The sequence below is a fragment of the Terriglobia bacterium genome, assembly GCA_020072565.1.
Lineage (GTDB): Bacteria > Acidobacteriota > UBA6911 > UBA6911 > UBA6911 > JAFNAG01.
In genome coordinates, this window is sequence record JAIQGI010000042.1 from 1 (window position 1) to 57,671 (window position 57,671).

The window sequence follows — 57,671 nt, forward strand, 5'->3', positions numbered from 1 at the left end:
TTTCTGCATAAAGTCGGAAGGCCGAAGTGTAGATCGCAATTCAAATCGATTACGGTCGTTTCTTGATGCAACTCAATGGAACACTGTGGGTTGCTAGATTTCTAAATTTGCTCAGTGGGACAGCAGTGGGACGCCACCCTATTTCCGGAAACCGGGACGCCACCCTATTTCCTGCCTGACTTGCCCATAACTCGCCTATCGTGGCAGGAAATAGGGTGGCGTCCCGGTTTCCACCGGTTTCCAGATTAAGAGGAGTTAACAATTTTCTTGCGTTGCGGGATTGGCATTGTTATGATCGCTCGCGAGCCAAAAATCGAATGAATTCGTTATGGAATTCCGATTCGACTGCTCAATAAGTTAGCTTCCTGGCAGTGGCAGGGGAGGAGAACGGTGGCGCTCAGGGCCTCGACCCCTGAGCCCAAAACACTCCCATCAAAGCGGTGGATTTCCTTAGAGATCCTCAACTACTCTTTCGCATTAGACAGCCCAATGTTGTCTCCGCTCGCAGCTGATATCACCCGGTTTCGCGGGTTACGTCTCTGCAAACGTATGGAACTATGCGGAGGAGATACCGTGGCCGGATCTTGAATGGAAATCCCAGGTAACATCTTACTCATTCAATAGGATCAAGCATCCAATCAAGGAGTTTCCTATGAAATTATGCTTAATCAGGCTGCTTTCAGTGATGCTTTTTCTTTCGCTGATCAGCACTTTCGCCCTCGCGCAGGGCGGCGGCAACCTGTCTTCCATCTCGGGAACAGTCGTCGACACGTCCGGCGGCGTCATCCCTGGTGCGGAAGTTGTCGTAAGGAACAACGCCACCGGCGGTGAGTCCAAGGCCATAACGGCCAGCAACGGGACCTTCTCCGTTCCTGCACTAACTGCTGGTATTTACACCGCTACGGTTTCAGTTCCAAACTTCAAAGTGGCGGTTTACAAGGACATCACAGTTGAGGCCGGCGTTCCGGCCACGATCCGTGTCACCCTCCAGGTAGGCGGCAAAACCGAGACAGTCGTAGTGGAGGCAGGCGCGGAAATGGTGCAGTCGCAGACAGCCAACGTGGCGAGCACCATGAACATTGCCCAGATCATCAACCTGCCGACCGGGAGCCGCAGCGCTCTCGAAGGCGTCATCCTGAGTCTGCCGGGGATCAGTATCTCGGGCACCGACACCCGTGAGGCCCGCGTCATGGGATTGCCGGAAAACATGGTCAACATCACGATTGACGGCATCAGCTCGCAGGACAACTACATGAAGTCGACCGACGGCTTTTTCAGCCGCGTGCGTCCAGGCATCGATGCCATGGAGCAGGTCACTGTTTCCACGGCGACGCCGGGCGCGGAAAGCGCCGGCGGGGGCGCGGTGCAGGTCAAGTTCGTCACGCGTTCCGGCAACAACGACTACCATGGCGGGATCTACGACTACATCCAAAACGACGCCTTTAATGCCAACTCGTGGTTCAATAACCGCAACGTCACGGCGCCCGCCGGTGCAGACCCGTTGACCTGGAAGGCGCCTCCAACAATCGTCAGGCTGCATCAGCTCGGCGGCCGTTTCGGCGGCCCGATCTCGCTGCCGAAGAAGCTCTTCGGCCCCCTGGGATTCGACGGCCGGGACAAGGCCTTTGTCTTCTTCAATTACGAGGAATTGCGCCAGCCCACCTCGGTTACTTCGACCAGCACACTCTTCACCCCCGAGGCCGAACCGGGCAACTTTCTGTGGACTTCAGGCGGAGTCACCCGGAGCGTGAACCTGTTGAACCTCGCGGCTACAAACGGGTTTGTGTCCACCTGGGACCCGACTGTCAAGCAGATCCTGGCCGACATGCGCACTTCTACTTCTCAAGGAAGCCTAAGAGCGGGCAACGATCCGCTTGTTCAGTCCCTCACCTTTGTCCTTCCGACGAAGACCAAGTGGCGCTATATGACAGGCCGGCTGGACTTCAACCTGACCAGCAGCCATCGCCTGGAGATCACCTGGAACCACAACAAGCTCTTTTGCCTCCAATATGACACCACAAACGGCTATGAGCCGAATTTCCCGAATTCGCCGAACTACGGAGTTCAGTGCTCGCAGCGCTACAACGGGTCCGCGGCGCTGCGTTCGACTTTGACCCCGCGGCTCGTCAATGAATTCCGCTCCGGCATGTCCGGGGGGCCCAGCATGTTCAATTCGAACATGGGTCCCGGTATGTTCAGCGGCTCGGTATATAACATGGACGGCTACGTGGTCAGCGTCAGCGGGGCGGGGATCACCAATCCCTATGTCGCCTCCACCGGCAGCCGCCGCAATGCGACGAGCAAAGTACTCGAGGACTCGATGACCTGGAGCAAGGGGGCGCACAGCATCACTTTTGGCGGCAACTTCGCACAGTACGGCGTGTGGAGCATGGGGATCCGAATCCTGAGAACCCCAAGCGTCACCCTCGGGCTCGACAATACTTACGACCCGGCCAGGGTAATGTTCGATAGTGTCAACGGCCCGAAAAACTTCCAGGGAGCGAACTCAAGCCAGCTCTCGGCCGCCCGCAGCATGTATGGGGTTATGGTCGGGAGCGTTACATCATTGGGAGGCACCGCATACCTGAGCGACCAGGACAATAAGTACAAATTTAATGGGGATAACGTCAACCGCGGCCACTATCAGGAATACGGCTTTTTCGCGCAGGATGCCTGGCGCATGCGTCCCGGCCTGACGTTAAACTATGGCGTGCGCTGGGAGCTCCAGCTGCCCTTTGTCCCCGGCAACGACGTCTACTCCACGGCCACCATCGCTGATATCTGGGGAGTATCCGGCGTCGGCAACATGTTCAAACCCGGGACCTTGACGGGCAAGGTGCCGGAGTTCATCCAGTACAAGACGGGCACGAGCGCCTACAATCAGCGATGGAAGGACTTCGCTCCCACTGTCGGGGTTGCCTGGAGTCCAAAGTCGGATAACAAATGGCTGAGTCGCATCCTCGGGGAGACAGGCAACACGGTTGTCCGCGCCGGATATTCGATCGCTTTCAGCCGGATGGGAATGTCCACCTACCTTGGCGAATTCAGCGGCAATCCAGGCGGATCCCTGACGGCCACGCGAAACGTGTCCCGAGGCAACCTGGTAAGCGGCGTGGGCACCGATCAATGGCCGCTGCTTTTCCGCGACAGGACTCGGCTCACCCCGGGCACATTCCCGGATGCGCCGGTCTACCCGATCACATCGGCGACCTACTCGGAAACGGCTTCGATGACGGTCTTCGAACCCAATCTCAAGACACCCTACGCCCAGTCCTGGCAATTCGGTATCCAGCGCGAGCTTGGCAAGAGCATGGCCGTCGAAGTCCGCTACGTGGGCACCAAAGGTCTCCAGCCATGGTACACGTATGATTACAACGACACCGAGAGCAACATCTTCGAGAACGGAGTCTATGAAGAATTTCAACTGGCAATGAAGAACCTGCAGGCCAACGTCGCCAACGGGAAGGCATCCTCCGGCTTCAAGTACCTGGGGCCGGGAACAGGCACCTATCCCCTGCCGATCAGCCTTGCCTGGTTCAACGGGTTGCCCAGTTCCTCTGCGAGCGACCCGACGAAGTACACGGGCTCGAACTGGACCAGCAGCACCTATGAGGGCTACCTCAACAGGGTGAACCCAAACGCGGTATCTTACGCGTCAGCTTTGTACAGCGATGCCACCAAGCGCGCCAACGGCAAAGCAGCGGGCATGCCGGCCAATTTCTTCGTCACCAACCCCAACCTGCTCGGCGGCGTCGCCGTCCAGGGCAACGGCGGATACTCGATGTATAACTCGATGGTCATTGAGTTGCGTCGGCGCATGGCGCAGGGATTGCTGTTTCAGGCAAACTATACCTTTGCCAAAGCCTTCACAGGATCCTGGTACTCCCTCCGCCGCGAACGGTTCAACGACATAAGCACCGGCACTTTGCCTCACACCTTCAAGCTCAACTGGGTGTGGGAACTGCCGTTCGGCCAGGGCCGCAGGCTCGCTGCCTCCACGGGCAGGCTGCTCGACCGCCTTATCGGCGGCTGGGAATACCACGGCGTCTTCCGCATTCAGAGCGCCGATTGGGACGATTTCGGCAATGTCAAGGTGGTAGGCATGACGGACAAGGAACTCCAAAGCATCTACCAGCTGCGCTTTGATGATGCGAAACGCATCATCTATCAGCTGCCGGACGATATCATCCAGAACACCATCTTGGCGTACAGCTTCAGTCCGACTTCCGCAACCGGGTACAGCGGAGCCGCTCCCACTGGACGCTACTTCGCTCCCGCGAGAGGGGTAGACTGTACCTCAATCTTTTCTGAGGACTGCGCACCGCGCCATCATTATGTTCGCGGAGCACCGTGGGCCCGGGTGGACATGAGCCTGGTGAAGCGGATCCGTTTCACGGAGAGCAAGAACTTTGAGCTCCGCGGCGAGTTCCTGAATGCGTTCAACGAGGTCAACTTCAACTACACGACAGGATGCACCGGCACCAGCCTGAATATGTGCCAGGTGTCTGGAACGCAGGGCGGCCCGCGTACTATCCAGGTCATCGTGCGCTTCAACTTCTAATTTCTCCTTCTCGGAGGAACGCGGCCGGGCCGCGTTCCTCCGAGCCGCTTTTGCAAACGACGAGATACACGAAATGTCCGAGGTTTGTGGCCGCCGCCACACCGAGTGTTTCGTGGCGCCTGTAGTAAACCCCCTCAAACCGCAAGAAACGCCAGCCCCTATACGCCGGTCTCCGATCCCAGGCCGTTGTCTTTCGGCGCGAGGACGGATATAACTAACCTCTCATGGGCAACAGGAAACAAAGGCCGCGTCGGGCCGGCAGCAATTGCGATAACAGTCCGCCACAGCCGGATGCTCATTCCCGCGCGGCCGACACGACGCAGAATCATCGGATTTGGCTCTTGCTGCCGCTGCTATTGCTCGCTGTCTTGGCGGCCTATCAGCCGGCCTGGCACGGCGGCATGCTCTGGGATGATGATGCGCACATCACGCCCAGCGCGTTGCGCTCCCCCGGCGGATTGTGGCGCATCTGGTTCGACCTGGGCGCAACCCAGCAATACTACCCGGTCGTCCATTCCGCTTTCTGGTTCCTATACAGGCTCTGGGGCGAGAGCACCCTCGGTTATCACCTCCTCAATATCACCCTCCACGCCCTGTCTGCATTCCTCCTGGCCGTCATCCTGCGCCGCCTCGCTGTCCCGGGGGCCTTTCTTGCCGCTCTCATCTTCGCCCTCCACCCTCTCCAGGTCGAGTCCGTCGCCTGGATCTCCGAGCTGAAAAACACCCTCTCGGGTGTGTTCTACCTCGGTTCCACCCTGGCTTATCTGCACTTCGACAAAAGCCGTCGGAAGCGCTTCTTTGCTGTAGCATTGGCACTATTCATTCTCGCCGTACTCAGCAAAACCCTTACCGCCACGCTGCCGGCTGCACTCCTCGTCCTCCTCTGGTGGCAGCGCGGCACGCTCAGCCGGCGTCGCGACCTGATGCCGCTTGCGCCATTTTTCGCGCTCGGCATCACCGCAGGCCTGCTCACCGCCTGGGTCGAGCGAGCCTTGATCGGGGCCCAGGGGGCCGAGTTTCAATTCACCTTCATCGAGCGCGGCCTCATCGCCGGCCGCGTTATCTGGTTCTACCTCGTCAAACTCTTCTGGCCGGCGAATCTCATCTTCATCTACCCGCGCTGGCAGGTCAGCCAGACAGTATGGTGGCAGTACCTCTATCCTGCCGGCGTGCTCGCCTTGCTGGCCGGCCTGTGGCGGCTGCGCAAACGATCCCGCGCACCCCTGGCCGCCCTGCTGCTCTTCTGCGGGACCCTGTTTCCTGCGCTCGGTTTCTTCAATGTGTTTCCTTTCCGTTTCTCTTTCGTCGCGGATCACTTTCAATATCTCGCGAGCCTGTCCATCATCGCGCTCTTCTCCGCCGGCCTGGCGATTCTGGCCAGGCGCTGGAATCTCCATCACAAGGCCGACGCGGCAGCGCTCCTGGTTCTGGGAGCCGCTCTGGGCGCGTTGACCTGGAGCCAGAGCCGCCAGTACACCGACGCGACGACACTCTATCGGGCGACGCTCAGCCGCAATCCTACCTGCTGGATGGCCTACAACAACCTTGGAATCCTGGAACTGGGCGGCCGCCCTGATGAGGCTATGGCTCACTTCAGAGAGGCCCTGCGACTTAAACCGGATTATGCCGAGGCGCTCAACAACATGGGTCAAGCCCTGGAAACGCAGGGGCACATTGAAGAGGCGATTGCGCACTACCAGGATGCCCTGCGGGTCGATCCGGACTACTTTGATGCGCAGTACAACCTGGGCCGGTTATTGCAGAAACTGGGCAGACCCGAGGCACTGGAAACCTTGACGGTGGCCGTGCGGCTCCGGCCGGATTTCGCGGAAGCCCGCAACAGCCTGGGCAACAGCCTGGAAAAGCTCGGCCGGCATGAGGAGGCTCTGGCTCAATACGAAATGGCATTGCGGCTCAAGCCCGATTCGGTGGAGGCCCGGAATAATCTGGGAAATGTGATGCAGGCGATGGGCCGCCTGGACGAGGCCCTCGCACAATTCCGGGAAGCCCTGGAGCTCAAACCTGACAATCCCGAGGCGCACCACAATCTGGGTGTCACGCTGCAACACATGGGTCGTGCCGAGGAAGCAGTGGCCAGCTACAGAGAGGCCCTGCGTCTCAAGCCCGACTATGCCGAGGCCCATATCAACCTGGGCTTCGCCCTGCAAGGACTGGGCCGTCTTGATGAGGCCGCGACCCAGTATAGGGAGACCCTGCGACTCAAACCCGGCTATGCGGACGCTCACTTCAATCTGGGGAACGTCCTGCAGGGGATGGGCAGGATCGGGGAGGCGGCGGCGCAGTATCAGCAGGCGATTCAATACAGGCCGGATGATGCCGAGATCCACAATAACCTGGGAGTCGCCCTCGAGAGATTGGGGCGATTGAATGAAGCCCTCACCCAATACCGAGAAGCTCTGCGGCTGAACCCGCATTCTGCCGACGCTCGCGCCAACATCTCCAGGATCTCAACGGTCCTGTTCCGAAAAGGGGAACACGGCCAGAGCCGTGTTCCCCTTATTTACAGGTTGGAGATTAGAAGTTGATGCGGACCACGAATTGGATCAGGCGTCCGCCCGGATCCTGCTGCTGGTTCGGGTCCGTATAGGCCGAGGTCACCTGGCCGCAGGTCGAGCTGCTGCTGGCGCAAGTCGTGCCGGTGAAGTTGATGTTGTTGAAGGCGTTCAGGAACTCGCCGCGCAGCTCAAAGTTCTTCGACTCCGAGAACCGGATCCTCTTGACGAGGCTGATGTCGAAGCGCGTGAACCTCGGGCCCCTGACGTAGGTGGTATAGCCGGCGCAGTCGCCCGACACCACCTGAATGCAGCCGCCGCTGTTGGCGGGCGCAATGTAGCGTCCGGTGGGAACACCCCAGGCGGTGCTGTAACCGGTGGATGTGGTCGCGCTGTAGTTGAAGGCCGCGATCGTGTTGATGCGGATGTCTTCCGGCTCGTAGTAGACCAGCCGGTTGGCATCATCAAAGCGCAGCGCCATGGCATTCTGCAGATCCGCCAGCGTCATCCCGACCAGCCTGACGTTGCCGAAGTTGAGCCGGTTGCCGGACTGCATGCGGCCGGTGCCTTCGATCTCCCAACCGCCGATAACCTTGTCGACCACGCCATGCGAGTTGGCGAACAGGAATTTCCCGCTCCCGAATGGCAGCTCGTAGACCCAGTTGATCTTGAACGCATGCGGCAGGGTGTCGCCCAGACTCTGCAGATAGGGTGTGCGGTACGAGGCCAGTGAGCTGTTCATGGCCTTGGCCCAAGTGTAGTTGGCCTGAACCAGCAGCCCCTTGGACAAGCGGCGGCGCAGTTCCACCACCATCGAGTCGTAACGGTTGAAGCCGCCGTTGGTCGAGATCCAGGCGCCCCCCGACGCGACGGTCGGATTGACCACAAACTCATTGGCGGGTATGCCGGCAGCTGCGGCGTTGGCGCGGCGGCCCGCGTCATTCCACAGGCTGGTCGCATAGCTGCCCGGGTTCGGATTGAATTTCGCCAGCGTGTTTACAAAGGTGCTGCTGGTGAAGTTCGAAGAGGTGTACTTGGTCGTGTCACCCGCCTGCGCGGCCGGGATGCCTGAGAAGTACGCCAGTGTGATCGGCAACGGTGAGGTCCCGGATCCTGGTCCGGCGTACTTGAAAGTATTCCCGCGGCCCGCTGCCTGATTTGCCTGCAGGTTCGCCATCGCCAGGTTGAACTCGTCCAGGAACCCATTCTCGACGATGTTCTGCTCGTTGAGATTGCGCTGGGTCCACGGCTGCATGTTGCGCGTGCCGACATAACGAACTTCCAGTGCCATGTCCCGGGTAAGCTCGCGCTGGATGCCGAACGTCCACGACATGGTGTAGGGCGTTTTCGTGTTGGGATCGAAGAGATTCACCTGATCCGAGATCGAAGTCGACTGGAGCGGATAGGTCGGCGTCGAGATGAATGGAGGCGGGCCAAGGCGGCTCTTGTCACGGAACAGGATCGGCCACACATCGCTGCCGACGCCACTGACCAGGTTGCCATTGCTGGCGTTGCGGGCGGCATTGACCGTGATTCCAGGATTGGCGCTGTACATCGAGGTGTAGTCGCTCATCCCGTTGCGGTTGTAGGCAATCGAGTAACCGCTGCGGATCACCGTCTGACCGCTACTGCCGACAAGCCGGCTGAGGAAGCCCTCCTTCGCACTCGGGCTCCAGGCAAAACCGGCACTGGGCGCGAAATTTGAGTAAGTGGTATTGTAGGCGGGAGTGCCCGCCACGAACTGTTTGTACGTCGGCGCCTGGCCTACCAGGTTGCCGGGCGTATAGAGTGTGCCGTTGCCGTAGTTCTGGGGCCCGGAAAGCCCCCACAGGTCAGTCAGGTCATTCGTAGAGTACACGCTGTTGAGCGGGATAAACGGCATCTGCAGCTCCCAACGCACACCGTAGTTGAATGTCAGACCCGGGCGCATACGCCATGAGTCCGCAACGAAGGCTCCCATTTCACGCATGTGGCCGCGCTGAACGTTCGACCCATTGTATGTGTACTGATTGTTTACCTCGCTCAGGACGCCATTGCCGCCGATGGAACTGACACGCCCGGTCAAGAGTGCGTATATGGTTTGGGCATTGCCGTACTGCGAGCTGGACGCGCCCTGGAAGTTCTTCGGGCCGTTGGTCGAATTGAACATGATCGCCGCCGGATCGTAGCTGGTGTTCAAGCCCAGACCGATCGTCGGCACCATCTGGTGGCTCTCGGTGAACATGCCGATGTTGGTCCAGGTGCCCCCGAAGCTGATGCTGTGCGAACCCTTGGTCCAGCTCAGCGTGTCCTCGATGGTTTCATTCGGCACGCTGCGGCGGGAGGGTGTCGTGTAGCGGTAGGGGCTGTAGCCTGTAGGGAAGGCAATGCCAAAGCCATCCATGTTGTAAGTGGATCCGCTGAACATCGAAGGACTGCCGTTGCCGTTCCAGAGGGTGACCCCTCCCAGGAAGGCAAACCGCGCTTCGTTGACGATCCTGGGCGTGATGGTCGAACGCAGCGCCGAGGATTGCGAGAAGCGGTTCCCGCCCTGCTGGCCGACATTCGGTGAACCCGGGTAGGCCGGGTCATAACTGTTGAGGAAGTCGGTGCCGGGAACATAGCGATGGAAGTTCCAGCTGAGCTCCAGGCGGTGCTTGCTTGTCAGGTTGAAGTCGCCGCGAGTGGTCAGGAACTTGCGCACGCCCAGGCCCTTGTTGGTGAAGATGTAATTCTCGTACAAAGGATCGCTCTGGAGGATCTCGCTGACGCCGTTGGCCGGGTCCTGCGCCGCCGCCCGAATGTCGGTCAGCAGTTTCTGAATGGTCGGGTCCGGGGTAGCGGTCTGGCCATTGGCGGCTGCCAGATTCCAGAGATTTACGGTCTGGGTCCCTGCGCCAGTCACGGTGTAAGGGAAGATGCCGTTCTCGACTCCCGGGCCGAAGAAGGTCCGGGTCCGGGTCTGCTGGGCCGGCAGGCGGAATTCCTCGTAGTTGACGAAGAAGAAAGCCTTATCCTTGCCGTTGAAACCCAACGGGCCGAAGAGCGCCTTCGGAAGCGTGATCGGGCCGCCGATACGGCCGCCGGGCTGATTGAACAGCACCCGGTCGCGCAACGCCTTGCATTTCTCAAACTCAGTCTGCATCTGCGCCGTGGTGCAGGGAGTGGTCGTGCCGTTGTAGGCCGGCGTCTTGTCGCGGTTGTTGAACCAGTAGTTGGAATTGAGCGCCGGATTGCGATGGTACCAGTAGGCGCTGCCGTGGTAATCGTTGTTGCCCGAGCGGGTGACAAATTTGATCTGGACCGCGCCCTGGCCGGAACTCTCGGCGCCCGGCGTGGCCGATGAAACGGTGACCTCTTCAATGGCATCCAGGCGCGGGCTGATCAGGCTGAAGAAGCCGTCACCGCCGGAATTGCCCTTGAGGTACTGGTCCTGTGTGTTGATGCCGTCGATCGTGATGTTGATCGAATTGTTCGGCAGACCGTTAATGGTGGAGTTGCGCGCGCCTCCCGTCGTGTTCACGCCCGGCAACATGACCAGAAAGTCCATGGCGTTGCGGGTGGCCAGAGGGAGTTGGGTGATCTGATTCACCGTCAGCGTCGTCGTGATGTTCGCCGATGACGCCTGCACCACCTCGGCGTTCGCCTGCACGGTGACCACTTCGTTGCTGCCGCCGACCTGGAGTTCAACCCGGATCGTGGAGGTCGTGCCGGCAGTCACCTTGATGTCCTTGACGCTCGCTTGTTTGAAGTTGGGCACGCTCACCGTAGCCGTATACGTTCCAGGAGGCATGGCAGGAATGGAAAAAGTGCCGTTATCCGCAGTGACCGTCTTGAACTCCGCTCCGGTTTCATTATTTTTGACCGTGACCTCCGCGCCGGGAATGATCCCGCCGGACTGGTCGACGACCGTTCCTGTAAGCGCGGAGCTCGCACCGCCCTGGGCGTAGCCGATCCAGCTGAGCAACGCAACCAGAAGCGTGGTGGAAACTAACCGTAATGCACAATGTTTCATAAGGGTTCCTTGGATTAAATGGTTGATTCTCGAAACCGGATCATCGTCCTCCCGGTTTCGCTCCCACATTCATTCTGTGATCAAGACGTCCCTCACGCCTGCTGCAGGCGTCGGGTCAATCAGGGAATCAGCATTCATGCAAGCGGCTGCAAGCAGGCGCTGCCCTCACAGCGCCGCCCCTTCTGAAGGCCGCACACATTCGCGGGATTTGCCAGGGAACCCGCCAGAATCAGGGGAGGTCACGCGGCTTCGGGATCATCCGCCAGGTGGTGTTCAGGTCTCGAAGCACTTCCGCTTCTCCGCCCCTGCTTGAGAAAAACAAGAAGCTGATTCTTAGATTATCTGTATCAGCGCACGCCTTAAGTTCGCGGCGTCGAGCGATCCTAGCGTCCTTCGCTGCAATGACGCAAGTACATCATAGTGTTTTAATTATAAACAATGTCCATTAGTCGTTGTCTGATAAGCACATGGTAATCGGAGATGGCGGGCATGAAAAATTCTATTTACCCCCGCATACGCGTCTCGATTGCATGAAACCCTGTCCTGTAGCATTCTGCGCGGTGACGGACCTGCCGCCGCAGTCTTACATATGTATTTGCTGGCAGGAAAATATAAACACATTTTAATGTTTTTATTTCCAGATTCTGAGTGCATTTGCTAAGCAAGTCGCAATCATGGCAAGTAGTGGGGGCCGAAGTGTCGGTTTGCCTTGTCAGCAGCGGCTGGAAATTGCGTTCTCCGCCCTGATCGCTTGAAATGAGTCCTTGTAGCGGTTAGTCGAGGCTAATCTATTCGGAGTTTAACCTGAAGTATTCACGCGGTTGGATGGCAAGCGGAAAAAAACCAGGGAATTGGCGGCCGATAGATGCGGCCAGGAGCTATTGTCGCCGACAAAATCAAATCCGTCGTCGTCTATCTGCGTCTTTCGGCGTCCAGAGATCTATTTTGGACATTCACTCATGAACAATCCGGATTAAAGGCAGAGCACTGAATGACACGATTCCCACAAATAGAGATATTCGTGAGATTCGAATCATTCGTGGCTGCTTTCCCGTCTTGAGGAGTTGTTGTTGGAGCGGCTGTTATTGGTACCGGGTAGGTGAACGAAATGGAGAGGAACACGGCGCGGCCGTGTTCCTCTCCAGGGTGGACTTAGAAGTTGAGACGAAGGACGGCCTGGATGACGCGCGGGCCGTTTTGGGTCCCCGACAGCTGGCCGCCAGTCGCGCTGGTGCCGGTGTAGACGCTGCCGTTGAAGTTGGTGTTGTTGAACGCGTTCAGGAACTCCGCGCGCAACTCGAAGTTCTTCGATTCCGTGAACCTGATCCTCTTCACGAGGCTCATGTCGAAATTCTGGAATCTCGGACCCCGGACGTAGTTGGTCAGCCCCGTGCAGTCGCCGCTCACCACCTGGATACAGCCGCCGCTGTTCGCGGGCGCGATGTACCTTCCCGTGGGCACGCCCACGGAAGTGCTGTAGCCGGTGGACGTGGTCGCGCTGACGTTGTAGGCCTTGATCGTGTTGCTGAGAATGTCGGCAGGCACGTAGTAGACCTGCCGGTTCTGATCGTCGAAGCGCAGGCCGACCGCATCCTGCAGATCGCTCAGCGTCATCCCGACCAGCCTGACGTTGCCGACGTTGATGAGGTTGCCGCTCTGCCAGCGGCCGGTTCCCTGGAACTCCCAGCCGCCGATGAGTCTGTCAACCACGCCGTGCGCCTCGCCCAGCAGCGTTCTGCCGCTGCCGATCGGAAGCTCGTAGACCCAGTTGATCTTGAATGCCTGCGGCAAGGTGGCGCCCGTAACCGTGGCACGGGGGGCGCGGAACGATAGGAACGAACCGCTCAGGCCCTTGGCGAAAACATAGTTGGCTTGAACCAGCAGGCCACGAGACAGCCGGCGGCGCAGTTCCACCACCATCGAGTCGTAGCGGTTGAAGCCGCCGTTGGTCGACAACCAGGCGCCGCCCGAGGCGACGGTCGGGTTGACGAAGAAGAAGTTCGCCGGCAATCCCGCGGCCAATGCATTGGCGCGCTGGGTCGCGTTGTTCCAGAGGCTGGTCGCGTAGCTGCCCGGGTTGGGGTTGAACTGGGCCAGCGTGTTCACATAGGTGCTGCTTGTGAAGCTCGACGAGGTGTATTTCGCCGGATCCATGGCTTGTGTCGCGTTGAAGCCGCTCAAGTATGCGAGCGTGATAGGCAGCGGAGACGTGCCGGGCGCGCCGGTGTAAGCAAAAGTGTTCTTGACGTTGTACGCCTGGTTCGCCTTCAGGTTGGCCATCGCCAGCTTGAACTCGTCGAGCATCCCGTTTTCGACAATGTTCTGCTCGTTGAAGTTTCTCTGGGTCCAGGGCTGCTCGTTGCGGGTGGCCACGTAACGCACTTCCACCGCCATGTCCTTGGTCAGCTCGCGCTGCAGGCCGAAGGACCAGGACATCGTGTACGGTGTTCTGGAGTAGGGGTCGAACAGGTTGACCTGATCCGAGATCGACGTCGACTGTATCGGATACAGCGGTGCGTCGGCGAAAGTCGGCGCGCCGAGGCGGCTCTTGTCACGGAACAGAAGCGGCCAGACGTCGGTCCCGGCACCGCTGACCAGGTTGCCGTTGGCGACGCTGCGCGTCGCATTGACGGTCATGCCCGGGTTGGCGCTGAACATGGAGGTGTAGTCGTACATGCCGTTGCGGTTATAGGCCAGGCCAAAACCGCCGCGGAGCACCGATTTGCCGTTCTCGCCCAGGATCTTCTTGAGGAAGCCTTCCGCATTCGGACTCCAGGCGAAGCCGAGGCTCGGGGCGAAATCATGGTACGAGGTGTTGTAGGCAGGATCGCCGGCCTTGTAAAGCTTGTACGTCGGCGCGACGCCGGCTATGGTGCCGGGTTTGAACATGTTGCCGTATCCGGAAACTCCGTAGAGATCCGCGACGGTGTTGGTCGTGTACATGTTGTTGAGCGGCACGAACGGCAACTGCCCTTCCCAACGCACGCCGTAGTTCAGCGTCAGGTTGGGGCGCATGCGCCAGGAATCTGCAATGAAGAATCCCAGCTCGCGCATGTGGCCGCGCTGAACCTGGGCGCCGTCGTAGGTGTACTTGTTGGTGATCTCGCTCAGGATGCCGGTTCCGGTGATCTGCGTCACGCGCCCGGTCATCAGCGCGTACATGCTCATGGCCGTGCTGATCTGGGCACTGGATGCGTTCGGGAAGTTCGTCCCCTGGTTCTGGGTGTTGAACATGATGTACGACGGATCGTAGGTGGAGTTCACCCCGAAGGAGATCCCGGGCGCGATCTGCTGACCCCAGGACCACAAGCCGACGTTAGTGAAGGAGCCGCCGATGCTGAAGCTGTGCGAGCCCCTGGTCCAAGTCAGTGCGTCGTCGAACGATTCGTTGGGCACATCGCGGCGCGACGGATTGTTCTGACGGTAAACATTGCTGATCAGGCTCAGGCTGAGCGCAAAGCCATCCTGGTTGCCCACCCCGTTGGTCTGGAACATGCCCAGATTCACATCCGGCGAGAATAGGGTCACGCCGCCCAGCAGGCCGGTGCGCGCTTCATTGACGAGCCTTGGGGTCAAGGTCGAACGGAGCGTCACGGAACCAGAAAAGCGGTTCGAACCCTGGGTGCCGAAGTTCGGGAACCCCGGGTACGCCGGATCCATGCTGTTTGTGGTGTCCACGTCGGGGACGTACTTCATGAAATTCCAGGTCCCCTCGATGCGGTGCTTGTCCGTCAGGTTGATGTCGAAGCGGGCCGTCGGGGACTGGCGCAGGTAAAACCCTTTGTTGGTGATCATGTAATCCATGTAGGCCGGATCGGTCTGCTGCTTCACAGTGCCCTGCTGCGTTGTGGCGTTGCGAATGTCCGCCAGCAGTTTCTGGATAGTGGGATCCCATGTGGCCGTCTGCCCGTTGGCGGCTGCCAGATTCAACAGGTTCACCTGCTGCGTCGTCTGGCCCACGGTGTAAGGGAAGATGCCTTGATCCACCAGCGGGTTGAAGATCGTCCGGGTCCGGTTCTGTGACCAGGGCTGACGGGTTTCCTCATAGTTGAGGAAAAAGAAGGCTCTGTCCTTGCCGCTGAAGCTCAACGGCCCGAAGAGCGCCTTGGGCAGACTGATGGGACCGCCTACGCGGAAGCCCCACTGGTTGAGTAGGAGGAAATTGCGCGGCGCTTTGCACTTCTCAAATTCAGTCTGCATTTGCGCCGCGGTGCAGGGTGTCTGCGTGCCGTCGTACGTCTGACCGCGGTCGCGGTTGGTGAACCAGTTGTTGGCATTGAGCGCCGAGTTCTGATGGTACTCGTAAACGCTGCCGTGATAATCGTTGTTGCCGGAGCGCGTGACGAACTTGATCTGCACCGCACCCTGGCCGGCGGCTTCGGATCCCGGAGTCGCCGTGGAAAGCGTCACTTCCTGGACGGCATCCAGGCGCGGGGAGATCATGCTGAAGAAGCCGTCTCCGCCCGCACTCCCCTTGAGGTAGTTGTCCTGGGTGTTGATGCCGTCAATCGTGATGTTGATGGTGTTGTTGGGCATGCCGGCGATCGTGGAATCGCGGGCGCTTCCGGTCGTGTTCACGCCGGGGAGAAAAACCAGAAAGTCCAAAGCACTCCGGGTGGCCAGCGGCAGGCTCGCGATCTGGGTGGTGTTCATCGTCGTGGTGATGGTCGCCGTCTGCGACTGCACGACCTCGGCGTTGGCCTCCACCGTGACAACCTCACTGATGCCGCCGACCTGGAGCGGGACACGGATCGAGCCGGGGGCCCCTGCGCTAAGCACGATGTCCTTGACGACCGCTTGCTTGAAGTTCGGCATGCTGACGGTAGCGGTATAGGTGCCCGCAGCCAGGGCCGGTATGAAGAAGGTCCCGTTATCCGCAGTGACGGCCTTGGACTCTGCGCCGGTACTGTTGTTTTTGATCACAACCTCCGCTCCCGGGATGACCCCGCCGGACTGGTCGACGACCGTGCCCGCAAGCGAGGAGCTCGCTCCGCCCTGGGCATAGGCAGCCAAGCTGACCAATGTCACCAGAAGCATTGCTGTAACTAACCTGAATAAACTACTTTTCATAAAAGGTTCCTTGGGTTGAGTGAGTTAATTCTCGAAATCGGGTCTGATCACCCGGTTTCGCACCCGCGATCTTTCTTTGGTCGAGCAGTCTGCTCGGGAAAAAATCAGCTGTCCCCCGTCCCTTCCGGGAGGAGCATGATCGGTCAGAAATCAACCGTGATGGCCGCCCTCTTCAACCTGCGGCCTTCACAGCGATGTCTGGAATGAGTGCCGATAATTGCGGGCTGCCTGGGGCCCGCCGAGATCAGGAGTGACTTTTCGGCTTCGAACATCCGCCAGGAGGTCCAAGCACGACCCTTCGCACTCCCTTGATGCATACGCCTGGCTCACAGCGTACGGGGCGATGCTAGCCATTCCGGCTCGCCGTTGCAAGCACATCATATAACTATAATTTATAGATATTGCTGGCCTTGCGGCAATTTAATTAGCAGATACTAAATCATTAAAGGATGGCGGCTGGGGTTGACCGGCAAGCCTGTTTCGTCCTTGCATATTCTGGTTGCAGCGGGCTGCGAATCGACCTCCACGATGGTGGCGGATGCGCTCGTAGGCGAAGGTTAATGGCCAGTGGTTTTCAGGTTGCAGGCGTCTAATTCCGAGGCCGGCATTTTCGGAGCGGAGAGATTCCTCTGTTCCGGCCGGATTCGATGTTCGCTTGACATGTTCCCGCTCTATCAGGTATCTACAACAGCTCGGCTGATGTTGCCGACAATTGCTCCCAGCCTCAAAAACCTTTCTCCGCGGCCCCATGGCCGTCACGAGTAACAACTATGGCAATCATTCGTCCGTTTAGAGCGCTCAGGCCGGTGCCGGCAAATGTCGATCGGGTTTCAGCCGTACCTTATGATGTGGTCAACGTCGAGGAAGCACGGACGCTGGCTTCCGGCAACCCTCTCAGCTTCCTCCACGTCTCACGCGCGGAGATCGACCTCCCTGCATCGACCGATCCATATTCGGATGCGGTATACAGCCACGCCCTCAAAAGCTTCAACCGCCTCCGCACCGCCGCGCCCCTCATGGTTGAGGAGGTGCCGGCCGTCTACTTCTATCGGCTGCGAATGGGGAGCCATCAGCAGACCGGCCTGGCAGCGTGCTACTCGGTGGACGAGTACGAGGGCGGCCTCATCAAAAAGCATGAGCGCACGCGGCGCGAGAAGGAGGACGACCGCACGCGCCACATCAGCGCGCTGCGCGCGCAGACCGGTCCGGTATTCCTGACTTACCGCGCATCCAAGGCGATCGATGCTGTGGCCGACAAGGTGACCTCGACCGCGCCGCTGTTCGATTTCGAGGCCGTGGACAAAGTGCGCCACACGGTCTGGCGTGTCACGAGTGCCGACCTGGGGGCACTGACGAAAGCCTTCGGCGAGTTGCCCTGCCTCTACATCGCCGACGGACACCACCGCGCGGCCAGCGCGGCCCGCACCAGACGGTATCTCGCCGAGAAAGAACCGGGCGTGCGGCACGAGGAAGCCGACTGGATGCTGGCCGTCGCTTTTCCTGACAATCAGACGCAGATTCTGCCCTATAATCGGGTCGTCAGGGACCTGGCGGGACAAACCCCCGGAGCTTTGTTGGCCGAGCTCGAGTCGCGCGTGCAGCTGCGCGCTGGCATGCCGATCCCGGCGACCAAGGGCGAGGTTTCGATGTATCTTGGCGGAAACTGGTATGCGCTGCGCCTCAAGGGGCAGGCCGAAGCCGCCGACATCCGCAGCACGCTCGATGTCAGCCTCCTGCAGGAACAGGTGCTCATGCCGCTGCTTAAGGTCTGCGATCCGCGCACGGACAAGCGGATTGACTTCGTCGGCGGCATTCGCGGCACCGCTGAGCTGGAGCGGCTGGCAAAGGAAGGGAAGGCGGCTGTCGCCTTCTCCCTGTTTCCCGTCGGTGTCGACGAATTGATGCGCATTGCCGATGCGGGCGAAATCATGCCGCCAAAATCGACGTGGTTTGAGCCGAAGTTGCGGGACGGTCTTCTCATTCATCTTATCTGATTTGAAAGGATGGACAGCCATGAAAGTCCTTGTTGCCGACAAGTTCGAAAAGAGCGGAATCGAGGGTCTGAAAGCGGCCGGGTGTGAGGTGGTCTATGAACCCGATTTGAAGGATGCCACGCTGGTCGAGGCAATCGGCCGGACGGGTGCCGAGGTGCTGGTTGTGCGCTCGACTCAGGTGACCGAGCCGATGCTCGATGCCGGACGCCTGTCGCTCATCGTCCGTGCGGGCGCGGGTTACAACACCATCGACGTCAAGGCGGCGTCGAAACGCGGCATATACGTGTCGAACTGCCCTGGCAAAAACGCGGTCGCCGTCGCCGAACTGGCTTTCGGCCTGATCCTCGCCTTGGACCGCCGCATTCCGGACAATGCGGCCGAGTTGCGCATGGGCAAGTGGAACAAGAAGGAGTACGCCAGGGCTAGGGGCCTGCACGGCAAGACGCTCGGCCTGCTCGGCTTCGGCAACATCGGCCAGGAAATGGCCAAACGTGCTCAGGCGTTCGGCATGAACCTGGTGATCTGGAGCGAGATCGGGGTTGCTACGGATCGTGACGGACTCCCGATCGACCTGCCCATCCTCGTGCGCTTCCGTCCCGCCTCGGGGTCACTGATCGAGCCGATTATCCGGGTCGCCCAGACGCCGGCCGAGGTGGCCGAAAAGTGTGACATTCTGAGCGTGCACCTGGCGGCGAACGCCAAAACGAAGGGAGTCGTCAACGCCGATGTGCTCGGCCGCCTGAAGCCGGGAAGCTACTTCGTCAACACGGCGCGTTCCGAGGTGGTCGATTATAAAGCGCTCGAGCAGGTGGTGAAGGAGAAAAACATCCGCGTGGCGCTCGATGTCTACCCCGGCGAACCGGCCGGGGCAACAGCCGATTTCGACTTCCCACTGGCGAAGCTGCCCGGCGTATACGGCACCCATCACATCGGCGCCTCGACCGACCAGGCCCAGGAGGCGATCGCGGCCGAGACGGTGCGCATTGTCCAGACTTACAAGGACAAGGGAGTTGTCCCCAATGTCGTCAACCTGGCGGCTCATAGCCCCGCGAGCTACGCTTTGATCATCCGCCATCTCGATAAGCCGGGGGTGTTGGCGAGTGTCTTCGACCAGCTGGCCGGCCATGCGATCAACGCACAGGAGACCGAGAACATCATCTTCGACGGCGCTCAGGCCGCGATCGCACGGATCAATCTGGACGGCGAGCCGTCGCCGGAATTGCTGGACGGCATCAAGAAGGGATGCGCAGACATCCTCGACATGCATCTCGTGGCGCTCGCCCAGCGGTCCTGACCGCTTTCCTGGTCCTGACCACCGAAAACAGGAGAGGATTTTTTCGTGTCTTTGGTGGCTGCTGAATTACATGGTGTCGTCAATGACCGTGATCATCTCATAAACCGGAACTCATAAGGAGTCAATCATGGGAACCACTACACGTGTTTTCAACTTCGCGGCCGGGCCCGCCGTCCTGCCGTTGCCGGTGCTCGAGGAAGCGCAGCGCGACCTCGTGGCATTGCCGGGTGTCGGCATGTCGGTCCTCGAGATCAGCCACCGCTCGAAGACCTTCGAGGCAATCATCCAGGAATGCGAGGCGAACATCCGCAAGCTCGCCGGCATCCCGCAAAACTACCACGTACTGTTCCTCCAGGGAGGCGCCACCCTGCAGTTCTCGATGATGCCGCTCAACCTGCTGGCGGCCGGCGAGACCGCTGACTATATCACTACCGGATCGTGGTCAGAAAAAGCGCTCAAGGAAGCCAGGAAGGTCGGGGCGATCAACGTCGCTTTCACGGGCAAGGCCGAGAACTTCACGCGCGTGCCGAAACAGCAGGAGCTGAAACTCACGCCGAACGCCGCCTACGTTCACCTGGCCAGCAATGAAACGATCCACGGCGTCGAGTTCCATGCGCTGCCCGAAGTCGGCAGCGTGCCGCTCGTCGTCGACACCTCGTCACACATGCTCAGCCGCCCGCTCGACATAAAGAAGTACGCGGCGATTTACGCCGGCGCGCAGAAGAACATGGGCCCGGCCGGCTGCACGCTCGTTATCCTGCGCGACGACATGCTGCAGAAGGCAAAGGCCAATCCGGCGTACGAGAAACTTCCGATCATGCTCCAGTACGGCCCCCACGTCGAAGACAAATCGCTCCACAACACGCCGCCGGCGTTCGCAATCTACATCATGAACCTGGTGGGCCGCTGGCTGCTCAAGCTCGGCGGCCTGGAGGCCATGGAAAAGATCAACCTCCGCAAGGCGCAGAAGTTGTATGCCGAGATCGACCGGACGGGCTTCTATCGCGGACATGCGAAGAAGGAGGACCGGTCACGGATGAACGTGACCTTCCGCCTCCCGAACGAGACACTTGAGGAGAAATTCGTGAAGGAGTCCAAGGCAGCCGGGCTGGATGGCCTCAAGGGCCACCGCTCCGTCGGCGGTCTGCGGGCGTCGATCTACAATGCGTTTCCCGAGGAAGGGGTCGACGCGCTCGTGATCTTCATGAAGGATTTCGAAAAAAAGAACGGTTGATCGCCTCCGCAAAATCTCAACGCAGTCCCCCATGCACCTGGGTGCACCCCCGGTGCATGGGGGACTGCGTTGAGGTTTTTTGATTTCTCCTACCCGAAGCTGTTCCTATATAATCGCGACAATCCGTCTTGGAACCACCTAATCCATGCCACATCTACCAGGAGGACAAGTCATGTCGCTCGGAAGGAAGGCAACTGCAGAATTTATCGGGACATTCTGGCTCGTCTTCGGAGGCTGCGGCAGCGCCGTCCTCGCTGCAGCCTTTCCTCAATTGGGGATCGGATTCCTGGGCGTGGCCCTGGCATTCGGTCTCACGGTCTTGACGATGGCATTTGCCATCGGTCACATCTCCGGCTGCCATCTCAACCCGGCCGTGTCGGTCGGCCTAGCGGTCGGGAAAAGATTTCCCGCCAGGGAGCTGCCTGCCTACATCATCGCACAGGTCCTGGGCGCCATCGTTGCCGCTGCTGTTCTCTATGTGATTGCCAGCGGCAAGACGGGCTTTAACATCGGCGGATTCGCCTCGAACGGCTATGCCGAGCATTCGCCCGGGGGATACACGCTGGCCGCGTGCTTGACGGCGGAGCTCGTGTTGACCTTCATGTTCCTCATGATCATTCTGGGTGCGACCGATCGGCGTGCACCGCAGGGCTTTGCGCCCATCGCCATCGGACTCGGGCTCACACTCATCCATCTGATCGGGATTCCGGTAACCAACACTTCGGTGAACCCGGCGCGCAGCACCGGCCCGGCCATTTTCGTGGGCGGTTGGGCCCTGCAGCAGCTGTGGCTGTTCTGGGTTGCGCCCATCGTCGGCGCCGCAATCGCAGGCGTGGTGTACCACGCCGTCGCCGGCGAACCGGAGATCGCGAAAATGCAGGCTTCGGCCCGCTGAACCACGATCGCCAAAATGCAAAAGCAGCACCGAATGACACGAATCTCACCAATGAGACATTCGTGAGATTCGTGTCGTTCGTGGCCGCCTTTAACAGCCCCCCTAGCCATGCGCGTGGGTGCACCCCCGGCGCATGAGGTTCCGCCTCCGCACAGTATCACCGTCACGGCCTGCATTTTCTCGTTTGTGATCTTATATTTCAAAATGCCCGGATTTAATTAAGGAGGGAGGGCTTCAGATATGAAGACGGTGCTACGCAGAGTCGCCGGCCAGGGGGGTTACAAACTGGAATCTTCACAAGACCGGAGTCCCGGCACCCCGGATGAGATGCTGCTGGATGCCTATTCGCAGGCGGTTACCGGCGCTGCGGCCAGGGTGAGCCCGTCGGTCGTGAACATCGACGTGCGCCAGATGCGGGGGAGCAGGCAGTCTGCTGTCCGGCCTCCGGAGGAACCGCGAGGCAGTGGCTCCGGCTTCATCCTCACGCCGGACGGATTCGTTCTTACCAACAGCCACGTCGTCCACGGCGCCTCGAAGATCGATGTTGTCCTGACCGACGGCAGGCGGTTTCAAGCCGAGCTGATCGGGGACGACCCGGACACGGATCTGGCGGTGCTCCGGATCCCTGCGTCCACGCTCGAGCCGGCTTCGCTGGGAGACTCGCAATCGGCACGGGTCGGACAACTGGCGATCGCCATCGGGAATCCGTACGGATTCCAGTGCACCGTGACTGCCGGGGTGATCAGCGCGCTGGGGCGTTCCCTGAGGTCGACTTCGGGGCGTTTGATCGACAACGTGATTCAGACCGACGCCGCCCTGAATCCGGGCAACTCGGGTGGGCCGCTTGTGACGTCGCGAGGCGAGGTCATCGGAGTAAACACCGCGGTGATCCTCCCGGCGCAGGGGATCTGTTTCGCCATTGCGATCAACACCGCGAAGTTCGTGGCCAGCCGTCTGATCAAGGACGGCAAAATTCGGCGTGGCTACATCGGTGTTGCAGGCCAGAATGTCCCGCTGCCGCGCCGCGTCAGCCGTTTCCACAAGCTCCCCGCTGAAAGCGGCATCCTCGTCGTTTCAGTGGAGGAAAACAGCCCGGCGCAGCGCGCGGGCTTGCGGGAAGGGGACGTCATCCTTGGGTTCGACGGCCAGACGACGGCCGGCATTGACGATCTCCACAGGCTCATGACGGAGACCAGCGTCGGGGCCAGTTCCCCCATGACTGTCCTGCGCGGTGTGGAGGTGGAGACGCTGCGCATCATCCCCGAAGAATCTGACAGAACCAGATGACGATTGAGGAATGACGAATGAAGTGGGCTCCGTGGGCACGGATTTTCATTTGCGATTCGTCATTCTTCGTTGCCTTGCCAGAGGTCAGCGAACTTCGTGAACTGCTTGATGAAGGCGAGCTTGAAGGTGCCGGTCGGGCCGTTGCGTTGCTTGCCGATGATGATTTCGGCGACGCCGCTGTTTTCGTCCGACGGGCCGACGGCATCTTCGCGATAAATGAACATCACCACATCCGCATCCTGCTCGATGGAGCCCGATTCCCGCAGGTCGGAGAGCTGGGGACGGTGATCGCCCCGGCGCATCTCGATCGCCCGGCTCAGCTGTGAGATGGCGACTACCGGGACGTGGATCTCCTTGGCGAGGGCCTTGAGGCCGCGTGAGATCTGAGAGATCTCCTGGGTGCGGTTTTCGTAACGCTGATTCGAGCCGCTCATCAGCTGGAGGTAGTCTACGAACAGGATGTCGAGGCCGTGCTCGAGGGCCAGGCGCCGCGCCTTCGAACGCATTTCTGCAATGGACATGCCTGCCGTGTCATCGATGAAGATCTTTGACTGCGATAGCAAACCCGCCGCCCGCCCCAGCCTGCTCCAATCTTCCTTGTTAAGAAAGCCGGTGTTGACTTTGTGGGAGTCGATTTCCGCTTCGGCGCACAGCAGCCGTTTCACCAGCTGCTCTTTGCTCATTTCGAGAGAGAAGATGCCCACGGATTGCTGCTTCTTGAGCGCGACAAACTGTGCGATGTTAAGGCAGAGACTGGTTTTTCCCAGTCCCGGCCGGGCAGCCACGATGATCAGGTCGGCCGGATGCAACCCGGCCGTCATCTTGTCCAGCTCGGTGAAGCCGGTCTCGACGCCGGTGACCAGCGTCTTGCGGTTGGAGACTTCTTCGATGTGCTTGTAGACCGCGCTGACAAGCGGCTCGATGGGTGCAAAACCGGTCAGAAACTGGCGGCTGGCGATTTCGAAAATAGCCTTCTCGAGGTCTCCAAGGATCTCCTGTGCCGACTCCTCGCCCTGGTAGCTGCGCGCCATGGACTCATTTGAAATCTGGATCAAACGGCGCAGCGTGGCTTTTTCTTTTACGATCTCGGCGTAGTGCTCGATGTTGATGGCGCGCGGCATGCCGTCGGTGAGGCTTGCCAGGTAAGCGGCTCCGCCGGCGCTTTCAAGCTCGTCGGAGCGCTGGAGTTCATTTTTCAGTGTAACCAGGTCGATCGCGGTGCCATCCGCCGTGAGCGCAAACATCTTCTCGAAGATCCGGCGGTGGCTTTCGAGGTAGAAATCCTCCTTGCGCAGAGTCTCGACGGCGGTGTGGATCGCCTTGTCGTCAAGGAGAATGGCGCCCAGAATGGAGCGCTCGGCTTCCAGGTTGCAGGGGAGTGTCTTTTCGAGACTGATATCGATAGGCATGCGAACACCGGATAGAGCGCAATTCTACACGAGTACAATTCCGAGGGAAATGCAAAAGCAGCCACGAGAGACACGAATGTGTCAGTCCGTGTTCCTTCGGGTCATTCAGAGCTGAGCTGTTACGGTTGCGCCTGCGGCTCGGGCGCGGCTTCGACAACCACCTTGATGGGAACCGTGACCTCGCGATGCAGGCGGATCGGCACCTGGTACTCGCCGATGGTCTTGATGGGGTCGTCCAGTTGAATCTTGCGTTTGTCGATATCGATCTTGTGCGTGATGAGGAAATCGGCAATGTCAATCGAGGTGACGGAGCCGTACAAAGTTCCGCCCTCGCCGGCTTTGCGCTCGATCGTGACGACAAGCTTCAGGAGCTCTTTGGCCACGAGGGTGGCCGCCGATCTTTCGCGCTGATCGCGCTTTGCGGCGTTCAGCCGCTCGATTTCCATGACCTTGAGGTTGCCCGGGGTGGCTTCGACGGCGATGTGCCGCGGGATAAGATAGTTGCGGCCGTACCCGGCAGCGACTTTCACGATGTCGCCGCTTTTGCCCAGCTTTTCCACGTCCTGTTTCAGTATGACCTTCATGTCTTCCCCTCTGGTTCCGTCAATCGGCGATGAACGGCAGAATCGCCATATGCCTGGCGCGTTTGATGGCTTCCGAAAGCTGCCGCTGATGCACGGAGCAGACACCGCTGATTCTCCGCGGGAGAATCTTGCCGCGTTCGGGAATGAAATGGGAAAGCAGCTTCCCGTCCTTGAAGTCGATGTAGCTGATCTTCTCGGCGCAGAACTTGCAGACGCGCTTGCGCTTGACAGAGAACCTCTTTGGAGCTGGCATAGAATTTATAACCCTTTCTTTGGTTGGATCATCCTATCGGGGCAGCCGGGGGTTCGGCCTCAAACTCGCCCACCTGCGGCGCAGCGGGTGCCGGTTTTGAAACCGACTTGCGTTGCCGGGCAGCTTTCATCTTCTCAGAGCGTTTCAGGTCTTCGTCGATCCGGACGGAAAGGAACCGGATGACGTGGTCCGCCACGCGGAACCGGCGCTCCAGCTCCGCAATGATGGCGCCATCGGCCTCAATGGTGAGGATGACGTAGTACCCGTCCCGGAACCTCTTGATTTTGTAGGCCAGGGACTTTTTTCCCCAGTTGTCGACCTTAACCACTTTGCCGCTCTTGCCCTCGACCACCGCCTGCATCTGTGCGATGAACGCATCCAGCTCTTCGGGGGTCAGGGTCGGCGCGGCGATGAAAGCTACTTCGTAAGTTCTCACAGGTTTTTCTCCTTTTCCTGCCTCAAGCATTAAAGACTGACATGGCTCGGGAAGCGCCGTCGGTAACGATTAATCGGACCGCCCCTGCGGCCCGGCCGATCATCTCGCTTACTTGCGCCGCTTCGCCCGGCGGAAAGTCCGAGAGCACGAACTCGGCCTTTTCTTCGGGCATGTTCTCTTCACCGATCCCGAGCCGCACGCGGATGACCTCATCCCTGTTGAGCGTGCAGATGACCGATTCCATCCCGTTGTGGCCGCCGGATGATCCTCGTTCCCGGATCCGGACCCTGCCCAGGGGCAGGTTGAAATCGTCGAGGATCAGAATCAGCTCTCTCGGGTCGATCCGGTACTCGTCGAGCAAGAGCTGAACGGCGCGGCCGCTGGCATTCATGAAAGTGACAGGCTTTGCCAGCAGCACCTGTTGCGCTGCGATCGCGGCCGTGCACAGGAGGGACTGGCACTGCGTGTGCCACGCTCCGGTCCGAGCTTCGCGAGCCAGCTCATCGATCACCATGTATCCGGCGTTGTGCCGGGTCCGCTGATAGCGCACACCGGGGTTACCGAGTCCCACAATCAGTTTCACGGCGCGATACCGGGTTACTTGGATTCAGGCTTGGACTTCTCGGGCGGTTTGGCAGACTTGCCCTTTTCCTCTCCTCCTTCTCCTTCACCCTCCTCTACAGCTTTACCTTTGCGGATCACTTCCGGCTCGGCGGGAGCGACCGGCGCCGCCACTACCTCGACAACCTCTTCCTTGACCGGCGGCACGATGGTCACGATCACAACTTCAGGATCGCTCAGAATCCTGACCTTGGGATCTATGGGCAGGTTCTTGACGCGGATGTAGTCGTTGATCTTGAGAGCGCTGACGTCGATCCTGATCGATTTGGGGATGTCAGAAGGCAGGCATTCCACCTCCAGCGAGCGCGATACCACATCCATGATGCCGCCGTCGACCTTGACCCCTTCCGCTTCCCCGACCATCTCAACATCGACCGTGAGCTTGAGCAGCTGGTCCATGGCGATCTCATAGAAGTCGGCGTGAATGATGGCGCCGCGCACGGGGTCCAGCTGGAAGTCTTTGACCATGACGTTGGCCTGCGCGCCGCCGTCGACGCTGACGGCGAATATGGTGTTGTGCCCGCTCTGCGAGTGGAGGATTTCTGATATCGCGTCCGGATCCACCAGCAGGGGAAGCGCCTCGCGCCCGGCACCGTACACGACGGCCGGAATATGGCCCGATTTGCGAAGCCGCCGGTTCGCATTCTTGCCGGCGGGAGTCCGCCTTTGAGCTTCGACCACGATCTGTTGCATGAAATCCTGCTCCTTCCTTAAACGAATAAATTGCTGACGCTGGTCTCTTCGTGAATGCTGCGGATGGCCTTGGCCAGCAGACCTGCCACACTCAAAACCTTCATGTTGGGCAGGACTTTCGATGTGTCGTTCGGTATGGTGTTGGTGAGGATGATCTCTTCCAGCGGCGCGTCTCTCAGCCGGTCCAGGGCGGGGCCGCTCAGCACCGCATGAGTCGCGCATGAGAAAATCCTCTTGGCTTTCTGTTTGCGCAGTGCCCGGGCCGTATGGACCAGCGTTCCGGCAGTATCGATAATGTCGTCGCAGATGATGACGTTTCTCCCCCTGACATCGCCGATGATGCGCATGACTTCGGCTTCGTTGGGTGCGGTCCGCCGCTTGTCGACCACGGCCAGGTCGGCGCTCAGCCGCTTGGCGAAGGCGCGCGCGCGTTCCACGCCTCCGGCATCAGGGGATACCATCGTGAGGTCCGGAAGCTTCAGTTTCTGGAGGTAGTCGATCAGCACCGGCGCCGCAAAAAGATGATCGACGGGAATGTTGAAGAAACCCTGGATCTGCCCTGCGTGCAGGTCCATGGTCAGGATCCGGTCCGCGCCCGCCGAGGTGAGCAGGTCCGCCACCAGTTTGGAACTGATCGCGACCCGGGGCTTGTCCTTCCGATCCTGGCGCGCATAGCCGTAATAGGGCATTACCGCCGTGATCCGGGCCGCCGAAGAACGCTTGAAGGCGTCGATCATGATCAGCAGTTCCATCAAATTGTCATTCACCGGGCAGCAGGTCGGCTGAACGATGAAGACGTCTCTGCCGCGCACGTTTTCCAGGATCTGGACGTAGACCTCACCATCGGAAAAGGTGGTAAGATTCGCCTGCCCTAGGGGAATCCGCAAATGCCTGCAGATTTCCTCGGCCAGGGCGGGATTGGAATTCCCGCAAAAGACTTTCAGCTGCCCATCCACCGGACTGAATCCTTTGTGCCTCATCCTGGTCTCGTTCTCCTGAAAGCGGTGAACACCATTTTTGATTTTGGATTGCGGGTTCTGGATTTCAAAGCGTCCCGATCATCCAGAATCCGCAATCCAAAGACTGGCTGGGGCGGGAGGATTCGAACCTCCGAATGCAGGTTCCAAAGACCTGTGTCTTACCGCTTGACGACGCCCCAGTATTCAAATCCGGTTCGCCGACGCCTACCCGAACATGCTTTGGAAAAACTCTGCACGAGAAAGGGTCTTCGTCGGAAACACTCGCCAAGACTCCCGCGCGTCAGAACTGCGCGAGGCTGCGAGAGCTGACTCCTCATCAGAGAAGAATCCGAAGACAGAGGATCCGCTGCCGGACAGCAGGGTGGCTGTCGCTCCCCGCTGATTCAGGAAGTGTTTGGCTTCCTTCACAGCCGGATACGCAGGGAGGATCGAAGTCTCGAAATCATTAAAGATCTCGGCCGGGCACCCGCTACCATCTTTCAGTCGGCCGCAGAAATCCTGAATTTTATTGGCGTTCTGCCGGGAAGTCAACAGCAAACTCAGAGACTGATAGGCTGCCGCAGTGGAAATTTGGATCCCGGGGTACACCACGACAAGATGAGCCGGCCGGAGCTCCGGCAGGGGATAGATTTCCTCCCCCCGGCCGATCCCCAGCGCAGTTCCGCCTTGAAGGAAAAATGGCACATCGGAGCCGATCGTAGCAGCAAGCGCATGGAGCTCGGCCGGGGGAACTTCGAGGTGCCAGAACCGGCAGAGGCCGAGCAGTGCCGCCGCGGCGTTGCTGCTGCCTCCCCCCAATCCTGATCCGGGGGGAATCTGCTTTTTCAGGCAGATCCGGGCTCCCGAAGCCGGGGATCCGGCGCGAGCCAGGGCTGTGGCCGCGCGCCAGACCGTGTTTTCCTCCGTCGGCACTGCGGCCAGATTCCGGCAGCACAGTTCCAGGCGCGGGCTGGGCTGGATTTCCAGTTCATCATGCAGGGTGATGCTCTGAAATACAGTGCGGATCTCGTGGTAGCCGTCGGCGCGCTTTCCCAGCACCGCCAGGGCCAGATTTACTTTGGCGAAAGAGCGGATTCGGATCGGTGATGGTCTCACTCGGAACGCTTCTGCTTGCGCAGGGTCTCCTGCACCTTATCCAGTTTTTCCCGGACCTTCTTCACATCCTCATCTTCGCCGCCGTTGCTGAGCGACTTCTTCCAGAACTCCTGGGCCTTTTCGAGGTTGCCGATCTTGAAGTAAAGATCCCCGATGTGATCCTGGATTACCGGATCCTTCTTCTCCATATCTCCTGCCTGCAGGAGGTACTTCTCCGCCATCTTCAGGTCATTCAGTTTGAAAAAGGCCCAGCCGAGCGAATCCAGATAGGCAGGGTTGTTGGGTTCCAGAATTAACGCTTCCTGAACGTACTTGACCGCCTCTTCGAGGCGCACGCCGCGGTCGGCAAGCATGTAGCCGATGTAATTCAAGGTCGGTCCGTCCTTGGGATCTTCCTTGAGAATCTCCTTGAGCAGCGACTCGGCCCGGTCATAGTCCTTCTGTTTGTCATAGACCGTCGCCAGCTGAAACTTCAAGCGCTCCTTGTCGAGCTTCTGCTCCTCGGCGCGGCGCAGAACTTTTTCCGCTTCGCCGAAGCGCCGGGCCTGCACGTAGATCTGGCTGAGGTTGATATAGATATCCAGATTGGAGGGTTTGCTCTGAAGCATCTTATCCAGAATTTCGGCTCCCTCCTTGGTCTTCCCGGAGTCGGCGAGGGTGCGCGCGTAGACCAGCGCCAGGTTATCGTCCTTGGGATTCTTTTCGAATTGTGGTTTTCCGAGGCTCAGCGCTTTGTCGTACTGCTTGTCGATACGATAGGCGTTGATCAGCAGGAAGTAGGTGTGGGGCGATGGATCGCTTTTGACCATCTCCTCATAAATTGCGATGGCCTTCTGGTACTCCCCCATATCCTGATAGGAGGCGGCCAGGTTCTGCTGAAAGACAGCCATGTTGTTCTTCAGCTCGTCAGAGCCTCCTTTGGCTTGATCGACCAGCTTGCCGAAGATCTTGACCGCCTCGGCAGGCTGGCTGGCCTGCTCATAGGCGGCTCCCAGATAAAAAAGGGCTTCAATATTATCCGGATCGCTCGCAACCAGGGATTTCAGGTTCTCGATGGCTTCGGCGAACTGGCGTGCGCCCACCTGAGCGCGAGCCATCATGACCCTGACGGATGTGTCTTGCGGATCGTCTTTCGCCAATTCGCCTAGGAGGCCGGTGGCCTCGGTAAACTCCTGGGCGTCGAGGAGCGTGGAGGCAAGTTGTCTCTTTAGCTCGGGGGATCCGCCCGTCAACTCGATGATCTTGCGATAGAGAGGAATGGCTTCCTTCTCGCGTTTCGCTTTGGCATACAGACCGGCGAGCATCGCCATGCTCTGAACGGAATCGGGCTGGGTCTCGACTGCCTTCCGGAGGTATTCAATGGCCTTATCCTGGATGCCCTGGCGCTCGTAGTACTGGGCGATGGTCACGTATCCTTGATCGCTGTCGGGCACCAGAGTCTGCCAGCGCTCGTAGAATGGAATCGCCTTTTCGGGCTGTCCCAGCTCCATATAGCAGCCACCGAGGGCGAAGTAGGCGCGCTGATCGGTCGGCGCCACCTCCTTCATCGCCTCCAACTCCTTGACCGCCTGCTTGACGGCATCGGGCGAAGCCTGGCGTCCCCGCCCGGTCTCCGCCGACCTGAGGAAAATGGTCGCAAGTACCCAGTGGGGCTCGGGGTCTTTCGGATCCAGCTTGGATGCCTTTTGAGCCTCGTCCGTGGCATCGGCGATCCGGTTCATCCGCACCAGAAGGTCGGCCAAGGCTACGTGAACGCTGGCATCATTATCGTTAAACCGCACCGCCAACTGCATTTCCGACAGCGCTCTCGGCAGGTTTTCCTGATTGTCATACCACTTGGCCAGGGCATAGTGGTAATAGCTCTGGGCGCGGTCCTGCACCGGTTTTTCCTGCAGTGCCTTGTCGAGATCGACGGGATTCTGAGCCGCCGTGCGCACCTGAGTACCGGCAAACACCAGGACAGCGCAGATAATCGTGATGAAAAGGAGCGTGGTGCGCCCGCAAATCTGCCGGAAATTAGATTTCATATGATGATAGCTTCCCTTTCCCCCAGTCTGAACAAGCGAAGAATTATGACATAGCATTTCCAAGCCTGTCAAACCCGACTCAGGGGTCAGAGGTCAGAAGAAAGGCCTGGGGATGCATGAACATACACTTGGGGTATGACCGAGCCGCAAAATCACGGAGCGACCACCGTTCTTTGTGCTTATTCCCTGAATCCAGGTCTGGCTCGCACCTCCACTGCGACTCCTGACTCCTCGGAAGATTTCTTCGCTCAAATCGCGCTCCGGCAGTTAGACAAGGTGCAACGGGAAGGCAGATGTCGTTCCTTCCCCCGGACAGATAACATCAGGAGGCAAAGATGAGATCAAAAAGAATGCACCTGGCCTGGGCCTTGATTCTCTGCCTGGGCTTGGCACTGGCGCCCGCGGCGGCCTTGGCTCAGAAGTCCAAGGCGATATCGACCGAAAAAGTGAACCTGAATACCGCCACGGCTGAACAACTCCAGACCTTGCCGGGAATCGGGCCGGCGCTGGCAAAGACCATCATCGAGCACCGCACCAAGAGCGGGAAATTCAACAAGATCGAAGAATTGCTCAACGTCAAGGGCGTAGGCGAAAAGAAGTTCCAGAAGATAAAGGACCGTCTGGTCGTATAGTTGCGAGACACAGCAGGCAGTGGGCAGCAATTGCGGCGTGCTGTCAGCGGCTCCGGCGATTACTGGCAGCGGCGGGCAGTCGGCTGTAAACGATTGTCTGCTGCCTACCGCCCACTGCCTCAGTTGTCATTCGAAGTTGATTCGGGGGTGGATGCGGATCCAGCGTACCGGTTGTGCGACCGGAGATACGAACGTCTGCACGCGCTGGGCCAGAGCGATAAGCTCGCCGCTCTCGTCCAGCAACCGGTACTCGTCGACGTCCCATGAGGAAGTGAGCAGATTCAAGTCCATGCCGTGCCTGACCTTGTCGCAATCGCCCGAGGAGATCCGGATGGCGGGCAACTCCAGCAGCAGGTCGCGCATGGGGATGATGCGATTCGCAAAGAAATCGCGTGGATAGAAGCGGTCGCCCTCGGTCAGAGGCGTGGCCGATTCGATGGGGAATTCTCCGCTCCGGGTGCGCCGGAGCCGCACCAGATGGGCCCCGCAGCCGTATTCGCGGCCGACATCGTGCGCCAGGCTGCGCGCGTAGGTCCCGGCCGTGCAGCAGAGCTCGAACTCCGCCTCGCTCTCCTGCACGCGCAGCAGTTTCAGCAGCTTGATCGTGACTTCTTTGGTTTCCGCATTCAGCATTACGCCCTTCCGGGCATACTGGTACATCGGCTTGCCGTGAACTTTTTTCGCCGAGTAGGGAGGCTGGGTCTGGCGCACGGTCCCGAGATAGTGAGTGAAGATCTCCTCGACGCGGGCGGAATCGATCTGGGGGCGGGCGTCCCCGCCCGTGGGCTCGCCGTCGCGATCGAAGGTGGTGGTGGCAAAGCCGAACCGGATGACGCCGTGATAGGTCTTGTCGGATGACAGGAAATAGCTCGTCAGGCGCGTGGCGCGGCCGAGAGTCAGCGGCAGCACGCCGGTAGCAAAGGGATCGAGGGTGCCGGTGTGCCCTACCTTTTTGACCCTGGTGATATTGCGAACCTTGGCCACCACGTCGTGGGACGTCCAACCCTCCGGCTTGTCGACAACGAGCACCCCGTCCATGGCTGTCTTCAAAGAATTGACAAGTGACGGATTCAAGGCTGTCGGTCTTCGTTCCTCATTCGTCACTCGCCGCTCGTTTTCCTGGTTTCATCCAGCAACTGGTCGATGCGTTCCCCATACTCCTGCGAACTGTCCGTCCTGAAGACAATTTCGGGCAAGAACTTCATACGGATCCGCTGGCCCAACTCGTGTCGGATCCAGCCGGCAGCATGATTGAGGATTTGCAGGCTTGCCTTCTTCTCGGCTTCACTCCCCATGGTGGAAACGAAGACTTTGGCATGGCGGAGATCCGGGCTCATGTCGACGCCGGTGACCGTAACGAAGCCGACCCTCCGGTCCTTGAGATCCCGGGAAAGGATCAGGCTGATCTCGTGCTGGATTTCCAATGCCAGCCTCTGGTTTCTGCGTGTTGGTTGCATATATACAGCTCAAACGGACCATGGCAGGCCTGGATGGTTTCGTTTTCCCTGATATCTCTGCCCCTGCACCGCAAGAATGCGGCACAACGAAATTATCAAGGCCTGACACTGTCCAATCACCATCAAGGGTCAATATAGGAAACCTGGCAGTTCACGAGCAGGTCTTCCAGTATGTTCTCCGCCTCGCGCACGAACTGTTGTGTCACCCGCTCCAGTGTGCTGTTGTCGGAACTGACGGTAACGGCTGCGAGCCTGGACCTCTGCCACAGATCCTGATAGTCCATCTCGGCGATCGAGAAGTTAGTGCGCGCGCGCAGCCGGTCCTGGGCCTTGCGCAACACCATACGCTTGTCCTTGAGGGACTGCGAGTAGGGAAGGTAGATATCGAGAACACAATAGGCGATGGGCATGATGTCAATTTTGGATTTTGAATTTGGGATTTTGGATTTGGGATTGCGGATTAATATCCAAAATCCTAATGATTTTCACGCGTCGCGGGGCGCGCCGGGCGGGCAAAGCGGAATGCCCCCTTTTGCTCTCCTCAAAGTGATGTGGGCTGAACCTTTTCGATGACGTAGGCCTCAATGACGTCTCCGATTTTGACATCGGAAAAATGTTCGAACGCGATTCCGCACTCGTAGCCGGACTTGACCTCCGAGACATCGTCCTTGAAGCGACGCAGGGAGCCGATCTTCCCCTCGTGAATAACCACGTTGTCGCGGAGCAGGCGGATCTCAGCGTTCCGCCGGATGATGCCATCGACGATGTAGGATCCCGCGACGAATCCATACTTGGGGACCTTGAACGTATCCCGGACCTCTGCGCGGCCGAGGTACTTTTCGTGAGTCGTGGCCTCGAGCATGCCGATCATCGCATTCTTGATGTCGTTCGCGACATTATATATGACGGTATAGACCCGGATCTCGACCCCTTCGTTTTCCGCGAGCTCCTGGGCCTTGCGCTCGGGCCGGACACTGAAGCCGATGATGATGGCATTCGAAGCCGATGCCAGGAGCACATCCGTTTCCGTGACGGCGCCCGCTCCGCCGTGCAGAATCCGGACCTTGACCTTGTCGGTGCTGAGTTTGTTGAGCATGTCCGTGAGGACTTCCACCGAGCCCTGCACGTCGGCCTTGAGAATGAGCGGAAGCTCTTTGACTTTCCCTTCCCTCATCTGTTGGTAGAGAGCCTGCAATGACAGGCGCGCCGAAGAGCGCAGCGACTGCTCGCGCAGCTTGGCCTGGCGGTACTCGGCCACCTGCCGCGCCTTGGCGGCATCTTCGAAAACCTGGAACGTGTCGCCGGCCTGGGGCAGATCCTGCAATCCCTGGATTTCCACGGGCACGGACGGTCCGGCCTCGCTGTTGTGAAGGCCGCGATCGTTGATGAGGGCACGGACCCGGCCATGGACCGCGCCGGCGACGAAGGCATCCCCCAGGTGGAGGGATCCATTCTGCACGAGGACGGTGGCGACGCACCCGCGGCCTTTGTCCACCTTGGCCTCCAGAACGACACCCGCGGCCAGTCGTTTGGGATTGGCCTTGAGATCCTTGATGTCGGCCACCAGGAGGATCATCTCCAGGAGCAGATCCAGGTTGGTTCTCATCTTGGCCGAGACCGGGACCGTGACCACATCTCCGCCCCAATCCTCGGCCAGCAGTCCCTGCTCGGACAGCACCTGTTTGACCCGGTCCGGCTGGGAGCCCGGCTTGTCGATTTTGTTGATGGCGACAATGATCGGGACGTTGGCGGCCTTGGCATGGTGGATGGCCTCAATCGTCTGGGGCATCACACCGTCATCGGCGGCTACGACGAGCACCACAATGTCGGTCACCTGGGCACCGCGCGCGCGCATCAAGGTGAATGCCTCGTGGCCCGGCGTATCGAGGAAAGTGATGCCGCGCCCTTTGATGTCGACCTGGTAGGCGCCGATATGCTGGGTGATTCCCCCTGCCTCGGATGCCGCCACGCTGGTCTCACGGATGGCATCCAGCAGCGAGGTCTTGCCGTGATCCACGTGACCCATGATCGTCACCACGGGCGAACGGGGGATATGGTCTTCGGCCCGGTCCACGATTTCCTGCTTGCTCTCCGCTTCCTGCTCGAAGCTGATAACATCAGCCTTGAAACCGAACTCGGCACAGACTTCCTTGGCGACGTCGAGGTCCAGTGTCTGATTGATCGAGGCCAGGATTCCCTTGGAAATGAGCTTTTGGATGATGTACTTGGACTTGATGTCCATCTTCTCTGCGAGTTCTTTGAGCGTCACGCCTTCGGTTATGCTAATTGGCTTAAACTCCTCTGGTGATATGGGCGGACGCGGAAACTCCACCACTTTTGCAGCCGGGGCTTCCGCTCTGTCGAGCCTCTTTCTCTTCAGCGGCCGGGCGGGAGCAATGGCGCGCGCCGCTGTCGGCTTCTCTTCGCGCAGACCCCGCAGGATGCGGTCCGAGATCTCAGGAGTGACGACCTTTTCGGTGCTCGTACGCATGAGAATCTTGGACTTGGTCTTTCGAACCACGACCTTCTTGGAAACCATCCCCGAAGGAAGCGCGGCTTCCGCGGCCGGGGCCGCATGTTCCTCGGGCGGCGCGCCCTCACCGGGTACGGCCGGAGGCGGGGCCGGCACTTCGGCAGGGAGGTGCGGCACGACTGCCGGATGCTCTGCAGCCGGTCTGGCTTCGATCTCCTCGGGCTTGATTTCGACCGGAGGCGCAGCCGCTTCCTTAGGCGCGAGTTCGGGCTTGACGAGATGCTCCCGGGCTGCCTCGACCAGAGAAGGCGGTTCCGGCGGCTTCAGAGCTTCGATCGGGACCGCTTCCACGAGACCGGCAATCTCCCGGTCGTAGTGCTTGCGCCCTTTCCTGGGCGCCAGAGAGGGTTTGGCCGGCTCCTCGACCTCTTTTTTGACCTCGACAGGTGCGGCCTTTTTCCCTTTGCGCGGCGGTGGCGCCTTGGCTGCCGGGGCTTCGGCCGCAGCCGGCGAGGCCTTGGCTGAAACGCGATGGGCGGCGGGCTCTTTCTCAGCCTCCGGCTCCTTAACCGCTTTTTTCTCGGCCTTGCGGGCAGCCTCGGCTTCCTTCTCTTTTTTCTTTTCCGCTTCCGCGCGTTTGGCTTCCGCGGCTTCGCGCTGCGAGAGGATTTTCTTGCGGATGGTCTCGGCAAAACTGGCGTCGATCGTCGCGCTGGGTGAAAACACATAGAGCCCCAGCCGCTTCAGTTCAGAGAGTATCACTCCGTTCTGAACCGAGCACTCCGTCGCCAGTTCTCCGACCGTAATTTTATCCATCTCGACCACGCACCTCTAGGCTGTGGATCGGAACCGTCCCCAGAGCAGAGCTCAAACGACCATCTTAGATCAAAAAGACCCCGGTTTTCAACCGCCTGTGGTTTCTGGCCGCCGGACCCAACGCCGGCCGCATCGGGAGTACCAGGCTGGCTCCGTCAATCGCTCTTGTCCTCCCCTTCCGGGGAGTCGGGACCGGCTTCTATTGCGGGCTCATCGGGCGCGGCCGCGGGTGCCGCTGTCCCGTTTCCTGCCTGATCTGCGCCCGCCGCACCAGATTCGGCTTCCTCCACCGCTTTTTCCGGCTCAGTCGTCTCGCCCGCCGGCGCCGGCTGTCCCGTTTCCTGCGTTCCGGGGGCTTGGATCGCCGTGGGCAACTCGATTCCTTCGGGGACCTCGATCTCTACCTCTTCAAAGAGGTCACGCGCGGCTTCCATGATCTTTGCCGCCGTCTTCTCACCCACACCCGGGATCTCGATGAGCTTGCTTTCGCCCAGTTCCAGGATTCTCTCGACGTTTTCAATTCCGGCTTCGCGCAGTTTTTCGAGAATGCGGTCGCTGATCCCCTCCAGCTCGCCCAGCGTGGTGGATGACGAGGTGAGCGACTCCATGACGCTGAGCACTTCCTGTTTCTTCTGTTCTTCGCTCTTGACGTCGATCTGCCATCCGATCAGCTTTGATGCCAGACGCACGTTTTGCCCCTTCTTTCCGATCGCCAGGGACTGCTGTTTTTCCTCGACGATGACCTCCATTCGTTTCTCGGCGGGATCGATGATCAGAACCTTGGAGATTTTGGCCGGATTTAGGGCATTGGCGGCATACTGCGCGGCATCATCGGACCACTGCACAATGTCGATCTTCTCGCCGCGCAGCTCGCGGATGATGGAGTTGATGCGCGAACCTTTCATGCCCACGCATGCGCCCACGGGATCGACATCGCGGTCCAGCGACGCTACCGCGACCTTGGCACGATCACCCGGTTCATGGACGGCGTTCTTGACCAGGATGGTGCCGTCGTAGATTTCCGGGATCTCCATCTCGAACAGGCGGATCAGCAGCTGCGAATCCGTGCGCGAGAGAATTACCTGGGGTCCTTTGGCAACCGGGAGGACCTTGACGATAACGGCGCGCACGCGCTCTCCCTGCTTGTAGGTCTCGGCCCGCGACTGCTCGCGCAGCGGCAGCAGTGCCTCGGTTTTTCCGATGTCGACAATCATGTCCGGGCCTTCGAAGCGCTTGATCACGCCGTTGACCAGCTCGCCGATCTTCTGAGAATACTCGTTGAAGATGTTCTGGCGTTCCGCCTCGCGGACCTTCTGCAGAATCACCTGTTTCGCGGTTTGTGCGGCGATCCGCCCCAGCACGTCCATGGGCTTGGGCATCTCGACCGTGTCATCCAGCTCCAGGCTCTCATCAATCTTCTTCGCTTCCTCCAGGGAAATTTCCAGGCTTGGATTTTCGACATGCTCGACGACGCGATACACGGCAAAGATCTCCACCATCCCGGTTTCGGAGTCAAACCGCGCGTTGATGTCCTCGTTGGTCTTGTAGTTTTTTCGAGCCGCGGCCACCATGGCATCTTCCAACGCATCGATGATGACCTTGGGATCGATGTTCTTTTCCTTGCTTATCTGCTCGATGGTTTGAGTGATGATGTTTGACATAGTCAAAACCCCCGGGGCCTGTCCCCTAAATCTCAATCATGAGATTCGCTTTCTCGATATCTTCAACAGCGATGTCGGCCTTCCTTCCCTGAGCCAATTCGAGCTCCACCCTGCTCTGGGCCACCCCGAGAATCTTACCCTTGAAATTCCTTTGCCCTTCAATAGGACTGCGTGTGCGCACCCGGGCATGCTTCCCGGCGAAACGCAGAAAATCCGCTTCCTTTACGAGGGGCCGATCCAATCCCGGCGACGATACTTCCAAGGTGTAGCTGAATGGTATCCAGTCCTCGACGTCCAGCAGCACGGAAAGCCGCTTGCTAAAGCGTTCACAATCAGCCAGGGTAACGCCCCCAGGTCGGTCTATATATGTTCTCACTATGGGGCGGTTGCTGCCACCTTTGATTTCAACGAGGACGATTTCAAACTCCATCGATGCCGCAAGCTGCTCGGCGCAGCCCTGAATCTTGGCTTCCAGATTCTCCCTCTGGTTCATTTCCGTCCCGGCCGTCATTTCAATGACCCCTAAATAAAAAAGTGGGCAAAACCAAGCCCACTTTTTTCAAAGCTAGCTGACTCATGTTAATCGAACGACAGCTAAATATCAAGCAGTCGGCCGGAACGAACTACGAGAGCACGGATTCCCAACGCGGAGGCCCCGAAGAAAAACTGCCTCAAATTCCGCGGATCTCTTCATGAAACAACGCGATTATTCACCGCGTTCTCAGCGCCCTGTGCGTGGAGACTTTTTCGCCGTGACTCTATCCCAAGCCTATTTCTTAGGCGCGGCAGGCGCCGGTGCCGGTGGCGGCTCCAGATACTCCTGCTCGCCCTTGGCCAGCTTGTCCAGGCTTTCCTTGTCCGCTACTTTGACATAAGGTTCGCCCTGGATCTGGGCATACACGCCATTTTTGGCTTCTTTGCCGAAGATGCAGTCGACTCTCACATTTCCGCCCTGCTGAAGCACAACGTGAGTGACGGGTTTGTCGAGCCCATACTTCGAGAGTGCTCCGGGTTCATCGACGAATTCCTTGACCGGTTTTTCCAGGGCGTCAAAAATCTCGTTGACGGCATCCCATTTCGCCTTCTTCTTGCCACTCCCCACCTGCCAGTCGCCCGATTGCGCCTTGGTGAGGTTCACGGTGCCCTTGGTGTTCGTGACGGATATTGAGTCGATGTCGAAACGCTGGAATACAGCCAGCGCTTTGTCTCTCAAGTCCGCGGGGGATTTCAGAAACTTGTCGACAAACTCCTTCTCGACGAAAAACAACTCAGGGCGGCTTTCGTCGCGCGCAATGTAAAGCACCGGGGCTGCGTTTTCGGCCTTTTTCTCGTCGCCCTTTTTCTCCTCCGGCTTGCTCTTGCCCTGGCCTTTCTTGACCAGCTTGGCTTTCTCCAGTCCGATCACGAGGTGCTTGATTGCCTTGTCTTTGCCCACCGTCAGGCGGACGTCCACGACCGGCTTGTCCAGGCCAAGGCCGGCATAGTCCTCAGGGCTGTCCTCCAGAAACTCCTTGATGCGCCCGTTGGCGAGATCGCCCAGGAGGCTGTTGACTGCGGAAGAGTCGGCTGCCCACTTCTCCGTCCCCTGGAAGTACCATCGGTCGCCTTCTTTTGCCATAGTCATTTTGCCTTTGGCGGTCTGCAGATCCAGCGACTGGGTTTGAAACTGCTCGAAGCTGAGGATGGCATGGTTGCGCAGATCATCGAGCTTTTTGGTGAAGGCGCTGGCAACGTAGCCGGCCACCAGCATGACCTGGTTCTTCCCCTGGAGGGCGGCGTAGGTGGAATTGCCCGTGGGATTGGTTGTGCCGAAGCGGATCTCGCGAACCTTGCCGTCCTTGGTCTTGAGCGCCACGGTCGTCTGGGCGGGATCCAGGCCGAACGGCGCCAGGTTGGCAGCGTTTTCCTCTATGACCGTCTCGCGACTGATGTCCGACGCGGAGCTCACCAGGCGGTTGATCTCGTCCGCGTCCGCATCCAGAGGCCGCGGGGCGGTGATTTTCCACTGTTTGTCCCCGGTGCGCACGACCGTGATATGCTGCGCAGGTGTGATCAGGTCTACCTGTTGCACGTCATCGGCCGGCACCTTCCAGACGACGTTCTCCCCCTCTTTCGCCTTGCTGCGCTGTTCCCCGCCTTTGATTTCGTAGAAATACAGGAATGCCCCCAAACCCAGGCACAAGACCAGGAGAATCAAGGTACCCTTGAAGCGCATGCTATTTTCTCCGGCGAGTCCAGACGATGATACCGGCTACGAGTACGGCACCCGGGAGGAGCGCCAGCACCAGGATCTGAAGCGTCGTCTGCTGGCTCTGCGACATGATCACCTTGCGATCCTCGGGGGCCTTGGGCCGTATCGAGATCAGGTCTTCATCCTGCGCCAGCCAGCTGACCATGTTCAGGAACAGGTTGCCGTTGCCGCCGGCTCCAAAGTTGGCATTGATCGCAAAATCCGAATTGCCGACTGCGACCATGCGCGCTTTCAAAGCGGGGCTGGTGTCCGAAGAGGCTTTCACCTCCTTGGCTACGGCAACGGCCAGAGACAGCGGGCCTTTCAGATCTGTCTTTTCCCCGACCTTTACTTCCCCTCCGCTTTGAATGCTTTTTAAGTCCGTTTTGCCCCAGCTATTCTGATTGCTCTTGAACAGAGTCTCCACAGTCACCCCGGCGACTGAATCTTTCGCCGCCGCAACCGAACGCGCGAGCGGGAAAAAGGTCGTCTCCCTGAATCGATCCGTAATTCTGTGGGTTTCGTAACCTGTAACCAGGGAAACAGCTGGACCTGCGCCCATGAGCCGTCCGATGCCGCTCACATCAAGGATGATGTCGTTGTCCGCTTGCACTCCCCAGCCCTTCAAGAGAGAATCCAGAGATGGAGCCGGGGCAGGGCTGAGCAGCACCAGAAATCCGCCTCCCTTATTCAGAAAGTCATTCAGAAATGCCAGTTCCTGAGGAAAAGGCTCCGACTTTGGACCCGCCTCGACCAGCACTTTGGCATCGGCGGGAATTTTCCCTTCCGCCGCCAGATTCACGGTTTGCACTTTGTAACCCTGATCTTCCAGAGCCTTCTTTACGAACGAGTAGCCGTCGCGTTCGGTGCTGGTCGGATCCTTCTCGCCGTGCCCCTGGATGAAATAAACGGTTTTGGACTCGGTCCTTTGAACCTTGATGATGGCATTGGTCAGATCCTCTTCGCGAATCTCCTGATCGCGTTTCTCGATTTTCTCCTGCCGTCCTTCATAAAGGATCACGACGGTTCCGGTCTTGAGTGTGGAGCCCGTGAAGGGATTCTGAAACGTTCTGTATTCGGTGGCGCCATACTGTTTGGCGACCTCAGGGCGTTTGTCGGGATCGACGAACTCGAAGCGCACATGGCGATTGGCGGCCCGGTACTGAGTCAGGAGTTCCTTCATGGGGGGGTAATCCCCGCCCGGGAAGAACACCTTGATCTCGAGATCCTTGCTGAGCTTGCTGAGTATCTGCGCGGTTTGAGGCGCGAGTGTGAACCGGCCCATCGCAGTCAGGTCAAAGCGCTTCGAGTGCCTCTGGCCGATGAAGTTGAGCCCCGCCGCAAGGCCAAGCACGAGCACGACAGAGACTACATAGTTGGTGAAATACTTCGTCGAGCGTTTGCCGAGGGTCAGCATGATCTGCTTGTAGTTGGCGATGACCCCGGCGACGATCGAAGCGCCGCCCAACAGGGCCAGCCCAATCGCCCACTTGTCGAAGATGTTGTTCACCGAGTAATACAGGACCGCGGCTACCAGCAGCAGCACGCCTACGATATCCAGCTTTTGCAAGAGTTTGCTCATTAGCTTTTCCACCGCAGCGATTCAAGCGAGCGATACGTAAGGAAAAGTCCAAAAAACGCGAATGTGAGATAGAAGATCACATGCGTTGTATCGATCACGCCTTTGATGAAATCGTCCAAATGGCTGATGACTGACAAATAACTGATCACATCCTTCATCATGCCCTGCACGCCCGATGCCAGGGCATCGATCAACCAGAGAACGAGGATGACGCCGAGAGTAATCACGCCGGCGACAATCTGGTTTTCGGTGAGCGTGGAGATGAAAAGACCCACCGCCAGCAGAGCCGCTCCATAAAGGATCAGCCCGAGGTAGCCCGCCAGGATCGGCTTCCAATCGGGCTGTCCATAAATAAAGAGGGCGGAAATCGTGATGCCGCTGGCGAGGAACATAATCAACAGAAAGGTCAGACTGGCCAGGTATTTCCCCATCATGGCCTGCAGATTGCCGACGGGGGTCGTGAGCAGGAGCTCAATCGTGCCGCGCTTCTTTTCTTCAGCGAACAGCCCCATCGTCAGCATCGGAATCATGAAAAGGAGAACCACGCTGATGGTGCCGAAGAAGCTCCGGCTCACCATGCCGGGCACGTCCACGGGAGACGAGCCCTGACCGTATGCCGCCTGCATCATGGTCTGTTGAACCCATGCCGTCAGGATGGTGTAGAAAAAAAAGCCGGCAATGAAAAGAAAAACCGTCAGCACCACATAGGCTATGGGGGAGACGAAGTAACTCTTCATCTCACGCTGCCAGATAGCCAGAATGTTTTTCATAGCAAAATCCTCAAGCCCGGGGCAGGTTCCGCGGAGATCGCCGCCCGCATTATTCTTGTGTCACGAGGTTAATGAAGACATCTTCGAGGCTCATGGATACGCCGCGCAACTCGAGCAAGCCCCATCCCTGGGAAACGACCTCCTTGGCGAGCAAGCGGCGCAAATCGGTCTCGAGTTTGCACTCGACGAGGTAGTTCGAGGGCGCCCCGTCTTCCTCGCCCTCCGCTTTCACACTCAGCACTCCGCTGATGCTTTTGAGCTTCTCGATCACTGCATTTCTGGGGCCGTCCACCGACAGGGCAATCTTCTCGGCACCCTTCATCTGGTTTGTCAGCCCAGTAGGAGTATCCATGGCAACGACCTTGCCATTGTTGATGATGACCACCCGGTTGCAGGTCATGCTCACTTCAGGAAGGATGTGGGTCGACAAAATGACGGTGTGATCTCCCGCAAGACCCTTGATGAGAGAGCGGACTTCAAAAATCTGCTTGGGGTCCAGGCCGATCGTGGGCTCATCCAGAATGAGCACCTCGGGATTTTTGAGCAGTGCCTGCGCCAGGCCCACCCGCTGCTTGTATCCCTTGGAGAGCTTGCTGATGATTCGGTGGCGGACATCTCCGATGGCACATTTCTGCATCGCATCGTCAACCATCGCCTTGCGCTGCGATGGAGGAGCCCCCTTGATCTTGGCCACGAAGTGCAGATAGGATTCGACCGCCATTTCCGGGTAAAGAGGAGGTGTTTCCGGCAGATAGCCGATCCGGCGCCTGACCTCCAGACTCTCCTCAAAAACATCGAATCCGGCGACGCGCGCAGTGCCATCGGTAGCCGGCATGTAGCAGGTAAGGATGCGCATCGTGGTGGTCTTGCCTGCCCCGTTTGGCCCCAGGAGTCCGAGAATCTCGCCCTTCTGGACAGTGAAGGAAATCTGGTCCACTGCCTTGCGGCCGTTGTAAACCTTGGTCAGATGATCTACTTCTATCACGCCTGAACCTCCCGAGATTGGCTCACAAAAAACGGAATATTAGTGAATTTAGCACGGCTCGTCAACTTTCACTCTGCAATGGCCGGGATTTAGCCACTGCGGCAAGAAGCTGCCTCGATGAGAATTGCACGGTACAGCCGCATTCAGCAGATCTCAACGCAGGGTGGGCTCAGGTCGCCGAGACCGCAGCACATTTCAGATTTCCGGCCGCCGGGCGAGCATCTGAGTCATCATTTTTTCGCGTCAATTGCAGGCAAGCCGGCAAAATTGGACAAAAAAGTTCATAAATATTGTGGAACCCATTTCCGAATCCGGCGTATAAACCTATTACCCCTGGTAGGAGTGGGGCATGGCGTTGAAGAATTGTGATTTTATGGGCACAAAAAAACTCCCGCTTTTTGAAACTATTTCCTGCCCCCCGCTATCTATTAGTCGTGATAGTTTTCTCGGGCAGGGAGGGGTACCCGGAACGGGAGCTTCCAGGATGCTCCTAAGTAATTCCAAAGGAAGGTGTTAACACGTTGCCTTACAAGTCTGATTCCAGGGTTGGGGCGTCGACTATTATGATCGAATTAGAAGAAGATGAAGTCACGGAGAGCGCGGATCTCTACGATTCGGGCGATATGGAAGAAGAAGCCGGAACCGACGATGAGTTTTCCGGTGTGACCCGGGCCAACTACGTCGATCGTGTACGTTTCAGCCGCGTGCCCTCGGAGGACCGGCCTGTGGTCAAGGGGGAATCTGCTCCTTCGGCGGATCCGCTCTATATTTACTATCGAAGCATGAGCAAAATTCCTCTGCTTACGCGTGAGGAGGAGGTCTACCTGGCGAAAAAGATCGAGGCGGCCAAGATCAATACGCTTCGACTCCTTTCCCTGACCTCGATCAGCTCGGCCAGATTGATGGAGCTGGGCGCGGAGTTGCAGCCGGCTTCCATGATCCAGAGCGCAGTGGCGCCCAACGGCCCGGAGATCCAACACGAAACTGAGAGCGAGGTGTCGCTGGAGGAGCGCAATCGCGCTCGCGAACAGGAGATCCGCCGCATCATGCAGCGGCTCGAGCGGCTCGAAAAGCGTTATCGCGAGATGAAGCTCAACATGAAGCGCCAAGGAGTCCGCGCCGGCAGCCGCACCAAAGAGCTTGCCAAAATCAGGCATTGCCGCGAGGCGGTTTTTCAGACGCTCTCGAAGATCGAGCTCACCGAAAACCAGATCAATCACCTCGTGGGCGGCTTGCAGGATGTGCTGAACCGGATGGAGTGGAGCGAGAAGGTCAGCGGCATGTCCAGGAGATCGGCAGAAAAGGCCGCGAGCAGCATTCGCGCCGCCCGGGCCCGCCGCAGAGCCCTGGAAACCGAGTATCTGACGGACGCCGGCGAGCTGCGCAAGATCGTCAACCTGATCAACGAAAACAAGGCGGAGATGGCCCGGGCCAAGGACGAGTTTGTCCGCGCCAATCTGAGGCTGGTGCTCAGCATCGCGAAGAACTATTCGTATCCGGGCCTCGATCTGCTTGACCTGGTCCAGGAAGGAAACATCGGGCTGATGAAGGCCGTCGACAAGTTCAACTATCGCCTGGGCCACAAGTTTTCCACCTATGCGACCTGGTGGATTCGTCAGAGTATCACCCGTGCGATCGCGGATCAGGGACGGACCATCCGGATCCCGGTCCATATGGTCGAGGCCATGAACCGGGTGCTGAAGACTTCGAATGAGTTGTCGAAGCGCATGGGACGCGAACCCAGCGTGCACGAGCTGGCGAAGGAGCTGAAGACCCCGGTGTCCAAGGTCACCCAGATTCTCAAGGCAGCTCAGGAACCCATCTCGCTGGAGTCCACGATCTCCGACAACAAGGATGCGGTACTGAACAAGTTCATCGAAGACAAGACCGCAATTTCCCCGGACGACGACGTCATGAGGCACAGCCTGCGCGAGGTAACGGACGCGGCGCTTCAGACCCTGTCTGCCCGCGAGCAGGAGATCGTACGCATGCGGTACGGCCTGAACGAAACGGGGAAGGAGTACACGTTGCAGGAGGTGGGTGAGATGTTCCAGGTCACGCGCGAGCGGATCCGCCAGATCGAGGAGAAAGCGCTTTTGAAGCTGCGCAGCCCCTATCGCTCCTGCAAGCTCCGCGAATTTGCAGACTTCGTAAGCAAGAACTAGAAGGTGGTCTCCAACAGGCAGTTGGCGGCAGGCAGCGGCTCCGAGTGCCACTGCCTGCCGCTTTTTTTGTGCCGCGGTCCGGCCGGCAGGCCGATCTTGCGATGCTGCCGGCTGCGCACGGCTATTTTACAGCGCCTTTCAGCTCTTTCCCCGGAGTGAATTTGGGAACCTTGCGCGCCGCGATCTTGATCGGTGCGCCGGTCTGGGGATTTCGTCCTTTGCGCGCCTTTCTCTTAGCGACGGAGAAGGTGCCGAAACCGACGATTGTGACTTTCTGACCCTTTTTCATGGAGGACTTGATGCCTCCAATCAGAGAGTTGAATACCGCTTCAGCCTGACGCTTGGTAATTCCCGCGTCCTTGGCAATCTTCCCTACCAGGTCTCCTTTGTTCAAAGAGTTTTCCTCCTTTGTTGGGATCACTGCTGTTGGATCGAATATGCAATGACGATTAGCATTGCCTCGCGGAGCCAGTCAAGCGAAATCCGCGCCAGTCGCACGATCCCGGCCCCCCAACCCGGCGACCAAGGACAAAGCCAGGCATTCGTCATCAGGGGATCCGCGAACCCTGCACTGCAAATAATATTGAAAAGCAAAAGATTGACGCATAGGCCGTGGAGGGCAGCAGAGAGTGCGGTGCATTTCAGGCGTCGTCCCCCTTGTATTTACGCCGTGGGAGCGGTTAGAGTTATTCGCCCTCACAGGAGAAACAATGGCGAAGAAGCCGCTGTGTATCGCTTTTCTCTGGCACATGCACCAGCCGGATTACGGCAATGAGGAGACCGGCGAGATCTATCTGCCCTGGACGAGGTTCCACGCCGTCAAGGATTACTACGACATGGGCGCTCTGGCGGCCCAGGTTCCGGGCATACACATCACCATTAATGTCGTGCCCTCCATGATGGATCAGCTCGAAGCCTACGCTCAGGGCTCAGCGCGGGAAACCTATGCAGCGCTCACGCTCCGCAAGGCCACGGAGCTCGATGAGCGAGAAAAGTCCTTTCTGCTCCGGAGTTTCTTTCAGCTCCCCTGGAAGCAGATGATTCTCCCCTATCCGCGCTACAAGGAGCTCCTCGATCGGCGCGGCTCGCCTGACGCCCAGGGCGAATACAGTGCCGCTCTGAAGCGCTACTCGAGCCAGGATTACCGCGATTTGCAGGTCTGGTTCAACCTCAGCTGGTGCGGCAATGAGTTGAGGCGCGATCCCGCAATCGCTGCGATGCTCCACAAGGGAAGGGACTTCACGGAGGAGGAGAAGGTGCACTTGCTGGACCTTCAGGCCGCCTTCATCGGCCGGATTCTTCCCCTCTATCGGAAGCTCCTTGAAGAGCACGGCGTGGAGATCTCCGTGTCTCCCTATTATCACCCGATTCTGCCGCTGCTGTTCGACAGCCGTTCGGCGCGCGAGGCCACACCCGACATCACACTGCCGGCCAACCAGTTCTCCTGCCCGGCGGATGCGCGCGAGCACGTGGCGCGCGCGCAGGGTCGTTTCCGGGAGGTTTTTGGGCAGGCGCCCCGGGGCATGTGGCCGTCCGAGGGATCCATCAGCGACGCAGCATCCGCGTTAGCTCAGGAAGCAGGGCTGCGCTGGCTGGCATCCGACGAAGGCGTGCTGCTGAATTCATTGAGGAAGTCGGGACACGGCGGCGGAGCGCTCACGCCGGAACAAAGGTGTTGTGTCTGGAGCCGCGCCGGGGGGCCGGCCCTCTTCTTCCGCGATCACGCCCTTTCGGACCTGATCGGATTCACCTACGGGCGCTGGAACACCGACGAGGCCGTCGGCGACTTCCTGCAGCGGCTGCGCTTGATCCACGACGCACTGCCGGATGATGGGCGCCATTACGTGGTGCCGGTGATCCTCGACGGAGAGAATGCGTGGGAGCATTACCCCCGAAATGGGGCGGAGTTCCTCGCGCTGCTCTACCGCAGGATGATGGAAGCCGACTTTCTGCGCACGGTGACCTTCTCCGAGTTTCTCGACCTGGAGGCACACCGGGAGCCGCTCGATACCATTGCCGCCGGCAGCTGGATTTACAGCTGCCTTACCACCTGGATCGGCCATCCGGAGAAGAACGCGGCGTGGGATGCCCTCACGGCTGCCCGCCAGGCGTTCGCGCGCCTTGAGCGCGAAATCACGGACACGCGGCAACGGGACAGGGCCCTCCAGGAAGTGATGATTGCCGAAGGGAGCGACTGGTTCTGGTGGTACGGCGACGACCACCAGACGGAGAACGCCGTCGAGTTCGACACCCTCTTCCGCAGCCATCTCAAAAACATCTATCGGCTGCTCGGTCAAGCCTGTCCCGCAGGGCTGGATGTTCCCATCAAGAAGGCGGATGTCCGGACGCAGTACCGGAATCCCGTTCACACCATGACGCCCCAATTGGATGGCAAGGTGACCGACTACTTCGAATGGCTGGCGGCCGGTTTTGCCACTCCTGCCGGCGGCGGAGCGATGCACCAGGTAGTGCGCCATCTGGAAAAGGTCTATTTCGGCTTCGACGCCGCTCGATTCTACATGCGCCTGGACTTCACAGGCGGGCTGCAAAAACTGCCGCCCCAGGTGTCGGTGCGACTGCACTTCATGGCGCCTAAGGAATGCCGGATGGTGGTGGATCGGTCCGCCGAGCGCTGGGACTGCAGCGAGTTCAGGTCTCCCGTCGCGGATCAGGCACCCACGGTGGCCGGCGCCAAAATTCTGGAGATCGGCATCCCGCTCAAGGCTCTCGGCGTCGCGGAGCCGGATGAAATCCGGTTCTTCATCGCGCTTTTCGAAAAGGACCGGGAGCTGGAGAGGTTTCCGTCCACGGGCCTCCTGGTCGTGCCGGTCGATCCCTGGCGCCTGGATGAACAGGAGTGGATAGTATAGATGGGCAAGGTCAGTCTTCCGCCGGATGAAATCATCTCGCTGATCACAAGGCTCAAACGTCTGGCGGGCAACCTCTGGTGGACGTGGAACCAGGATTGCCAGGATATTTTCCACGGTCTCTCACCGCGCGGGTGGCAGAACCTCTATCACAATGCGGTCGCGGTCCTTCACGAGGTATCGGATTATGAACTGGGAGTGCGCCTGCAGGATCCAAGGTTCGCTGCCCAGGTGCGCGGGGCGCTCAAATCCTTCGAGGCTTACTTGAACGACACCAACACGTGGGGTTTGCGGCACGCGCCCGCATTGCAGAAGCATCCGGTGGCGTATTTCACGGCCGAGTTCGGCTTTCACGAGACTCTGCCCATTGCCGCGGGCGGCCTGGGCATCCTGGCCGGGGACCACGCCCGCTCGGCCAGTGACCTCGGAATCGGCTTTGTGGGTGTCAGCCTGTACTATCGCGAGGGCTATTTCCAGCAGGCGATCAACCACGATAACTGGCAAACCGAGTACTATACTCTGCTGAATCCCAAGATCCTGCCGGTCGAGCCGGTCCTGAAAGCCGACGGCACCCCGCTTACCTGCTATGCGGACATCGACCTCAGCCGCGTCTGCTTCCAGGCCTGGCGTGTCAATGTCGGCCGTTGCCAGGTCTACCTGCTGGACTGCGATCGCCCTGAAAACGAGCAGCGCTACCGCGACCTGACGCTTCACGTGTACGGAGGCGACAACACGACCCGCATCATGCAGGAGCTGCTTCTCGGCATCGGCGGCGTGCGCCTCCTGCGCGCTCTCGGCGTCCAGCCGTTGGTGTATCACATCAACGAGGGGCACGTGGCCTTCCTGGCCGCCGAGCTGATGAGAGAGAAGATCGCCCAAGGTGCTTCCTTCGCCCAGGCCCTGGAGGCGACCAGGACTGAATGCCACTTCACCACTCACACACCGGTGGCGGCCGGACACGACCGTTTTTCGCCGGAACTGGTGCGTTATGCGTTCCACCGAATCCTGCCTCAAATGACCTCGTCCCCGGCGGAATTCCTGGCCCTGGGCCGGATTCATCCGGGGGATGCGAACGAGACCTTTTGCATGACCGTCCTGGCCCTGAGGGCTTCCCGCACCGCAAACGCGGTCAGCGAACTCCACGGGCAGGTGAGCAGAAAGATGTGGCACTCGCTCTATCCCGACCGCACCGTGGACGAAGTGCCGATCGGCCACATCACAAACGGCATCCACTTGCTGGGCTGGATGAAGGGGCCGGTGCGCAGCTTCTGGAAGCGCAAGCTCGGCGCGCGCTGGGCCCGTGAGATTCACACCCAGGCGTTCTGGGAGAAAATGCTCGATCCGGAGTTTGTGTCCGACGAAGAGCTTTGGTCGCTCCGCTACATGCTGCGCCGGGCTCTGATCGAGTACGCGCGGCGCCGCTCTCCGCACATGGGAGCGCACCGGTCGCAACCCGAGTTTATCCACCTCGATCCGCTGTTGAATCCCGACGCCCTGACGATCGGCTTCGCGAGGCGTTTCGCGACCTATAAACGCGCCCCGCTGGTTTTTCAGAAATTCGAGGACATCGCAAGAATGGCCACCGATCGCGAACGTCCCATCCAGTTCATCTTCGCCGGCAAGGCGCACCTGATGGATCACGAGGGCAAGCGCTACATCCAGCACATCCTTCCGCAACCATAATGCCTCGCAGCGGGCAATTCGACGGGGATCTTCACCATCACGGTGCGACCCGGACACTGCGGGCAAAAAGCAGCAGCGTTTGGGTTTTTTGGATGCGGCCATGCCGCGCCGTGTCGTTCGCCGCTGGCTTTTTCCCTGCTGTCTGTGTCGCAGCAGCGTTGAATTGGGGGGAAAGGAGTGTTAGGATTTCAGTTTAATGTTGACCTTGAGATTGATCACTGTGATTCGGCATCGCTGCTTTCCAGCAGAAATGCACAAACCTGAAACCTACCGATAAGCTTCCACTATATGCCTGAACTACGACACGATCCGATACAGAAACGGTGGGTCATCATCGCCTCCGAACGCGGCCGCCGACCCGACGATTTCCCGCGGCCGGAATTGGGCACAGCGGGCGGATTTTGTCCCTTCTGCGCGGGCAACGAGAGCAAGACGCCTCCGGAGATCGCAGCGATACGCTACGACGGACGGGGGCCGAATTCCCCAGGCTGGCAGGTGCGCGTAGTCCCCAACAAGTTTCCCGCGCTGCGCATCGAAGGCGAGCTGGATCGCAAAGGCATCGGCATCCACGACCGGATGAACGGGGTGGGCGCGCACGAAGTCATCATCGAGACTCCACGCCACGACCTGAGCCTGGCTGACATGCCGGTCGAGGATCTCAAGAAAGTGATCTGGATGTATCGCGAGCGTCTGATCGATTTGCTGCGTGATTTCCGCTTCAAGTACATCCTGATTTTCAAGAATTACGGGGCGGCCGCAGGAGCTTCCCTCCCGCACCCGCACACCCAGATCATTGCCACTCCCGTTACGCCTCTCACTATAGCGCAGGAGTTGTCCTCGGCAAGAGACCACTACCGTTATAAGGAGCGTTGCATCTTCTGCGATGTCATCGAGCAGGAGGTGGAGTCCGGGGAGCGCATCGTCATATCGAACGATCGTTTCGTCGCCCTCGCGCCCTACGCCTCGCGCTTCCCCTTCGAGCTTTTCTTGGCGCCACGGTACCACTACCACAGCTTTGCCGAAATCAGCGACGGCATGATCCATGACTTGGCGCTTGCGCTCAAGGAAGTGCTGTCGAGAATCAAGAAATGCCTGAACGACCCACCCTACAATTTTTTGATACATACCATTCCCAACGTGAGGGTGATGCCCAAGCGTACCGCTTATTGGGACACCATCGCGGTCGACTACCACTGGCACATCGAAATCATGCCTCGCCTTACCCGCATCGCCGGTTTTGAGTGGGGTACCGGTTTCTACATCAACCCCACGGCGCCGGAAGAAGCGGCCAAATACCTCCGGGAAGTAGAGCTATAATTAGTCACATGAGAAGCTCTTTGCGGGAGCTCCGGGAGCAGGCGGCAAAAAAACCGATTCCAGGTTCGCATGTACCCGAGGGGTGGCATGGCAAAACAGGATCGCAGGCACATTGTAACCTTCTCTGCTGAAGCTGCGCCTTACATCAAGGTGGGAGGGCTGGCAGATGTGGTCGGCGCTCTGCCAAAAATGCTCGAGAAACTAGGCGCGCAGGTTACCGTAGTCCTGCCCGCGTATCAGGTAATTGCCCGCGAGCAGTTCGGCATCCATCCCAGCGCCACCGTCCCCCCGTTCGACATCCTCGTGGGATCAGACGCCGTGCGCGTCGAGGTTGCCCAAACAGCCATGCCCGGAACAGGTGTGGAAGTGTTCTTTCTGGGCGGAGGAGGATATTTTTCGCGCGCAGGCGTTTATGACGACCCGGTGACCAAGGAAGGATATCCGGACAACATGCAGCGCCTTGCTTTCTACGCCAAGGCGGGCCTCGAACTGCTGCTCAGACTGGGACAGCCCGTGGACGTGGTCCATTGTCACGATTCGCAGACCGCGCTCATTCCAGGGTTGCTACGCACAGTGCATCTGAATGACCCTTTTTATCGCCAGACGGGGTGCCTCTTCACGATTCACAATCTGGCTTACCAGGGCCTGTACCCCAAAGAAGCCCTGCGCTGGGCAAGGATCGATCCCAGGCATTTTTCCACTCCTTCCCCTTTCGAGTTCTGGGGCAAGGTGAACTTCATGAAGATTGGCATCGAGACCGCCGACCTTGTGAATACCGTGAGTGAGACCTATGCGAAGGAGATCCAGTCCGGTCCCGAATACGGTTCTGGCTTGGAAGGGGTCCTGAAAATGAGGGCGAAGGATCTGTACGGAATCGTCAACGGCATCGATTATGACGAGTGGAACCCGGAGACTGACCCGCTGATCGCGGCGCGTTATTCCACTCAGGATCTCTCGGGCAAAGCCAGGTGCAAGGCCGCCCTGTTGCAGGCCATGAGGCTCCCTCAGCAAAAGGGGAGAGTTCCCCTGATCGGGATCATCTCGCGGCTGGCCGACCAGAAAGGCTTTGATCTGATCGGGGATGCCATCGAAGAAATCGCGGCTGCGGACCTGCAGATGGTCGTACTCGGAACCGGCCAGATCAAATACCATGAGCTGTTCGAGAACATCTCCTCCCGCTATCCGCGAAAAATCGCAGTCAAACTCGGGTTCGACAACCAGTTGGCCCATCAGATCGAGGCGGGCGCCGACATGTTCCTGATGCCTTCCAAGTACGAGCCCTGCGGGCTGAACCAGCTTTACAGCTTGCGTTACGGGACGGTCCCGATCGTGAGGTCTACCGGCGGGCTTGCCGACACGATCACGGATTACAATCTCCAGAGTGACAGCGGGACCGGGTTTGTTTTCAGGGATTACACCGCAGCGGAGATGATGACCACGATCGAGCGCGCACTCGTCGTCTTTGCAGATTCGGAGCGCTGGCGCCGACTCGTGGTGCGTGACATGCTGCAGCGCTGGTCCTGGGAGGAATCGGCGCGCAAGTACATGCAACTGTATGAGAAGATTTATCGGAGAAGACACGCCTGAAGATCGGGTGTGGATTTGTGTGGGAAACGCGGATCTTGATCCGCTTCCAGATTTTGGACTATGAGTGTGCAAGATCTTTCCCAGTCTGCTTTCGCAGCCGCCTCCCTGGAAGGTCGCCTCGCCGAGCTGACCATCCTCTACCACGTCAGCCACGCGCTCCAGAAAACGGTGGATGAAGAGAAGGCGCTGTACATCATCCTCGTCGGGGTCACGGCTGGAAGGGGCCTGGGCTTCAATCGCGCTTTCGTGTTGCTGCTGGATGAGGAGGCGAAGACGCTGCGCGGCCGGCTCGCCATCGGTCCCGAGACGCCGGAGGAAGCATTCGGAATCTGGCAGGATCTGCAGGAAAAACACGAATCCCTGGGCGACCTTCTGGACTCCATCCTCACCACAGAAATCAAGAAGGACAGGTGGGTTAACGAACTTGTTTCCCGCATACTGATCCCCCTGGGCGACGGCACGAGCCCGCTGGTCCGGATCCTGAAGTCTCACGAGTCCGCCCGTGCTGTCAAAGGCGTGTTCATGCCGCACGGCCTTCCCGTCGACGAGGAGTTGATCCGGCTGTTTGGCACGGATGAGTTCGCTGTAGCCCCACTTTTCCTTGCGGAAAAAGATCTGGGGCTCTTGATCGCCGATAACGCCATCGCACGTGTTCCGATCGACATCGCCACCCTCAGGCTCCTGGAAATATTCGCCCAGGAAGCGAGCGCAGCCATCCAGAATACCCGGCTCTACCAGCGCTTGATGGGTCAGATCAAAATCTCCGAGGGCCAAAACGTAACCTTGCGCGAAAGCCAGCAGCAGCTTCTGAAGGTGGAGAGGCTTTCGACCATGGGCAGGCTGGCTACCTTGCTGGCATTCAGAATCCGGGCTCCTCTGGCATCCATCGGAGGCTTTGCCAGAAGGCTGCTGCGCACGATGCCGCACCAGGATCCCCGAAGAGAAGAAATGGAGTTCATCGTATCGGACGTCTCCCGTCTGGAGAGGTTGGTCGAGGAGGTGCTCGCTTACCGCAGGATCTCCAATCCGGAGTTCAAGCCGACAGACGTCAACGCATTGGTGCAAAGCGTTCTCATCACGATGCAGGATGAGACCCAGCGAGGTTCCGTGCACACGATGCTGCGGTTCAAACCCGATCTCCCGATCGCACGGATCGACGAACTCCAGGTGCGGCAAGCCCTGATGAACCTCGTATCCAACGCCCTCGAAGCCATGCCTGCCGGCGGGACCGTTACCGTCACGACCTCCGCCGACACCGAGTTTCTGGAGATCGAGGTCCGCGACACCGGGATCGGCATCCCGAAGCAGAACTGGAACAAGCTGTACAAGCCGTTCTTCACGACCAAGACCACGGGTACAGGGCTGGGGCTTGCCATCGTGGGTCAGGTCGTGGAAAACCACCACGGATCTCTCCGCTTCAAGAGCGCGCCCGGAGAGGGAACTGCCTTCACCATGCGGCTGGCCATCAATCCCGAGGGCGAGCTCGCAGCGCCGGTTCGCGCAGCCGCGGCGCAATTTGAGGAGTAGAAGCAATGAACACCATCCTGATTGTCGAGGATGACAGGAACCTGCTCAGGCTGTACCAGGCCGAGATGGAAACCGAAGGCTATCGCGTACTGCTGGCCAAAAACGGCAACGAAGCGACGGAATGTGTGGCAAGAGAGACCCCGGATTTGATCATTATGGATATCCGGATGCCCGATAAGGATGGGCTCGACGCCATGGCCGAAATCCTCCGCAATCATGGGAAGATTCCCATCATACTCAATAGTGCCTACTCCTCCTACCAGGACGATTTCCTCACCTGGGCCGCCGACGCTTATGTCATCAAGTCTGCCGACCTGGAGCCTCTCAAGATCAAGATCCGTGAGATCCTCAGCCTGCGCGAGGATCCGCTGTCCCGCAGATGAGTGATGAGCCCTTGGTGACGAGCAAGCAACTGACCAATCACTCATGACTCATCACTCTATTTGGGATTTTTCAGGTGAAAGCCTCCAACCCCGTAATCGCCTGGCCGAGAATCAGGGTGTGAATGTCATGGGTGCCCTCGTAAGTCTTGAGCGTTTCGAGATTGCACATATGGCGGATCACGGGAAACTCCAGACTGATGCCGTTGGCGCCGAGTATGTCGCGAGCCAGGCGCGCGCTTTCGAGCGCAATGGCGACGTTGTTGCGCTTGGCAAGCGAGGTCTGAGCGAAATGGAGCTTGCCGGCTTCCTTCAACCGCCCGAGCTGGAGCGCGAGCAGTTGCCCCTTGGTTATCTCGGTGAGCATGTAGGCCAGCTTTTCCTGCACCAATTGAAAGCCCGCGATCGGGCGGCTGAACTGCACTCTCGTTTTGGCGTATTCCAGAGCCGTGTGGTAGCAGGCGGCGGCCGCCCCGAGCGCGCCCCAGGCGATCCCATATCGAGCCTGATTCAGGCACATCAAGGCTGATTTGAGTCCTTGCGCGCCCGGCAGCAGGTTCTCGGCCGGGATGGAACAATCCTCGAGGATCAGCTGCGAGGTGACGGATGCCCTCAGTGACAGCTTGTGTTTGATCTCCGGAGCGGCAAACCCCTTCGTGTCTTTCTCGACCAGAAATGCGCGCACCTCGTCGTGCAGCCTCGCCCATACGACCGCGACATCGGCGATGGTACCGTTGGTTATCCAGGACTTGGTGCCGTTCAGCACCCAGCGATCACCGTCCTTCACCGCACGTGTGATCATCCCCGCGGGATCCGACCCATGGTCCGGTTCTGTTAATCCGAAGCAACCGATCGCCTCGCCCCGTGCCAGCTTCGGCAGCCAGTGCCGCCGCTGCACTTCCGATCCGAAGGTGTAGATCGGGTACATGACCAGCGCCCCTTGGACGGAGGCAAAGCTGCGCAGCGCGCTGTCGCCGCGCTCAAGCTCCTGCATCATCAGGCCGTAAGCGACATCCTTCATGCCGGCGCAACCATACTCCTCCGGAAGGTTCGCGCCCAACAGGCCCACTTCAGCCATCTCCGGGACCAGGTGCATAGGAAAAGTCGCACTCTCGAAATGGTGATCGATGATCGGCAAAATCTTGTCGTTGACGAAGGAGCGCACGGTTTCACGCACCATTTTTTCGTCTTGCGAAAGAAGATCATCCGCCTGGTAGAAATCCACGCCGCGAAACTCGTTCATAAACACCCCCGCAACGATTGTATCATCGGAAGTTAAAGCTGGAGCAGCCACCAAGAACACGAACAGAGTGCAACCTCAACGCGGAGGACGCAGAAAAAAACTTCGGAGTCCCATGAACTGCATCGGTGTGCATCTGGCGGCATCCTCGGACAGCTCTTCCCGGTGTCCTCTGCGTTGAGATTTTTTTCTTCACGTTATTCGTGCCCTTTGTGCCCGCTTTTGCTTATTATAATTACTCCTCCGCAAAGGAGACGAAGTGGGCAACCGAACCATTTTGGCATGTCTGTTTGTCTTCTGCCTGGCATTCCCGGGCGCATCTCAGGAAAACCGCGGGCTTCCGCAGGCCGTTCCCGAAGCGATAGGATTGCGCCCGGCGCAGTTGTCCCACATCGACGATGCGGTCGCGGCCGCAATCCAGGCGCGCGAGACCCCCGGTGCTGTCGTGCTGGTCGCACGCCACGGAAAGATCGGCTACTGGAAGGCCTTCGCCTTCCGGGCGCTCCAGCCGCAAACTGAAGCGATGACCACGGACACCATCTTCGATATGGCCTCGCTCACCAAGGTGCTGGCCACGACTCCCGCCATCATGCTTCTGGCCCAGAACGGGCGTCTGCGCATCGGCGACAAGGTGAAACGTTACCTGCCGTTGTTCACCGGAGGAGGCAAGGACGATATCACCGTGCGGCAGCTGCTGACCCATTGCTCCGGCCTGCCTGCAGACTTCGATCTTTCCAGGCCCTGGGAAGGGCGTGAAGCGGCTCTCGAGGAACTCTGGCGCCTGCCGGTACAGACGCAGCCGGGAAAGGAATTCCTTTACAGCGACCTCAATTTCATCGCCCTGGGCGAAATCGTCAGGGCGGTCAGCGGCGAGAGCCTGGATGTGTTCACCCAACAGGAAGTCTATCAGCCGCTTGGCATGAGCGAGACTGGGTTCAAGCCCCCGGAATCCTGGCTCGAGCGGATCGCGCCGACCGAGTCCCGCGAGCGCTCATTGCAGTACCTGAAAGGAATTGCGCCCGCATCGGCACCGGGGATGCTTCGTGGCGAGGTCCATGACCCGACGGCATGGCGCATGGGTGGCGTGGCAGGGCATGCAGGTTTATTTTCCAGCGCCCGGGATGTGGCGATCTACGCACAGATGCTCCTGGATCACGGCAACTTGCGGGGCAGTCCCTTGCTGTCGGCTTCGACCGTTCAGGCCATGACCAGCCCACAGTCACCCGGTGGACTGCCGGTGCGCGGCTACGGTTGGGACATCGATACGGCCTATTCTGCACCGCGCGGCGATCTGTGGGCCGGCGGCTACGGACACACGGGATTCACGGGGACGTCGCTGTGGATTCATCCACCCACGGA

39 protein-coding genes and 1 tRNA gene (1 of these 40 running past the window's edge) are annotated in these 57,671 nt (G+C 59.1%); 16 read left to right on the top strand and 24 right to left on the bottom strand.

The annotated features are described in order from the left end of the window. The first annotated feature begins 652 nt into the window (after nucleotides 1-652). Nucleotides 653-4,561, top strand: a complete 3,909-nt coding sequence (locus LAP85_21575; protein ID MBZ5498997.1) for a carboxypeptidase-like regulatory domain-containing protein — start codon at nucleotides 653-655, stop codon at nucleotides 4,559-4,561. Between the two features lie 341 nt (nucleotides 4,562-4,902). Next, complete coding sequence (locus tag LAP85_21580; GenBank protein ID MBZ5498998.1) at nucleotides 4,903-7,107, top strand: tetratricopeptide repeat protein; 2,205 nt, start codon at nucleotides 4,903-4,905, stop codon at nucleotides 7,105-7,107. Here LAP85_21580 and LAP85_21585 read toward each other — a convergent pair. Next, complete coding sequence (locus LAP85_21585) at nucleotides 7,097-11,068, bottom strand: carboxypeptidase regulatory-like domain-containing protein (protein ID MBZ5498999.1); 3,972 nt, start codon at nucleotides 11,066-11,068, stop codon at nucleotides 7,097-7,099. The two genes, LAP85_21580 and LAP85_21585, sit on opposite strands and share 11 nt — an antisense overlap. A gap of 1,152 nt (nucleotides 11,069-12,220) precedes the next feature. Continuing rightward, nucleotides 12,221-16,138, bottom strand: a complete 3,918-nt coding sequence (locus tag LAP85_21590) for a carboxypeptidase-like regulatory domain-containing protein (GenBank protein MBZ5499000.1) — start codon at nucleotides 16,136-16,138, stop codon at nucleotides 12,221-12,223. Nucleotides 16,139-16,908: 770 nt separating this feature from the next. Between LAP85_21590 and LAP85_21595 the strand changes: the two genes are divergently transcribed. From LAP85_21595 to LAP85_21615, 5 genes are all read left to right on the top strand, one after another. Continuing rightward, entirely contained in the window at nucleotides 16,909-18,132 is a 1,224-nt protein-coding gene (locus LAP85_21595; protein ID MBZ5499001.1) for a DUF1015 family protein, read from the top strand. A 19-nt stretch (nucleotides 18,133-18,151) separates the two neighbouring features. After that, nucleotides 18,152-19,426 carry a hydroxyacid dehydrogenase gene (locus tag LAP85_21600; GenBank protein MBZ5499002.1) on the top strand — a complete coding sequence of 425 codons (1,275 nt, stop codon included), beginning with the start codon at nucleotides 18,152-18,154 and terminating at the stop codon, nucleotides 19,424-19,426. Between the two features lie 127 nt (nucleotides 19,427-19,553). Continuing rightward, complete coding sequence (gene serC, locus LAP85_21605) at nucleotides 19,554-20,660, top strand: 3-phosphoserine/phosphohydroxythreonine transaminase (protein MBZ5499003.1); 1,107 nt, start codon at nucleotides 19,554-19,556, stop codon at nucleotides 20,658-20,660. A gap of 172 nt (nucleotides 20,661-20,832) precedes the next feature. Then, nucleotides 20,833-21,555, top strand: a complete 723-nt coding sequence (gene aqpZ, locus LAP85_21610; protein ID MBZ5499004.1) for an aquaporin Z — start codon at nucleotides 20,833-20,835, stop codon at nucleotides 21,553-21,555. A gap of 240 nt (nucleotides 21,556-21,795) precedes the next feature. Beyond that, on the top strand, nucleotides 21,796-22,842 hold the full coding sequence (locus LAP85_21615; GenBank protein ID MBZ5499005.1) for a trypsin-like peptidase domain-containing protein: 1,047 nt from the start codon (nucleotides 21,796-21,798) through the stop codon (nucleotides 22,840-22,842). 59 nt (nucleotides 22,843-22,901) lie between these two features. Here the strand turns inward: LAP85_21615 and dnaB are convergent, their stop codons facing one another. The 10 genes from dnaB to LAP85_21665 form a co-directional block, all read right to left on the bottom strand. Continuing rightward, a complete protein-coding gene (dnaB, locus tag LAP85_21620; GenBank protein ID MBZ5499006.1) occupies nucleotides 22,902-24,251 on the bottom strand; it encodes a replicative DNA helicase in 1,350 nt (449 codons plus the stop codon). Between the two features lie 119 nt (nucleotides 24,252-24,370). Continuing rightward, nucleotides 24,371-24,835, bottom strand: coding sequence for a 50S ribosomal protein L9 (gene rplI / locus LAP85_21625; protein MBZ5499007.1), 465 nt, complete (start codon nucleotides 24,833-24,835; stop codon nucleotides 24,371-24,373). A gap of 19 nt (nucleotides 24,836-24,854) precedes the next feature. Further along, a complete protein-coding gene (gene rpsR / locus LAP85_21630) occupies nucleotides 24,855-25,088 on the bottom strand; it encodes a 30S ribosomal protein S18 (GenBank protein MBZ5499008.1) in 234 nt (77 codons plus the stop codon). Nucleotides 25,089-25,116: 28 nt separating this feature from the next. After that, complete coding sequence (gene rpsF / locus LAP85_21635; GenBank protein ID MBZ5499009.1) at nucleotides 25,117-25,524, bottom strand: 30S ribosomal protein S6; 408 nt, start codon at nucleotides 25,522-25,524, stop codon at nucleotides 25,117-25,119. Between the two features lie 22 nt (nucleotides 25,525-25,546). Then, nucleotides 25,547-26,107: an aminoacyl-tRNA hydrolase gene (pth, locus tag LAP85_21640; protein ID MBZ5499010.1), complete on the bottom strand. Its 561-nt coding sequence runs from the start codon at nucleotides 26,105-26,107 to the stop codon at nucleotides 25,547-25,549. 14 nt (nucleotides 26,108-26,121) lie between these two features. Beyond that, complete coding sequence (locus LAP85_21645) at nucleotides 26,122-26,838, bottom strand: 50S ribosomal protein L25 (GenBank protein ID MBZ5499011.1); 717 nt, start codon at nucleotides 26,836-26,838, stop codon at nucleotides 26,122-26,124. Between the two features lie 17 nt (nucleotides 26,839-26,855). After that, on the bottom strand, nucleotides 26,856-27,818 hold the full coding sequence (locus LAP85_21650) for a ribose-phosphate pyrophosphokinase (protein ID MBZ5499012.1): 963 nt from the start codon (nucleotides 27,816-27,818) through the stop codon (nucleotides 26,856-26,858). Between the two features lie 104 nt (nucleotides 27,819-27,922). Next, nucleotides 27,923-27,997: transfer RNA gene (locus tag LAP85_21655), tRNA-Gln, on the bottom strand. Between the two features lie 25 nt (nucleotides 27,998-28,022). Next, entirely contained in the window at nucleotides 28,023-28,913 is an 891-nt protein-coding gene (ispE, locus tag LAP85_21660; GenBank protein MBZ5499013.1) for a 4-(cytidine 5'-diphospho)-2-C-methyl-D-erythritol kinase, read from the bottom strand. Further along, complete coding sequence (locus LAP85_21665; GenBank protein ID MBZ5499014.1) at nucleotides 28,910-30,940, bottom strand: tetratricopeptide repeat protein; 2,031 nt, start codon at nucleotides 30,938-30,940, stop codon at nucleotides 28,910-28,912. The genes ispE and LAP85_21665 overlap by 4 nt, the downstream gene beginning before the upstream one ends. 335 nt (nucleotides 30,941-31,275) lie before the next feature. On the opposite strand from LAP85_21665, the gene LAP85_21670 reads away from it, so the two are divergent. Beyond that, nucleotides 31,276-31,572 (top strand): helix-hairpin-helix domain-containing protein, encoded by a 297-nt coding sequence (locus LAP85_21670; GenBank protein ID MBZ5499015.1) that lies wholly within the window; start codon nucleotides 31,276-31,278, stop codon nucleotides 31,570-31,572. 126 nt (nucleotides 31,573-31,698) lie between these two features. On the opposite strand, the gene truB is transcribed toward LAP85_21670, so the two are convergent. The 10 genes from truB to LAP85_21720 form a co-directional block, all read right to left on the bottom strand. Further along, on the bottom strand, nucleotides 31,699-32,610 hold the full coding sequence (gene truB, locus LAP85_21675; GenBank protein ID MBZ5499016.1) for a tRNA pseudouridine(55) synthase TruB: 912 nt from the start codon (nucleotides 32,608-32,610) through the stop codon (nucleotides 31,699-31,701). A 62-nt stretch (nucleotides 32,611-32,672) separates the two neighbouring features. Beyond that, the gene (gene rbfA, locus LAP85_21680) at nucleotides 32,673-33,029 is read right to left on the bottom strand and encodes a 30S ribosome-binding factor RbfA (GenBank protein ID MBZ5499017.1); all 357 of its coding nucleotides are present in this window, start codon (nucleotides 33,027-33,029) and stop codon (nucleotides 32,673-32,675) included. Between the two features lie 122 nt (nucleotides 33,030-33,151). Beyond that, the gene (locus tag LAP85_21685) at nucleotides 33,152-33,439 is read right to left on the bottom strand and encodes a DUF503 domain-containing protein (protein MBZ5499018.1); all 288 of its coding nucleotides are present in this window, start codon (nucleotides 33,437-33,439) and stop codon (nucleotides 33,152-33,154) included. Nucleotides 33,440-33,570: 131 nt separating this feature from the next. Then, the gene (infB, locus tag LAP85_21690; GenBank protein MBZ5499019.1) at nucleotides 33,571-36,318 is read right to left on the bottom strand and encodes a translation initiation factor IF-2; all 2,748 of its coding nucleotides are present in this window, start codon (nucleotides 36,316-36,318) and stop codon (nucleotides 33,571-33,573) included. 155 nt (nucleotides 36,319-36,473) lie between these two features. Next, nucleotides 36,474-37,979 (bottom strand): transcription termination factor NusA, encoded by a 1,506-nt coding sequence (gene nusA / locus LAP85_21695; GenBank protein MBZ5499020.1) that lies wholly within the window; start codon nucleotides 37,977-37,979, stop codon nucleotides 36,474-36,476. Between the two features lie 25 nt (nucleotides 37,980-38,004). Beyond that, entirely contained in the window at nucleotides 38,005-38,472 is a 468-nt protein-coding gene (locus LAP85_21700; GenBank protein ID MBZ5499021.1) for a ribosome maturation factor RimP, read from the bottom strand. Nucleotides 38,473-38,748: 276 nt separating this feature from the next. Next, nucleotides 38,749-40,194, bottom strand: coding sequence for a DUF4340 domain-containing protein (locus tag LAP85_21705; GenBank protein ID MBZ5499022.1), 1,446 nt, complete (start codon nucleotides 40,192-40,194; stop codon nucleotides 38,749-38,751). Nucleotide 40,195: 1 nt separating this feature from the next. After that, on the bottom strand, nucleotides 40,196-41,791 hold the full coding sequence (locus LAP85_21710; GenBank protein ID MBZ5499023.1) for a GldG family protein: 1,596 nt from the start codon (nucleotides 41,789-41,791) through the stop codon (nucleotides 40,196-40,198). Next, a complete protein-coding gene (locus LAP85_21715) occupies nucleotides 41,791-42,561 on the bottom strand; it encodes an ABC transporter permease (protein ID MBZ5499024.1) in 771 nt (256 codons plus the stop codon). The genes LAP85_21710 and LAP85_21715 overlap by 1 nt, the downstream gene beginning before the upstream one ends. A 49-nt stretch (nucleotides 42,562-42,610) precedes the next feature. Further along, nucleotides 42,611-43,546, bottom strand: a complete 936-nt coding sequence (locus LAP85_21720) for an ABC transporter ATP-binding protein (GenBank protein MBZ5499025.1) — start codon at nucleotides 43,544-43,546, stop codon at nucleotides 42,611-42,613. 563 nt (nucleotides 43,547-44,109) lie between these two features. On the opposite strand from LAP85_21720, the gene LAP85_21725 reads away from it, so the two are divergent. Beyond that, nucleotides 44,110-45,711: a sigma-70 family RNA polymerase sigma factor gene (locus LAP85_21725; GenBank protein MBZ5499026.1), complete on the top strand. Its 1,602-nt coding sequence runs from the start codon at nucleotides 44,110-44,112 to the stop codon at nucleotides 45,709-45,711. Nucleotides 45,712-45,832: 121 nt separating this feature from the next. Here the strand turns inward: LAP85_21725 and LAP85_21730 are convergent, their stop codons facing one another. Further along, nucleotides 45,833-46,105, bottom strand: coding sequence for an HU family DNA-binding protein (locus LAP85_21730; GenBank protein ID MBZ5499027.1), 273 nt, complete (start codon nucleotides 46,103-46,105; stop codon nucleotides 45,833-45,835). Between the two features lie 316 nt (nucleotides 46,106-46,421). Between LAP85_21730 and LAP85_21735 the strand changes: the two genes are divergently transcribed. The 6 genes from LAP85_21735 to LAP85_21760 all read left to right on the top strand — a co-directional run bounded on the left by LAP85_21735 (nucleotide 46,422) and on the right by LAP85_21760 (nucleotide 55,075). Continuing rightward, nucleotides 46,422-48,581 carry a glycoside hydrolase gene (locus tag LAP85_21735; protein ID MBZ5499028.1) on the top strand — a complete coding sequence of 720 codons (2,160 nt, stop codon included), beginning with the start codon at nucleotides 46,422-46,424 and terminating at the stop codon, nucleotides 48,579-48,581. Continuing rightward, nucleotides 48,582-50,261: an alpha-glucan family phosphorylase gene (gene glgP, locus LAP85_21740; protein MBZ5499029.1), complete on the top strand. Its 1,680-nt coding sequence runs from the start codon at nucleotides 48,582-48,584 to the stop codon at nucleotides 50,259-50,261. Between the two features lie 288 nt (nucleotides 50,262-50,549). Continuing rightward, nucleotides 50,550-51,578 (top strand): galactose-1-phosphate uridylyltransferase, encoded by a 1,029-nt coding sequence (gene galT, locus LAP85_21745; protein MBZ5499030.1) that lies wholly within the window; start codon nucleotides 50,550-50,552, stop codon nucleotides 51,576-51,578. 87 nt (nucleotides 51,579-51,665) lie between these two features. Beyond that, nucleotides 51,666-53,165 carry a glycogen synthase GlgA gene (gene glgA / locus LAP85_21750; protein MBZ5499031.1) on the top strand — a complete coding sequence of 500 codons (1,500 nt, stop codon included), beginning with the start codon at nucleotides 51,666-51,668 and terminating at the stop codon, nucleotides 53,163-53,165. A gap of 60 nt (nucleotides 53,166-53,225) precedes the next feature. Beyond that, the gene (locus tag LAP85_21755) at nucleotides 53,226-54,692 is read left to right on the top strand and encodes a hypothetical protein (protein MBZ5499032.1); all 1,467 of its coding nucleotides are present in this window, start codon (nucleotides 53,226-53,228) and stop codon (nucleotides 54,690-54,692) included. 5 nt (nucleotides 54,693-54,697) lie between these two features. Next, the gene (locus tag LAP85_21760) at nucleotides 54,698-55,075 is read left to right on the top strand and encodes a response regulator (GenBank protein MBZ5499033.1); all 378 of its coding nucleotides are present in this window, start codon (nucleotides 54,698-54,700) and stop codon (nucleotides 55,073-55,075) included. Between the two features lie 70 nt (nucleotides 55,076-55,145). Here the strand turns inward: LAP85_21760 and LAP85_21765 are convergent, their stop codons facing one another. Further along, nucleotides 55,146-56,315 (bottom strand): acyl-CoA dehydrogenase family protein, encoded by a 1,170-nt coding sequence (locus LAP85_21765; protein MBZ5499034.1) that lies wholly within the window; start codon nucleotides 56,313-56,315, stop codon nucleotides 55,146-55,148. Between the two features lie 256 nt (nucleotides 56,316-56,571). Between LAP85_21765 and LAP85_21770 the strand changes: the two genes are divergently transcribed. Further along, nucleotides 56,572-57,671, top strand: the 5' portion of a protein-coding gene (locus LAP85_21770) for a serine hydrolase (GenBank protein ID MBZ5499035.1). Its footprint extends 115 nt past the window's final position; 1,100 of the gene's 1,215 nt are visible here — the first part of the coding sequence; the start codon lies at nucleotides 56,572-56,574; its stop codon lies off the right edge, out of view.

Coding starts and splice junctions, on each gene's coding strand:
- LAP85_21725 (MBZ5499026.1), top strand. CDS start 44,110: ATGATCGAATTAGAAGAAGATGAAGTCACGGAGAGCGCGGATCTCTAC.
- LAP85_21755 (MBZ5499032.1), top strand. CDS start 53,226: ATGAGTGTGCAAGATCTTTCCCAGTCTGCTTTCGCAGCCGCCTCCCTG.
- glgA (MBZ5499031.1), top strand. CDS start 51,666: ATGGCAAAACAGGATCGCAGGCACATTGTAACCTTCTCTGCTGAAGCT.
- dnaB (MBZ5499006.1), bottom strand. CDS start 24,251: ATGCCTATCGATATCAGTCTCGAAAAGACACTCCCCTGCAACCTGGAA.
- LAP85_21650 (MBZ5499012.1), bottom strand. CDS start 27,818: ATGAGGCACAAAGGATTCAGTCCGGTGGATGGGCAGCTGAAAGTCTTT.
- infB (MBZ5499019.1), bottom strand. CDS start 36,318: ATGGATAAAATTACGGTCGGAGAACTGGCGACGGAGTGCTCGGTTCAG.
- LAP85_21700 (MBZ5499021.1), bottom strand. CDS start 38,472: ATGAACCAGAGGGAGAATCTGGAAGCCAAGATTCAGGGCTGCGCCGAG.
- galT (MBZ5499030.1), top strand. CDS start 50,550: ATGCCTGAACTACGACACGATCCGATACAGAAACGGTGGGTCATCATC.
- LAP85_21590 (MBZ5499000.1), bottom strand. CDS start 16,138: ATGAAAAGTAGTTTATTCAGGTTAGTTACAGCAATGCTTCTGGTGACA.
- LAP85_21765 (MBZ5499034.1), bottom strand. CDS start 56,315: ATGAACGAGTTTCGCGGCGTGGATTTCTACCAGGCGGATGATCTTCTT.
- nusA (MBZ5499020.1), bottom strand. CDS start 37,979: ATGTCAAACATCATCACTCAAACCATCGAGCAGATAAGCAAGGAAAAG.
- LAP85_21735 (MBZ5499028.1), top strand. CDS start 46,422: ATGGCGAAGAAGCCGCTGTGTATCGCTTTTCTCTGGCACATGCACCAG.
- LAP85_21710 (MBZ5499023.1), bottom strand. CDS start 41,791: ATGAGCAAACTCTTGCAAAAGCTGGATATCGTAGGCGTGCTGCTGCTG.
- LAP85_21595 (MBZ5499001.1), top strand. CDS start 16,909: ATGGCAATCATTCGTCCGTTTAGAGCGCTCAGGCCGGTGCCGGCAAAT.
- serC (MBZ5499003.1), top strand. CDS start 19,554: ATGGGAACCACTACACGTGTTTTCAACTTCGCGGCCGGGCCCGCCGTC.
- glgP (MBZ5499029.1), top strand. CDS start 48,582: ATGGGCAAGGTCAGTCTTCCGCCGGATGAAATCATCTCGCTGATCACA.
- LAP85_21705 (MBZ5499022.1), bottom strand. CDS start 40,194: ATGCGCTTCAAGGGTACCTTGATTCTCCTGGTCTTGTGCCTGGGTTTG.
- LAP85_21665 (MBZ5499014.1), bottom strand. CDS start 30,940: ATGAAATCTAATTTCCGGCAGATTTGCGGGCGCACCACGCTCCTTTTC.
- LAP85_21615 (MBZ5499005.1), top strand. CDS start 21,796: ATGAAGACGGTGCTACGCAGAGTCGCCGGCCAGGGGGGTTACAAACTG.
- LAP85_21645 (MBZ5499011.1), bottom strand. CDS start 26,838: ATGCAACAGATCGTGGTCGAAGCTCAAAGGCGGACTCCCGCCGGCAAG.
- LAP85_21585 (MBZ5498999.1), bottom strand. CDS start 11,068: ATGAAACATTGTGCATTACGGTTAGTTTCCACCACGCTTCTGGTTGCG.
- aqpZ (MBZ5499004.1), top strand. CDS start 20,833: ATGTCGCTCGGAAGGAAGGCAACTGCAGAATTTATCGGGACATTCTGG.
- rplI (MBZ5499007.1), bottom strand. CDS start 24,835: ATGAAGGTCATACTGAAACAGGACGTGGAAAAGCTGGGCAAAAGCGGC.
- LAP85_21760 (MBZ5499033.1), top strand. CDS start 54,698: ATGAACACCATCCTGATTGTCGAGGATGACAGGAACCTGCTCAGGCTG.
- LAP85_21600 (MBZ5499002.1), top strand. CDS start 18,152: ATGAAAGTCCTTGTTGCCGACAAGTTCGAAAAGAGCGGAATCGAGGGT.
- LAP85_21685 (MBZ5499018.1), bottom strand. CDS start 33,439: ATGCCCATCGCCTATTGTGTTCTCGATATCTACCTTCCCTACTCGCAG.
- rpsR (MBZ5499008.1), bottom strand. CDS start 25,088: ATGCCAGCTCCAAAGAGGTTCTCTGTCAAGCGCAAGCGCGTCTGCAAG.
- LAP85_21715 (MBZ5499024.1), bottom strand. CDS start 42,561: ATGAAAAACATTCTGGCTATCTGGCAGCGTGAGATGAAGAGTTACTTC.
- truB (MBZ5499016.1), bottom strand. CDS start 32,610: ATGGACGGGGTGCTCGTTGTCGACAAGCCGGAGGGTTGGACGTCCCAC.
- rbfA (MBZ5499017.1), bottom strand. CDS start 33,029: ATGCAACCAACACGCAGAAACCAGAGGCTGGCATTGGAAATCCAGCAC.
- LAP85_21575 (MBZ5498997.1), top strand. CDS start 653: ATGAAATTATGCTTAATCAGGCTGCTTTCAGTGATGCTTTTTCTTTCG.
- LAP85_21670 (MBZ5499015.1), top strand. CDS start 31,276: ATGAGATCAAAAAGAATGCACCTGGCCTGGGCCTTGATTCTCTGCCTG.